This is a genomic window from Planctomycetota bacterium (assembly GCA_035574235.1).
GTDB lineage: Bacteria > Planctomycetota > MHYJ01 > MHYJ01 > JACPRB01 > DATLZA01.
Genome location: DATLZA010000113.1, coordinates 1 through 40,773, shown reverse-complemented (window position 1 = coordinate 40,773; position 40,773 = coordinate 1). Strand labels below are relative to the sequence as shown.

Below are 40,773 nucleotides of genomic sequence, written 5' to 3'. Positions count from 1 at the left end.
CTCCCACCGCAGGCGGCCGGTGGCCGCGTCCACCTGGGCCAGCCCGTCGGCGAACGGCACGTAGAGCGACGCGCCGCAGGCGGCCGGAGGCGCCGTGACCGGACGGCGAAGCGGCTCGGGAGTCGGCTCCCGGAGATCGGCCGTGTCCCCTTCGATCGCGGGAAGGCCGCGGTCGTCCGCCGCGCCGGTCCGTCCCAGGTCGCCCCCGAGGCCCCTCCAGGGGGAGGGCGGCCGGTCGTCCGGTCCGGACGCCGGCCGTTCGCCCACGGCCACGAGGCCGCGCGTGCGCGTCCCGACGAAAAGCTTGCCCTCGCCCACGGCGGGAGAGGAGACGACCGGCGTTCCCGGCGAAAGGGCGGCCGATCCGCGCACGCCGCCCTGGAGGCGGTCGAGGCAGAAAAGCTTCCCCTGCTCCGTGGCGACGTAGACCGCCTGTTCCGTGACGGCGGGGGAGCAGACCATCGCGCCGCCGACGGGAATCTTGGCGAGGAGGGTTCCCTTTTCGATCTCGAGCACGTACAGATGGCCGTCGCGCGCGGCGGCGTAGGCGCGGCCGCCGTGGACGGCCACGGCGCCCAGGATCGTGTCGCCCGCCGGAACGCGCCAGAGCTCCCGTCCGTCCTGGAGCGAGAGGCAAAGGATCGCGCCCGCGGGTTGCGGGGCGCTCATGACGAAGTTGCCGTTGCCGGTTCCAAGAAGGACGCGCTCGCCCGCCACGGTCGGGGCGCCGAAGGCCGGGTAGGGCGCGGGGACCGCCCAGAGAACCCGTCCCGTGCGCGCCGCGACGCAGTTGACCCGAGGGCCTCCGAGGCCGGTTCCGAAAAGGACGACCGGTTCGCCGTTGCGGATCGCCCCCACGGGGGAAGACTCGCAGTCGGGGAAGGACTGTTCCACGGCGAGTCGGAGAACGCCTCCTTCGCGCACGACGCGGCCGGTGACGGCGCGCTCCCAGGTCCGGCCGGAATCGGAGGCGGTGACGGGGGGGCCGGAGTGTTCGCGGAAGGATTTCGGTTCGAGCACGAGCTCGCCCGGGTCGTCCTTGCCGCGCGCGCCCAGTCCTTCGCGCCGCGCGGGCCCGTGGGCGACGACGGTTTTTCCTTCGAGGCGGCCGAGAGCTTCGACCTGGGGTCCTTCGAGGCGGTAGGAGGGCGCGCCCTCGAGCCGCCAGAGGACGCGGCCGTCGGCGAGGTTGACGGCCCAGAAGCCGTCGTCGCCGGCGCCCACGAACGCTTTGCCGTCGAAGACGCACGGGGAACTTTCGACGTGGCTGGTGGTCTGAACGAACCAGTGGAGGCGCGGCCGAGGCTCGCCCCGGCGGACGGGTTCGAGGTCCAGGCAGACGAGGCGGCAGTTCTTGTCCTCGTGGTAGCCTTCGCCGCTGACGAGAAACCGGGCGGCGGGGGGGCCGCCGGCGGGGTCGGGTTCGGCGGCCACGGCGGGGGAGGAAAAGACCGGGCGCAGGGGCGGGGCGAGGTCGCCCTTGCCGTCGTATTCCCAGACGAGCCGTCCGGTTTCGGTGTCCGCGGCGGCCAGGAGGCCCGAGCCGCCGCCGAAGGCGGAGTGGCGCGCGGCGCCGAAGTAGAGCCGGTTGCCCACGAGAGCGGGGGAGGAATCGACCGCGGCGGAGGCGCCGAGCGTGAGTTTCCAGAGGACTTCCGGCGCGGCCACGGGACCGGAGGAGCCGGGCACGGTTCCGGTCCGGAGGGGGCCCCCGCGGAAAGCTTCCCAGGCGGCGCCGCGGCGTTCGGCGGCGACGGCGCCTCCTCCGAAAATCGCGCCGGGGCCGACGATCGCGACGGCCGCCAGGCCCGCCAGGACGAGCGTCAGGATCTTATGGCTCCAGAGGTAGGCCGCCAGAAAGCGGTAGGTTCGGGGCTTGAAGAGCGCCACGACGGCGGCCGCCAGGGCCACCAGGAGTTGAGGGAGGATGACCAGAAGGGCCTGGATGGGCCCGAAGGCGGAGGGAATCACCGCCTCCGCGTAAGGCGCGGGAAGAAGGATCGCCAGGACGAGCGCGGCGGCGCCCAGGCGCCGGCGGGCGGGTGAGCTCATGGGTGCCGTTTCAGCCGTTCCGGGAATCCCCAAGCGAATCGCGCATCGCGAATTACGTATAACGAATCACGAATCACGGGGGATGTCCACTCCCGCGGATCCCTCCCGTGGGGAGGGGCGGAATTCTCCGTTGGGCGCGGAGGAAACCCCGTGGTTCGCTCTTCCTCTACAGCCGGACTATCCTTCTCTGTTACAGCACTCCGCGCGGCGTTACAAGGCAAGGTCGATCGGTTTCTCCGTCCCGCGAGGAGGATTTTGCGGAGAAATTTGCCTTCCCGGAAGGAGAAACGGCGTCAGGCCAGCCGCCGCTCCCAGGGGCCCCAGATGGCCAGGGTGAGGCCGGGGGTCTGGATGTTGGCGAAGAGCGTGGTCCCGTCCGGGGAGAAGCACGCCCCCGCCAGCTCGAACGAATTGAGCGCGTTGCGGGCGATGGGGTAGAGCTTGCCTTCCGGGGTCACGCCGACCAGCCGGTTCCCCCAGGGGCCGTCCTCGCAGAAGACCAGATCGCCCCACGGGGCGGCCGTGAGGTTGTCGCCGTTCTCCATGACGGAGGCGTCGTCGGGCTCGATGAAGAGTTCCAGGGTTCCCGGCCGGCGGCGCTCTCCGGGAGCGCCCTCGTCGGGACTCGGGACGTAGCGCCAGATCTGTCCCTTGCGGCGGCGGCCGCCGTCGGTGGCGCAGAAGTAGATTCCGTCCTTTGCGGCCCAGATGCCTTCCCCGCGGCTGAATCGGGCGGCGCCGCGGGAATGGCCCTGATGGCGCAGCGAATCGTCCGGGGACTCGACGTCCTCGAGATCGATCCACTCGACGGCCAAGGGGACGCCCACGGGGACGGCCGGTTCGCGTCCGCCCCAGTTCGTGGTGTCGGCTCCGGCGCGGTCGACGATCTTGAGGGCCTGGAGGCGTCCGCCGCGGGCGAGCTCTCCGGGCCGGTCGGGCAGGAACCGGTAGAGGAGTCCCAGGCCGCGCTCCGAAGGCCGCGCGACGGAGGTCCCGCCTCGGTCCTCGGTCATGTAGACGGCCCCCGACCGGGGGTCTACGGCGGCTGCTTCGTGATTGAAGCGGCCCATGGCCTTGAGGGGTTCCGGGCGCGCCACGGGGCCGCGGGCGGGGTCGGCGGGGACCTCGAAGACGAAGCCGTGGTCGCGTTCGGCGGGACCCCCGCCGCGCTGGACGGTTTCCTCGCAGGTGAGCCAGGTTCCCCAGGGGGTGGGTCCGCCGGCGCAGTTTCGCCAGGTGCCCGCGAGGCTGAGGAACTGCCGGTGGAGCCTGCGGGAGCGGGTGTCGTACACGAGGGTCGTCGTTCCTCCGAGGCCGGGGGTCAGGCCGTGGCCGGGGTCGTACAGGCGTTCGCGGGGGATCCGTCCGAGAAGCTCGTTGCGGGAACCGAACGGGCCGCGGCGGACGTCGGAGGGGAGAAGTTCGTGGTTGCGCACGAGGACCGTCCGTCCGTCGGGTCCGGGGAAGGCGGCCATGCCGTCGTGGCCGCCGGGGACGAGAAGCCCGTCGGCCATCGGCTCTCCCGTGGGCGAGAGGATCTGATAGCGGAAGTCCGGCGGGAGGTCGAGGATCTCGTTCGGGTCGGAAACGAGATCGCCGAGTCCGCGGATCCGGTGCGGAGATTCTCCCCCGCAGCCGGCCAGGTGCCGCAGGCCCAGGAACCCGAGGGTCAGAGCCCCCGCCCGGCGCAGGAAGTCGCGGCGCGCGAGTCTCACGCGCCTCAGGGTACCAAAGGACTTCCCTGCGGGTCCAGAGGGGATCGGCCGTCCCCGAGCCTACCGGAAAACGTAAGCCGCACCGCTTTCCAGGGAGCTATTGTCCGTGGCATCTCCGTTGACCCCTGTGGCGTTGCTGTCCTCGCGAGGGGCGCCCACGACCAGCGTCTGACCGTCGAAGGCCAGGGAAAACCCGAAATAATCGTCGTTTGTGCCGCCGATGACCGCGGCTTTGAGATAGGCCTCCTGGGTCCACGAGGCGCCTTTGTAACGGAAGACGAAAGCCGCGCCCGACGCCTCCGAGCCCGATTGCGGTGTGGGATTTATCCCGGGATTGGTTCCACGTTCGGTGGCCGCTCCGACGATCAGCGTCGGGCCTCGCAGGGCGAGCGCCGCGCCGAAAGTCATTCCGGAGTCAAACTGGTGCCCCGGCTTGACGTAGGCGTCCTGCGACCAGGAGCCGGAGGTGCGGCGAAAGACGTAGACCGCGCCCGCTCCATCAAGATTATTGTTGGTTGCGTCGCCGCCGATTCCCGTGGCGTCGCTGTCCTCGAGAGGTGCCCCGACTGCGACCACATCGCCGGAGATCGCCACGGACCAGCCGAACCGGTCGCCATTCTCTACGGCCGGCGGCTGCAAGCGAGCCTCCTGGATCCAGGAGGTCCCGGTGCGTCGAAAGACGTAAGCAGCCCCCGATCTGGGACCGGAAGGCGGGGGCGAATCGATCACCGTCCCGTCCGTCTCCATCCACGCTCCTACGACGATCGCGTCGCCGTCCAGGGCCACGCTGATTCCGAAGAGGGGATTAGTTTCCTCGGTGGATGCCTTTAGAACGGCCTCCTGGGTCCAGGTTGTGCCGGAGCGCCGGAAAACGAAGGCCGCGCCGGAGTCGTTGACGGAGGTTCCGTTATGACTGATCGCTCCCACCACGAGGACGTTTCCCTGAAGGGCTACGGCGGAGCCAAATCGGTCGCCCCCGACGATCGGGGAAGCCTTGAGATACGCCTCCAGGTTCCAGGCGGCGCCGTCATAGCGGTAAATGTAAACCGCGCCGCTGTCGGCAGCGAGCTCATCGGGAGTCGTGGCGCTGGAGCTGTCCTCCCTCCACGCGCCGACCGCCAAGGTGTCGCCGTCCATCGCCACGGCCCGGCCGAACTCGTCGTTCGCGCCGATATTGGGCGCCTTGATATACTGTTTCTGGGACCAGGAGCTTCCGACGCGGCGGAAGAGGTATACGGCGCCGCTTTCTGGAGCGCCGTCGTCGTCCTGAGACCCGGCGAGGGCGCTGTCCTCCGCCCACGCGCCGACCGCCATCCAGTCTCCGCTGACCGCGACGCTGGAGGCATTGGCCAGAGTAACGCCAGTGAAACCTTCGGTGCTCCCGCCGAATCCATCGCCCGGGTCGGTATTCGAGGCCTTGACGTAGGCTTCCTCGATCGATCGGCGGACCAGCAGGAAGTACGATCCCTGAGCACCGTTGGAGGCCAGCAGCGTCAAGGTGATCATGTTCGTCCCGGGGTTCAGGCCGACCGCATGGGAGGCGCCCGAGGGGACCGGAACTCCGTTGACCAGAATGGTCGTGCCCGCGTCCGCGGCCGTGGGCGTGAGCGCGATCGTCGTGTCGAAGATGAGCCCCACGGAGTACGTGGAGGTGTCGGGAGAGAACGACGGATCGAGGTTTCCGGTCGAAAGGCTCAGCGCCGACAGTTTGGGGCCCGGAAGGGGCTGGACGATGGTGGTGGACGAGTCTTCGCCGCACGCCGGCACGAGGAGGGCGGCGAAGGCAAGAAGAGAGAATCGGGCGGCGCGCGGGAGGGGCATGGGAGGGCTCCTGAAAATTTTACCGAGGATAGCCCCGGCGGGGGGGAAAACGCCAGCTTTTTCGGTTATCCCGCGCGCGCGGGCTCCGCGGCCGGAACGAAGCGGATGTCGGAGAAGCCCGCGGAACGGGCCAGGGCCGTCAGGATCGCTTCGGCCGCCAGGCGGGCTTCGGGGGCCAGCTCGCGGGCGTGGCCCTCCGCCTCGCGGCGGGCGGTCTCCTGGGCGACTTCCAGGATCTTCTGGCGCGTCCGGTCGTCCATGTCGCTCTGGAAGATGTTGAGCGCCCGGGGGAGCAGCCAGTCCAGGAGCTGCCCCCGCTCCGTGTGGTAGAAGCGCACGTCCGCCAGGCCGATCTCGTGGGACGGCGGCCCCAGGGCCACCTCCAGCTCTCCGGGCGCCCCCGGGGAAAGACGCACGGAGGCGGGATCGCGCAGGTCGTATTTGAAGCGGATCTCGAACCGGAAGATCATGATCGTCTTGTTCTGGCTCCACAGCCAGCTCAGAAACTTGCGCCCGAGATCTCCGAAGACGTGGTCTTCCCCCACCGCCGGGATCGACCAGTAGGCGCGCAGAACCACCAGTTCCCCCGTGCGCCGCAGGCCTTCGAGGGCTCCGCCGGGAATTGCCGCCGCGGACGCTCCCCGCGCCCGCCGCCGCTGCAGGAGAAGCGCCGCCCCGAGGATCAGGCACGCCCCGAGAAGGACTCCGACCAGGATCTCCATGTACCGGCATTATACCGCGGGCGGTTCACCGCAGGTGCCGGCGCAGCCACGCGACCGCCTCCCGGCGCGTGACCGGGGGAAAGTCGTGGTCGCCCGCGTACCAGACGAAGCGCACGCGGTCCGCGGCGCCGAGCGCCTCGTAGACGCGCCGGACGGCGGCGTGGTTTTCCTCGTCGAGCGGGCGGCGTTCGCCGGCCGCCTGGCCCACGGCGAGCGCCCGGGGCGCCGCCAGCGCCATGACTTCGTAGAAGGCCAGCGGCGCCGGCTGCGTGGGGTCGAGGACGTACGGCCGCATCGCCGGGAGAGACTGGCTCGCCCCGCCTCCCGCCGGGACCGCCCAGTGGGAGCCGTGGTGGATGAACTCCGAGACCGGGCCGTTGGCCCAGGCCGCCCGGATTCGGGGCTCGATCGCCGTCGTGAAGATCGTGCTGTGGCCGCCGTAGGAATGGCCCACCATGCCGATCCGGTCGGGATCCACGACGTCGAGCGTCTGGAGGTAGTCGATCGCCCGCATCGTGTCCCACGCATCCTTGCCGTGGATCGACCAATCCGGGAACTCGCGGTAGAAATCCGAGGTGTCGTACGGCCGGCGGCCGGGACGGATCCGCTCGCCGTCGCGCCGATAGTCGGCGGCGAAGGCCACGAAGCCCGCCTCGACCATGTCCAGGGCGAACGCGCGGTTTTTCTCCGGCGGCGTCCCCGGCGCGGGCCCCGACAGGCCGACCAGCGTGTCCTTCCCGGCGCCGCGCGTCGTGCCGTAGAAGCACACCACCGCCGGAACGCGTCCCGGGAGATTCTTCGGGACCAGAAGATAGGCCGGCATCCGGTCCCCCGGCTGGACCTGGAGGGATACCTTCCGGCGGACGTACGTCCCGCAGTCCTCCTCGGAGAGGATCCGCGGATCGAGCGGGACCCGTTCGGCGGGCATCCGGCCGAAAACGCGCTCATAGGCGCCGAGGAGGCGTTCGCGGATCCGGGGCCAGGTTTCGGCCGTGACCGGCTCCTTCCAGAGGCCCGGCCGCGGATGGAGATTCATCTCGCGCAGCGATACGGGCTCCGCGGGAAGCGCGGGGAAATAGCGGGCCTTCTGGGCTTCGAAGTCCCGGCGGATTTCCTCCGCCGAAAGCTCGCGGGCGTGGATCCACACCTCGCCGACCCGGCCGCCGAGGGGCACGGTCACGCGGACGGGCGGGCCTTCGGCCGTGTCCCGAAAGGGCGTGATCTTCGGGGCGTGCGCGGAGTCGAGGTCCGAGCCCACGAGCGTTCCGTTCCGGTAGAATTTCTGGTGGCCGCGGGCGTCCTTGACGGCCACGATCTGGCTCCAGGAGCCGAACGGCACTTCGTCCAGGGTGACGTAGGGGAAGGGCATCGATCCGTTTCCGTGGACCGCGCCCATGAGGAATCCCCGCGCGTCCGTTCCCAGGACGAAGCCCACCCATTCGGGGTGCGGCCGCAGCCACCGCTCGCCCAGGCCCGAATACTCGGGCAGCCCCCGGAAGAAGAAATACTGCTCCCCCCGGCCGCGCGGAAAAAACCACCCGCCGACCGTAAGGGCCGGGATTCCGTCGAGCCGGCGGGAGAAGTCGATCTCCGCCGTCTGGAGGGGATTGAGGAATTCGAGCGTTCCTTCGGCGCGGCGGGCCCCGTGGAGGAGGCGGAGTCCCGGGGGAGGTTCCTCCGAGAAATCGAGCTTGAGCTCCTGAGGGGATGCCAGAAGCGCCAGGACGACGATCGCGGCCACGACTATGGAGGGCCGGGGAGCCCGGATTTAGGCGCGGCGGGAGGCTCCGAGCGCGGCGGATTCCGGAATCGGACGCCGCCGAGCACTTGCCCGTCCTGGAAGTCCTCGGAATAAATCCGGGAAAGGCGATTCTCCACCGCCCAGAGCATGGAGTCCCGGAAGGAAAGCCCGTGATCCGAAACGCCCTGGAGCGCGGTTCGTACCGTATCCGACGACGGGCGCAGCACGGTCAATTCATCCTCGACTTGGTCGGAAATCTTGTCCGTGCCGGGTTTACTCCAGGCAGATCAGGCTGCCCTTCTGGGTCGAAAGATACACGCGGCCCCAGGCGGCGATCAGGCCGTCGGGAACCGCGACCGCCTCCAGGGGCACCGCGCGCTCGCCCACCAGAAGGTCTCCTTCCGACGTCGCCGCCAGGCGCACGCCCCCGGCCAGAAGGAGCGCCACGTCCCCCTTGGCTCCGGTGTAGATCTCGCGTTCGTCGAACACGGCCGGCGGCTTGGGGAGCACGTGCTTGGTCTGCCGGATCCCGTAGCCCCACAGCCCGCGAGGGATTTTCCGGCCGCCCGGCGCGGTGTAGTGAAGGTTCTCCAGCTCGAGACCTCCTTCGCCCGTCGCCGGGTCGAATCTCCAGCGGGACATGGCCACCTTGTCCCCGTCCCGCACCAGGAGGTCCACCGGCTCGAAATCGAGACCGACCTTGACCTTCGGGTCGGTCGAGAGCTTCGGGCCGTACCACTTGGTCAGCGGAACTTCCGTCAGCGCCCTCCGCCAGACGATCTCGCCCGTTTCCACCCGAAGCGCCGCCACGTGCACGCCTCCGTCGGACAGAGGGTGCCGCCCGGCGGCGGCGTAGGCGAGATCTCCGAGGACGAGCACGCTGCCGGGCACGGGCCACAGGGATTCGAGCTGCCCGTAGGCGGGGATCTTCGTGTCGGCGGGCGCCAGGCGGGTCTTCCACAGGAGCGAGCCGTCCGCGGCGTCGAGGGCGTACACCCACCCGTCGTGCGCGCCGAAAAGGCACCGGCCCCGGTCGAGCGTGGGCGGCGTGTCCACGCGCCCGCCCGCCGCAAACGACCAGCGGAGGCGCCCCGTTTCCGCTTCCAGCGCGATCACCCGATGAAGGTCCGGCGCGGCGACGACGACGATCCCTCCGGCGGCCACGGGCGGGGTCAGCGGACCCCGCACGAAGGGATTGTCCTTCCAGTCGCGGGCGCGCTCTCCGGCGGAAGGGGAAACGAGCGGGACTTCCCACTTCCGGGCGAGTCCTTCCGTGCGGATCCGGGCGGCGGTGCTTCCGCTCCGGAAGGCGTCCCGGCGGTAGGCGGGCCATTCGTCCGCGGCGGGGGGCGCGGCCGGGACCGCGGACGGCTTCCGGGGCGCGGGCCGAAGAAGCGGCGCGGATTCCGCTTTCGGCGGCGGATCGGCCGCCAGCGCCATGTATCCGCGAAGCATCGGATAGCACTCGCACTGCACCGGGAACGTGTAGAGAAGCCCGTTGGCCGGCACGAAGGGAATCCGGCAGGCGCCCTTCACCATCCGGGCCAGCGCGCGCTCGCCCGTCTCGAAATCCGTGAAGTTGCATTCCGGGGCGATGAAATATTTCTGCGTGGCCACCGGCGGCGCGCAGTGGGCGCCTCCGGCCCCCCACAGATGGCGGCGTTTCTCGCCCGTCCGGGGGTCCAGGCCCACCAGCTGCGGACCCCGCGCTTCCACGGCGTTCACCCAGAGCAGCCCCTGCGCGAAGAAGGCCCGCGTTTCCTGGTAATGCGTCATCCGGGGCGCCAGGTCCTTCTTCCAGAGCGTGCGTCCGTCCTCCGCGGAAAGGACGATCAGACCGCATCCGATGGGATCGTCCCGCAGCGTCGCCTTCTCGAGGACGAGCAGCTTCTCCCCGTAGGTCGCCGTCAGGACCTGCTGGACGTCCGAATCGTGGATCCGCCAGCGCTCGCGGCCCGTGGCCAGGTCGAACGCCGCCGCCTCCGTTCCCGAAAGGGCGTAGACCGCTCCGCCGCCCGCCACGATCCGCCGGGCCGAAAGGGGCGCGCTCCAGAGGAGCTTGCGGGCGGCGACGTCCCACGCCCGCAGCGCGCCTTCCTCCGCGACGACCAGGGTCCCGTTTTCCACCAAAAGCTCCCGGGGATTCTTCAGCACGTCGAGAACGGCGGCGTCCCGGCCCGTGGCGGCGTCCAGCGCGAGGAGCTTTCCGTCCGCCGCGGCGAAAAGCGTGTCGCCGGCGACGACCGGACGGACCTTGGTCGTCCGAGAGCCCACGAGATTCCTGGGGTTTTTCTCGGAGGGCGTGGTCGTCCCCCGTTCCTTGAACGTGTGGATTTTCAGCGGCCGGGTCCAGAGGAGAAGCCCGTTGTAGGCGTCGCGGGCGACGAGGGACTCCTCGTAGACGTAGAACGCCCGCCCCCCGGCGGCGAGGAAGACATGGTCGTAGTACCACTTCCGGCCGCCCGCGTCCTGCGCGGGACCCGCCACCCAGCGCAACCCCGTGGGAGCCGCCACCGACGCGTCCTCCGAAACCATGTTGCCGTCGGCTCCATGCCGCGCGTGGGTCCAGGATCCGTGCCGGGGCGGGAAGGGCTTGCGCACCCGGCGCTCGCCGATCCGGAGCGTCCCGCCGGGAACGAGGATGCGCAGCATTTCCTCCTCCGGCGCCGGGCCGGGCGCGTCCGCGAGGACCGCGTTGACCAGATGGTCGGGAAAGGGGAGGCGCCCGCCGCCCCAGGCCTCCGCCGTGACGGCGCCGGACCGCCCGCGCCCGGCGAGCGCGCGGCGGACGGAGTCCGCGCGGTCCTCGTCGGCGACGAGAATGTGGACGAGCCATCGGCCGGTGTCGGCGAGCGCCCAGGCGGGATCCCCTTCCTCCCGCCAGCCGATCCGGACGGCGATCCCTCCGGGAGGAAGATCTTCCGCGGGATCCTGCCGCAGGCCGGCGGCGCCGGTCAGCGCCAGAAGCGCAAGGCATGTTTTCATGCGGGTCCTCGGGGCTTTCGTCTATGAAACAGCGTCCGGCGCGGCGGGTTTTTCGAAAAGACGCCCGGGAAACTTCACTTGGCGTCCGCTCCGAGGCGCCAAATCTCCAGGCCCGACACGTGCGCCGGCCCTCCCGAGGTCCGCACTTCGATCTTGCCGTCGGAGACGTCCGCGGTCCAGGGGCCCAGCCGCTCCCAGTGGCCGGCGGGGCCGGAGGCGAACCGGGACTGGACGACCTTGCCGTTGAGGGTGACGTCGTACGTGCGGGAGGTTTCGCTCTCCCAGACATAAAGGTAAACGAGGTAGGCGCCTTTCGGAACCGACGTGAGGGCGATCGAAACGTCGTCGTCGCGGATCGAGGAGCGGATCATGTCCGCGCGGGCCGATTCCGCCGGCACACGCAGCTCCGCGTCCGGCCGTCCGAACCCGCGGCCGCGGACCTCGAGGTTTTTGGCGTCCCGGCCCTCCCACTTCTGACCGTCGATGACGCACGGCGGGCCGTTCAGGTTGATGCCCCGGTAGAAGGAAACCTCGCCCACGCGGATGTGGACGGGCGGGGCCAGCAGCACCTCGCCCGAACGGTCCGTCACGCGCGCCAGAAGCGGGTGGCTGCCCGCCGGGATGTTGGTCCAGCGATAGGCGGGGGCGGAGGGACGAAGCTCTCCGAGTTTCGTGGAGGCGTGAAAGAGCTCGATCCGGACGGGATGGAGGTTGACGGTTTCGAGTTCCACCGTGAGGTCGGCGCGGGCGGGGAACGCATCGCCCGGGAGAGGAGACGTGAAGAGGGTCAGGGGATCGTGCAGAGGGGGCGACAGGCGCCTGCCCGGAATGGGGCGCTCGAGCGTTCCGTCGGGGAGCTGCCATCCGACGGCGACGTGGTCTCCCCCGCCTCCCTGTTTGTGCAGCACCTCGATGTAGTAACGCCGGCCGCGGACCAGGGACACGGGCCGGGATTTCTGCGCCGGGTCGCGTTCCCACTGGCGCGGATCGGTGAAACCGGGGACGTGGGCGATCTTTTGTTTGCGGCCGGGGTCCTCATTGGGACTCAGCCACAGCTCGCACTGATCGTCTCCGGAGATCCAGAACGTGTATTCCCCCGTCGCCGGAGGCCACAGGTAACCCCGGAATCTCGTGCCGTACCGTTCGCGCCAGTCCCGCGGACCTTCCAGGCTCGTGGCCCACTCCGCGCCGGTCGGGCGTCCGGCGATGAAGAGCGGATGTTCCTTGAGCGCCCGCAATTCGTTGCCGTCGATGTCGGTCCAGTATTCGCGAAGGATGCGGCCCCTCGGGGATCGGGGGGCGGGAGGGATCGGGAGCGTCGGCCGCTCGCGTTCCGCTTCGCGCGCCTCGGGGAGGGGAAGAGGCGCGGTCCGCGCCGAGGAGACGAACACCCATGCCGCGCTGAAATTCTCCCGGAGCCGCACGAGGCGGACCGTCTTTCGCCCCTCCGTCCGGAAGGCGGGCAAGGGCAGGAGCACCCATTCCCAGCGGGCCGGTTCGCCCCGCGCGGGGTGGGCGGAATGCGTGCGGGGCAGAAGCGCCGAGGGGGTCACGGGGATGGACCCTTCGCTCCCGATGGAGGCCGAGGGATGGTCGGTGACCTGCACTCCGAAGGCGAAGTGTTCCAGACAGCACGCCCCCGCGTAGACCCAGGCGCGATAGGCCGTTCCCCCCAGGGCGGAGAACTCGAACTCGAGGAAGTCGGGGTCCGGCCGGTCCGCCGCCCGCGCGCCGCACGTCCAGGCGGCGCGCGCCTCCTCGTATCGCCGCGGGCGCAGGGCGCCGGAGCTTTTCAGGTCGCCGGCCGCCAGGAAATACTCCCGGGCGCCCTCGGGGCGCGCCGCCTCCAGAACCGCCTCCTGCCGGGCGGCCGCCAGCGTGTCCCCGAATTCCTTTTTCAACCGCTCCAGCCCGCGCAGGCCTTCGACCCGGGCGGCCGGAGAGAGCCACTGCTCGAAAGCTTCCCGAAAAAGCCGTCCGGCCTGCGCTTCGCGCTCGGACGTGCGCCGGGACTTGATCGCTTCGGCTTCGCGGAAGTAGCGGTCCGGAATGGTGGGGCGGTTCCAGAGCTTGCCGGCCGTCAGCGGATGCCCTTCCAGACAGCACAGCACCGCGGCGGCTTCGGACTTGGGGGCTCCGGCGAGTTCCGCGAGGGTCGTCGGGAGGATCTCGGCGAATGTGACGGGCGGCGTTTCCCGCAGTTCGAGGTGGGTCGGGGCGATCCGCAGGAGCGGCTGGTCGTGCCGACGGGTCTTCCCATCGGGTTCGAGCGCGACGATGGACACATTGAATCCGAGGGAGCGCTCGCGCAGGGCCTTAATTCCCTTCTGCAGCAGGTTCTGCGCCGCCCGGAACAGCCGGAGATCTTCGGTCAGGTCCGCGCGGACGTCCGGTTCCGTCACGCGGGGGAGCAGGGCTTCGAGTTCCCGGATCGCCGCCGCGTGGGCGCGGGCCGCCGCCAGGGTCATGGCGCGCTTCCAGACCGCTTCGTAGGCCGCGCGGTCCTTGGAAGGGGCCGGGGGCGGCGGAGGCGGAGGGGGCGCGGGCGCCGCCGCGGCCAGCGCTTCTTCGAGATCGCCCATCAGCCGGTCCGATTTCCAGCGGCGCACCCGTTCGAGAACGCGGTCCACGCGGGCGGCGTCTCCGGCCCGCCGGGCCGCGACGGCTTCCTCGCGCAGAGGGGCGTAGAGGGCTCGAAGGGCCTCCTCGACGCGGGCGATCCGTTCGGCGACGGCCCGGTCCCAGGCGGGGTCCGAGCGCCGGCGGCGGACGGCTTCCAGGAGGTCGAGGGCGGGACCGAATTCTTCCTTGTCGGTCAGCGGGCGGACCTGCCGGTCGATCTCCTCGAGTTCGGCCGCGAAGGGGGACGCCGGACGCGGAGGAGGCGGAGAAGGCGGCGGAGGGGGGGCGGGAGGCGGAGCGGTCTTTTCGATCTGGAGAACGGGAGCGGGCACGGACTCCTTTCGGGAGGAGAGCGCCAGAACCGCAAGCGCGACGACCGCGATCGCGCCGAGCGCCGCGACGAGATACACGCGCGTGCGGGAAGCGGGCTTGCGGTCCTGCGGAACGGCCGCCAGGGCCCTGAGTTTGCGGGAGCTTTCGGTGGACGCGGGCAACGTCGGCAGGGCGGGGTTCGAGACCTTCCGGGCGGGAATTTTCCGGAGGAGCGCTTCGAGCGCTTCCCGTTCCGTCCCCCGGGCGGTCTCGAGAAGCGCCTGGGCGCAGGGAAGGCAGACCGCTTTGCCTTCGTGGCGGAACCCCTTGCCCTTTTCGAAGTCGGCGCCCGTCAGGCGCCCCAGGCACCGGAAACAGTAGACGATCTCCTGGCCCATGATCCCCGGTCGCTCCCGCTCCTCGGCGAATCAGGCCTTCTTGGCCGTTCGTGGAACCTGAAGGCGGACGTAGAGGCCCGTCACGATTCCCAGCGCCGCCGCCGGAATCACCGCCACGCTCAGGACGAACGCCTGGAAGGACTCCCAGTCGAACCGCACCGCGTCGCGCTTGAATCCGCTCAGCGCGAAGTTGAGTCCGGTGACGGCGCCCGAGGCGAAGGCCACTCCGAAGAGAAGCCCCGCCGCCATCAGCGCTTTGGCGCCGAACCCCCACTTGGCCAGGCGGCCCAGCACGAGCGCCGTGCACCATCCGGCCACGAGTCCTCCGGCGGCCGCGGCGATGGCCCGGAAAAGGGATTCCTCATAGTTCACGAACCATTCGACGGCCCAGGTGCCCAGGCCCCACAGGAGCGCCGAGCCGATGAGATAGTGTCCCGTTTTCCGGGGACGTTCGTTTCCCACGCCCTTATTCTAACACCGGGCGGGGCGGCCCGGCGTGCCGTTTGTTGACAACTCCGGCCGCGCGACCGGTACAATGCCGGGCATGCCGAAGACCGCGTTTTCGGGGGCCGCGGCCCTGACGGCGGCGGCGCTTCTTTCCTGCGCGGGCGGGGAAACCGCCGGGGCGCCTCCGCGGGTCGGCGTCGTGTCCCATCTGGGCGTGGAGCCGGCGCTCCTTCTGGAGGCGCCGGCGGCCCGCACGGTCGCGGTCGCGCTTCCGGACGTGGCCGGCCGCGTCGTCGTTTACGCCCGGGACGGCGAAAACATCCTCTGGGAAAACACGGACGCCTCCGGGCGGCCGCGGCCGGGCGGGGGATACCAGCTCGACGTCGGCCCCGAGATGCGCCTCATCCCGCCGCATCCCGCGCTTTGGTCGGGCCGGTACCGGTGGGGACTCCTGCCGCCGAGAACGATCACGCTGTCGAGCGAACCGGACCCCACGCTGGGGCTGCGCCTGGAGAAGCAGATCTCGATCGATCCGCGCGACGGGGCGCTGGAGGTCGTGCAGCGGATGAAGAACGTGTCCGACCGCGAGCAGTCCTACTGCCTGTGGGACCGCACGCTCTGCAAGGGCGGAGGCTTCGCGCTCGTCCCGCTCAACCCGCGCAGCCGATTTCCCGCGCGATGGGTGATCGGGCGGCGGAAGGGCGGCGCCTGGGAGTACAACGGAGTCGATCCCGCCCACCCGGAGATGCGCGTCCTCGACGGAGTGCTTGTCGTGCGTTCGGGCGGTCCGGAGCAGAAGATCGGCGCGGATTCGGACGCGGGGTGGATCGGCTACGTCCGCGGGAGCCTCCTTTACGTCAAGTACTACCCGTACGATCCCGGCGGGCGCTACACGGACGGCGGGCTGTCGGTGGCGTTCTACTTCAACGAGCGCTTCTCGGAGTGCGAGCCGATCAGCCCGGAGGTGACGCTCCGGCCGGGCGAGGAGTACGTTTTCCCGGAGCGGTGGATCCTTCTGCGGCTGGAGCGCGAGGTCGCCACGTTCGAAGAGGCGCGTCGGGCGGCCGATCGGATTCCGCCTTCGCCCTTCCGGAGATAGAGGCCGTGGGACCGTGGATGGGGGTCTTTCTGGCGCTGGGGTCGCCCGGCGGCATCCCGGCGCAGGTGGAGAAGACGGACCTTTTCGTCGCGGGGACGGAGGGGGTTCACACGTACCGGATCCCTTCGCTTCTCGTCACGCCGCGGGGGACGCTTCTGGCGTTCTGCGAAGCCCGGCGCCGGGGCTCCGGGGATTCGGGGGATATCGATCTTGTGGTGCGCCGGAGCGAGGACGGCGGCCGCACGTGGTCGCCGATGCGGATCGTGTGGGAGGACGGGCCGCACACCTGCGGGAATCCCTGCGCCGTGGCGGATCCCTCGACGGGAACGATCTGGCTCCTGATCACGCACAACCGGGGGGAGGATACGGAGCGCAAGATCATCGCCGGGACGTCCCGCGGGGAGAGGACCGTGTGGGTGACCCGAAGCGAGGATGACGGGCTCACGTGGTCGGCGCCGGTCGAGATCACGCTCCAGGTCAAGAAGCCGGACTGGGCCTGGTTCGCCACCGGGCCGGGAGTGGGGATCCGCCGGCGGAGCGGCCGCCTGGTCGTTCCGTGCGACGCGGTCGAGCGGGGCGGCCGGCGGGCGTTGTCGCTGGTCGTTTTCAGCGACGATGCGGGCCGGACCTGGAAGACGGGGGGCGCCGTCGGAGACGTCTGGAACGAGTGTCAGGTCGTGGAGCGGTCGGACGGTTCGCTGCTTCTGAACATGCGCAATCATGGGTCCCGGGGGAGGCGCCGGGGGACCGCGGTCAGCCGCGACGGGGGAGAAACCTGGTCGGAGGCGGTTCCGGATCCGGCCCTCGTGGAACCCGTCTGCCAGGCGAGTCTCATCCGGTACTCGTTCGAGCCGAGCCTTCTTCTCTTTTCGAATCCGGCGGACGAATCGCGGAGAATCCGTTTGATGGTGCGTGGGAGTTCGGACGAAGGGGCGACCTGGACGGCGGGGCGGGTTCTGCACGAGGGGCCCGCGGCCTATTCGTGCCTGGCGGCGCTTCCGGGCGGCCGGGTCGGATGCCTCTATGAAGCGGGGGAGGCTCATCCCTACGAGCGTCTGGTTTTCGCGCGGTTTCCGCTGGAGTGGCTCGGGCCTTGAGGCCCGCCTTGTTCCGCGCGCCGCGAGAATGTAGAACCCCGCCGGCCCGTTAAAAGATCGGAGATTCGAGGAGACGGAAAAACGATGCTCTACGTCGATCCCGTCTATTTCCTGTTCGCCCTTCCGGGGATTCTCTTGGGGCTTTGGGCGCAGGCCAAGGTGCACTCCGCCTATCAGGAAGCCTCGCGGATCCGCTCCCGCCGCGGGCTCACGGGGGCCCGCGTGGCGCGGGAGATTCTCGAGGCGGAAGGCATCCGGAACGTGAAGGTGGAGCCCACGCACGGGTTCCTGAGCGACCACTATCATCCTCTCGAGAAGGCGCTGCGGCTTTCGGAGGCGAACTACGAAAGCGACTCGCTGGCGGCCGTGGGGGTGGCGGCCCATGAGGTGGGCCACGCGATTCAGCACGCCCGCGGGTACTTCCCGCTCATGATGCGCAGCGCGCTCGTGCCCGTCTGTTCCGTGGGAAGCTGGGTGGCCCAGATCGCGCTTCTTCTGGGAGGGCTTTTCCTGGCGAGCGCGCCGGGGCTGGGCAAGACGCTCCTTTTCTGGGCTCTCCTCGGATACGGGGCGATCTTTCTTTTCACGCTCGTGACGGTTCCCGTCGAATTCAACGCGTCCAGGCGCGCGCTGGCGGTCCTGAGCGAAGGAGGAATCGTCACGGCGGATGAGCTTCCCGAGGTCAAGCGGGTTCTGGACGCCGCGGCGCTCACCTACGTGGCGGGCCTCGTCTCGGCGCTCGGGATGCTTCTTTACGTATTCTCGCTCTACAGCCGCGCCCGCGAATAGGTCGCGGCGGGTCCGCCTCCCCGGGCGGCCTCAGTGCCCCGTGATTTCCCGCACTTTGCGGAAAAAGGCGCGCTTGCGGTCCGTGGTGAGCCTCCAGTTCACGGGGGGCGACTGGAAGCCGTCCTCGTAGTCGTTCTTGCCGGGATCGAAGTATCCCCAGGAGGCGTATTCGCTGATGGCCGCGATCATGTTGTTCATGGGCTTGTCGAAGTCGAAGTGGTCGTCCTCGTTGAAAAGGACGGGCATCGAGCGGTAGCCCGGGATCCGGCGCGTCCGGCGGACCAGGTCGGCGATCCGGCGGGGATCGTCCACGCCGTTGCCGTGCAGGAGGAGAAAGTCCGCCGAGCGCACGACGTTTTCCCCCGGCAGGGTGCCGCCGCCGTAGCTGGTGCTGACGAGGAGCCCGCGGCCGTGGCGGCGGCGGTTCTTGACGCGCTCCAGGAGTTCGTGGACGCGGTCCGGTTTCAGGATCGCGTGGTCGTACCGGATGTTGCACTCGTTGTTGACTTCGATCAGGACGTGGGTGTAGCCCCGGTCGAGGATCCAGTCCACGGCGGCGTCCGCGGCCCGGAGGACGGCCGCCTCGTCGCGCAGGCGCTGGTCCTGGCGGAAGTAGAAGAGGCCGAGGATCACGGCCATTCCGAGTTCGTCGGCGCGGTCGAGGACGCGCTCCAGACGCGCCAGGTACTCCGGCCGGAGATCGCCCGTTTCCGTGAAAGCGGAATTATGGTAGAGGTCGTCGCCCCCGTAGCCGCGGGGGTTGCCGCCCTGGAGGTTCAGGGTGAAGGCCAGAAGGCCGTGGCGCCGGTATTCGGGCAGCGCCTCGAGGAATTCCCGGACGTTGCGTTCGGGATCCCAGCGGCCCGTGTCGGGGTAGGCCCAGCGGTCGCGGGTTTCGGGGTTGAGGTCGTCGAAGATGCCTTGCACGAGCCGGGCGTTGAGGAGCAGGCCCTCGATCATGTAGCCCTGCCAGCTGCGGCCCTCGTAGGTGGGGCGGCCGTTGAGGAAGAACGCGTTTCCCCGGATGGAGACGTGGGTGCGGCGGGCGGGAGGTCCGGTTTCGGGCGTCCCTCCGCAGGCGGCCAGAATCGTCACGATCGCGGCCGGCGCGGCGATTCTCATGGCAGGTGCTCCCGGAAATTCGTGGACACGTTTTCGTCGTCGCCCGTATAGTCTAATGCCGTCCGTTTTCGAGGGAAGGGAGAAAACCATGGAAATCACCCGCCGCGCCGCGCTTCTGGCTCCGGGGGCGCTGGCCCTGGGACCCGCGCTGTCCGCCGCCGCGCAGGAGGGAGGAAAGGTCGTCCGCATCGGCAAGGTGAAGCAGTCGGTCGCCCGCTGGTGCTTCGGAAAGATCCCTCTGCCGGAACTCGCCAAGGCTTGCGCCGAAATGGGCATGGCGGGGATCGATCTCGTGGGCCCGAACGAATGGAAGATCGTCAAGGACCACGGCCTTGTGGTCACGACAGGCATGGTGGGGGCCGGAGGGATCGCCGACGGGATCAACGACCCCAAGCATCACGACCGGATCGTGCGCGCGTTCGAGGAGAACATTCCCAAGGCCGCCGCCGAGGGAGTGCCGAACGTCATCTGCTTCTTCGGCAACCGCGTGCCCGGCATGAGCGATCAGGAAGCCATCGACCATTCCGTCGCCTGCCTCAACCGGTGCAAGCCGATCGCCGAGCAGCACAAGGTGACGATCGTGATCGAGATTCTCAATTCGAAAGTCGATCACAAGGGCTATATCGGGGACAACACGCCCTACTGCTTCAAGATCCTGAAGGCCGTGAATTCTCCGTACGTGAAGCTTCTTTACGACATCTACCACGCGCAGATCATGGAGGGGGACGTCATCCGCACGATCCAGCAGAACCACGCCTGGATCGGGCACTACCACACGGGCGGCAACCCGGGACGCGGCGAGATCGACGAGACTCAGGAGCTCAACTATCCGGCGATCACGCGGGCGGTGCTCCGGACGGGCTTTCAGGGCTACTACGCCCACGAATTCATTCCGAAGCGCCCGGATCCGCTCAAATCGCTCCGTCAGGCGGTGGCGCTCTGCGACGTCGACGTCTGAGCGCGCGGGCGGCGAACCCGGCGAAGAGCAGCGCCTCGGCTCCGAGAAGCCCGCACGAGAAGCGGGAGCGGGAGTCCGGGCCGTCCGCCGGCGCGGAGGGGTCTTCCAGGCGTTCCGCCGGGATCGTTTCCAGGGGATTTCCGGCCGAGACCCAGCGGAGCCGGACGCGCCCGTCGCCGGTCCGGTCGTAGTACTCCAGGACGAGATCGTACGCCCGCCCGCCGACCAGATCGATCGAGGCGCTGTTCTGGGTGACGGCGTGATCGGTCCAGTTGTCGATGAGGAGCCGGCCGTTCAGCCGGAGCCGCACGCCGTCGTCGGAGTCCGTGACGAACGTCCAGGTGTCCGAGACCGGCGGGCGCAGGCGGGCCCGCCAGCGGGCCGAGAATCCGTCGCCGGGCAGGCCGGGGGCGGGGGCGGTCGTGCCCGGCCAGCTGAAGTCGATCGTCGGGTCGCGCCGCACGACCGGGGTGCCGGAGAGGTCGGGCGTGGGGAAGTATTCGGCGAGCGCGCCGGAGCCGGAACCGGCGGGGGGCGTTCCGGCGTAGCGGATCCGCCAGATCTTCGCGCCGGCGTCCTTGGGGGAGGAAGCGCCCTGGTCGCGGTAGAGGTCGCTGAAGTAGAGGCCGTCGGGGCCGGCGGCGAGCGCCACGGCGGTGGCTTTGCCGGTGCCGATGTACTCGGCGAAGAGGCGCGGAGGATCGGAAAGCGGGGTGTCTCCTGCCGGCAGGGCGCATTCGACGATCCGTTTGCCGAGCGTCTGCGGTCCGGTGGCGTAGGTCGGGCCCGATTCCGTGATGAAGGCGCGGCCCATCATCTCGGGCGGAAAGCCGCTTCCGCCGAAGGTTTGCGGTTCGATGAAGGCCAGATGCACCGGGGCGTGGGAGGGGTTCCACGCGTAGATCGCCTGGGTGAGCATGGAGGAATTCGTGCCGTCCCAGCCGAAGTTGCGGCCGGCGACGATCCGGGCCAGGCGGTCGATGGAAGGGCCGTTTTCGACCATGTAGAGCTCCCCGCCGGCGCTCCAGCGACCGCCGAAGGGGTTGCGGACGCCGTAGGCCCAGACGAAGTCCCGCGCGGTGATGCCGTCGGAGGCGTTGTAGGACGGATTGTCCGGAGGGGCGGTGAAGTCGGGGTTGAGGCGGAGGATCTTGCCTCGAAAGGAGGCGAGGTTCTGAGCGGTGCTCGGGTCGAAGCCGTCGCCGTTGTGGACGTAAAGCTTTCCGTCGGGGCCGATCGAGATCGTGGAAATCTGGTGGGACTGTCCCTGGGGTTCGCCCGGCATTCGGAATTCGGCGGCGACCGAGCCGGTGCGGCCGCCGTCGGAGCTCGTGAGGCGCACGATGCGCGGGTAGCGCGCTTTTGCGGCGGCGTCGTGGTAGAGCATCGTGGCGAAAAGATCGCCCGTGGCCGGGTCCACGCAGAGGCCGGTGAGGCCCTGTTCCCCCGCGCCGGGGAAGCTGCCGAGGGTCGAGGGGTCGTAGTTGAGAAGTCCGCTCGCGTAGGTTCCGGCGGTTCCGTCGCGGAAGACGACTTTGATCGTCCCGTAGAGTTCGGTGACGTAGAAGAGAGGGTCGGAGGGAGCGGTTCCGGGGGAGGGATGGAAGGCGATCGTGACGGGGAGCTGGAACCCGGAGGCGACCGACTCGATGCGGTAACCGTACCGCGCGGGGGCCCACGGGATGGGGGCCGGAAGGCCGGGCGTGCCGGCGGGGCTGGTGCGGAAGGTCCGTTCGGCCCACGGGGAGGCCTGGCCGGAGGCGTCGCGGAATCGGACGCGGAGGAGGTAGGACCGGTCGGGCTCGAGTTCGGTGCGGCCGGCGTAGGAGTTGACGAACGAGCCGTCGGCGAGGTGGATGTGGGTGCGGAGCAGGCCGGCGGCGTCGTGGGCCTGCCAGACCGTTTCGGAGGCGGTGGCGGGGAGGATTTCCCAGTCGCTGGAGGCGTGGGGATCGCCGTCGGGGTCGGAGTATGCGGCGGCTTCCATGTGGACGTCGGCGGGGGCGACGATCTGGCCGTCCACGGAGGGTTCGGTGATCGTGGGGGTGTCGGGAGGGGCGGGGGCGGCCGCGGCGGCGAAAAGGCAAAGGATGCCGAGCCTCGAACCCATACCCACCTCCCCGGAACGGCCCATATGGGCGGTTATGGGGAAGGAGCGTACCACGGGGGATACGGCGGGGGAAGCAAAACGCGCCGTCTCAGGCGCTGAAGCCGCCGTCGACGACGAGGGCGGTGCCGGTGGCGAAGCTGGATTCGTCGGAGGCGAGGAAGAGGATGGCGGCGGCGATTTCTTCGGGGGTTCCGAGGCGGCCCATGGGCTGGCGGGCGACGAGCTGGGCGAGGGCGGCCTGAGGGTCGGGGGCTTCCTGGAGGCGCTGGTCGATCCAGGGGGTGCGGGTCGTGCCGGGGCAGACGCAGTTGACCCGGACGCCGTCCTTGACGTGGTCGAGGGCCATGGCGCGGGTGAGGCCGACGACGGCGTGTTTGGAGGCGGTGTAGGCGGCGCGGTCGGGGATGCCGCGGAGGCCCGCGATGGAGGCGGTGTTGACGATGACGCCGCGGCGGCGGGGGACGAAGAGGCGGAGGGCTTCGCGGGAGAGGAGCCAGACGCCCTTGACGTTGACCCGGAAGATCGCGTCGAAGCGCTCGTCGGGCGTCGTCAGGACGGTGCCGGAGGCGCCGATGCCGGCGTTGTTGACGAGGATGTCGAGGTCTCCGAAGAGTTCGAGGGTGCGGCCGACGGTGCGGGCGGCGTCGTCGGGGCGGGAGACGTCGCCGGGGACGGGTTCGGCGCGGCCGCCTTCGGCGCGGATGAGGCGGCAGGTTTCGGCGGCGGCGGGTTCCGAGAGGTCGTTGACGGCGACGCGGGCGCCCTCGCGGGCGAAGGCGAGGGCGGCGGCGCGGCCGATGCCGCTTCCGGCGCCGGTGATGAGGACGACGCGATCGGGGAAGCGCGGCTTCATGGGAGCCGATCGTATCCGGGGCCGGGCGGCGTGTCGAGGACTTGGGCGGTCGGGATTTCCATTTATTTCGGAAGGCGGATCGGACTATCTTGGAGGGGTGCCGCGGCGGGGGGCGGCGGATGGAGGAAAAGCCATGCCGTTGAAGATCACGCCGGTCGAGTACTGGGTGGCGAAGATCGAGGACCGGGCGGGGGGCGCCGCCCGGGCGCTGGGGCCGCTGGCCGGGGCGCGGGTGAATCTCGAGTTCGTTCTGGCGCGGCGGACACCGGAGGAGCCCGGCCGGGGGGTGCTTTACGTCGCCCCCGTGAAGGGAGGGCGGGCGGAGGAGGCCGCGCGGGCGGCGGGGCTGTCGCGGGCGGCGGACCTGGCGGGGCTGCGCGTCGAGGGGGACAACCGGGCGGGCGCGGGCCACGCGATGGCGGACGCTCTGGGTCAGGCGGGGATCAGCTTTCGCGGTCTGGCCGCGTCGGTCCTGGGGAGGAAATACGTCTGCTACTTCGCGTTCGACCGCGAGGAGGACGCCCGGCGCGCCGCGGAGGTGCTCAAGGCCGCCGGCCGGAAGCAGGGGAAGCCGCCGGCGCGGGGGCGTGGCCGCGGTTAACGCTTGACCGGGCGCGGCGGGCGTGTTAGATATCGACGCACGACCCGGCCACGCGGCGTCGATCAGCGGGCGTAGTTCAGTGGCAGAACGTCTCGTTGCCAACGAGAAGGTCGCCGGTTCAAATCCGGTCGCCCGCTCCATTAAAGGGGTTTTTACGGAGTGGTGACAACCGGGTGACACACTCGTAGGCCGGACAAAGGGGGCCTCCCCGTGGCTGGATTGGAGGCTCATATGTTCGGTCCCATCCCTGTGGACCGCGGCGTGACGCTGCGGTGGCATCACGGCAGCTGGTGGCTGGACGTCACCGGCGGCGGACAGCGGACGCGCAAGAACCTCAAGACGGCCGACCGGCACCGGGCGCTTTCCATCGCCCGCCAGCTGGCCGACGACATCGTGCGGCGGCGCTGGAATATCGCCGGATCGGCGACGTACACGATCGAACAGGCGCTCCAGGACTATTGCCCCGCCCGGGGAGGCCAGAACGAGAGCACCCGCCGGAGCATTCGGAACATTCTCGGACGCTTCGCCGCCTGGTGCAGGGAGCGGAAGCTCACGCTTCTCGACAAGGTGACCCGGCGGGACATCGAGGCGTACCGCCAGGCGCTCCTGGCGTCGAAGAGCCCGAAGGGCCATCCGTACTCCCCGGTCACGGTCAACACGCACCTTTCGCGGGTGGGCTCTCTCTTCCGCTGGGCGCTTTTTTCCGGATACGTCCGGGAAAATCCGGTGGAGCATCTCCGCATGCTTCCCGTGACGACTCACGTCAAGCGGGTTCTCGACGGCGAGGAGCTCTCGAAGCTCGCCGCCGCATGCGCCAACGAGACGTTGCGGGACCTGGTCGTTTTCCTCTCGAACGTAGGGTGTCGGATCAGCGAGGCGCTGTCGCTGACGGCCGACGACGTGGATCTGGAGCGAGGGCTGATCACCATCCGATCGACGAAGGTCTATGAACACCGCCAGATCAAGGCGAACGACGCCGTGCTGGCCGTACTGCGCCGGCGGTTGCTCGCCTCCGGCGGGGGGCTGGTCTTCGCCAGCTCGAAGGGGACCAAATTGTCACGGGACAATGTGAGGCGGGACATGATCCTGGCGGCCCGGCGCGCGGGGCTCAAGCGGCCGGAGGAAGTGACGCCGCACGCGCTCCGGCGGTCCTGGGCGACCGCGACGGCGCCGCACGTTTCGTTGCCGGTTCTGGTGAGGCTGGGGGGCTGGCGGGACGGACGTGTCCTGGCCCGCCACTACATGGGCAGCGTGCAGATTGCGCCTCCCGTCGTCGTCCCGGCCCCGAAGACGGCGCCGTAGCGGACGGAGTTCCGGGCCGCCGCGTCCGCCCACGGGCGCGGCGGCCACGCACCCTCATCTCCGATGCCTGGACTTGATCCTTTCGTACACCAGGCTGTCGAGAATATTTGAATCCCCCACTGCCAGTTCGCGCCCTCGGACTTTTACTCCGCGTGAAGTTCTGCGCTCGATCTCCGGGGGCAAAAGATGGCTATGCCTCTTCCACCATTCCGCGGGGGGCAGATCCCGATCTCCGGGGGCAATGTCTTTGCTCGTTTTTTTGCGGAGGGGGCTGAATTTATCAAATACTTTTTCCAAGTCCGACGTCCCGAACACGAACTGACATGCGTCCCTCCTGAAGCGGATAAGACGAGTTCGGGTATCGCCTCTAGGCACGACGGTCCGCATCAACACGTGGCATCTCCGCGCCAACTCTCGGGTCGACATCCCCGTGATGAGCCACGTAAGGAGAACCCCCAGCGCGGCATGGGCGGCTTGGGGCGAATCCCATGGTACGCGAGGATCCGCCTCGCCGCGAGGTGGCACGACGAAAGGTCCCGCATTATGACCTTTCGGGAGGATTAGATACCTCCAGGAGTTGCTGCGAGGGATGAAATGCCGCCTCAGCACTTCGATTGCGTTCTCGAACTTCTCCGAAACGGCCTTCCAGCGGTCCTCTGCAAGGACGTATTCGGGCACGCGGGACCGGCGTCGAGTGGTGCGGCGCTGCACCACCGCAAGATAGCGGAGGATTTCGAGGGCGTCCAGCGCAATGTTAGAGCGCGGAGTCCTGCGGGTCCGGGAGGCCGCCGCGATCGCGAGGGTCTCACCGGCTACGCTCCGGGCGGCCATCGCCCGTGGGAACCTGGCTGCCGTCTGCATCGGCAGTGGCATACGGCGCCGGCACGTACGTGTGACCCGCGCGGCGCTCGAGCGATGGCTCGGCATAGGCAGCCACGGGGAGGTCCCCGCCGTCCCCCGGGTGGAGCCCGGGGGCGGCGGGGCCGCCCACTCGCCTGCACCCTCCTCTCCGAGCCACAAGGAGGTCATGCCATGAGCTGCGATCGTGGCCGCCGACTCCTCGACGTCGTGCGCGCCATCATCTGCCGACACGTGGTCTTGGACGCCGCCCAGGCCGACGCGGTGGCGGCGTGGGTCGTCCACACCTTCGCCGCCACGCGGCGCGTCGTCGAGGTGTCGCCCCGCCTGCTCCTGACCGCACCTCCGGCCTCCGGCAAGACGACGCTGCTGAGGGTCGTGGCGGCACTTGCGGACGAGGGCCGGCCGATGATAGCTCCTACGGCGGCCAGCATATGGAGGCGGCTGGAGGTGGGGCCGGCCACGATCCTCATCGACGAGGGCCACCACGTCCTGGAGGACCCGCACCCCGATCTCCTGGCCGTGATGGACGCGGGGTGGGAGGCGGACGGCACCGTCCCGCGGTGCGTGCGGCGCGACGACGCATGGATCACGGTGGACTATCAGGTTTTCGCGCCCGTGGCGATCGCCATGATCGGTCGTCCGCGGGAGGCCGCACTCCTGTCCAGATGCATCGAGGTCCAGCTCGTGCGCCACCGCCGGCCGCGCGGAATGGCACGCGCGACGCGGGACATACTTGCCCGGTATGCGTCCATCCGCGAGCACATCGGCCGGTGGGTCGAGTCCGTGGCGGACGCCATCCGAGCGGCGCGGCCGCGGATCCCGAGGGAGCTGTCTGACAGGTCTGCGGACCTATGGACGCCGCTTTTGGCGATTGCGGAGGTCGCAGGCGGACCGTGGCCCGCGCGCCTGCGGCGGGCTGCCGTCCGGCTCTCCTCGGAGGCGGAGCGCACCGCCGCGGCCGCGGAGGTGGACGTCGGGGTGCGGCTGCTCAGGGAGCTGCAGGCGGCGTGTCCCGTGGGCGTCGATGTATGGCCGACGCGGGACATTGTCTGGGCCGTGTCCGCCATAGATGACGCACCCTGGGCGGACTGGCGGGGCGGCATGACCCCCCACCGCTTGGCACGGATTCTGGCGGCATATGGAGTCGCGCCCGTCCACGCGCGCGTGTGCACGACCACCGTGCGCGGCTACGCGGTCCGAGACCTGCGGCGTGCGTGGGAGGCGTACGCCGCGCGGCCCAGACGTCCCCACACGTCGCCCACCACGGACTGCCCATCCGCGCCGCCGGCGGACGCGACCGCCGCCACTCCGCCGCCACCTGCCAGCTCCGCCACCCCCGAGGAGGCGAGCTCATGACCCCGTGGTATTCTTCCTCCCTCCTCCTCTCCAAACTCGGCCTCGGACTCGTCACGGTCCGCAAGTACGGCCGTGCGGCACGCTGGATCGCCTGCCGGGCATGCGGAAGGGGGTTGGTGGCGCTGTGGTGCAGTGATTGCGGGTGGAATCTGGAGCACTACTGGAACGCCTACCGCCACCTGGCTGCGATCCGCAAACTTACCCAGCTCCGGCTTCTCGAATGCCCCGAAGGGTGCAACAAGCGGCTCATCGATAGTCCCCCGGAGGAGATCCTCCTGGCCCAAGCCGAGGAAGCGGCCGCGGAAGAGGCCGCCCTTCCGAAGCGCTCCAGGAAGAAGGTGATGTCATGAGCATGGGCACTCCCACGCTCAAGGAACGTGTAGCCCACCTGCGGGACCAGGGCTTAAGCATTGCTCAGATTTCGAGACGTCTCCGCAAGGACCGGAAGACCGTAGCCCGATACCTCCGGGATGTCCCAAATGGGACAGGTGGGGAAATTCCCTATAGGAATTCGGATGGGGAAATTCCTCAAAAATTCCGCACGGAATTACTCAAAAATTCCTCAGCCAGCTTTCTCGAGGATCCTCAGGATGTCGAGATCGCCAGGGCGTTCCTCGACGGCCGCACAGGCGACGAAATCATCCGCTCGGGGAGGGATCCTGCAGCAGTAGCCCGCGTAGCCAAGACCTTGGCCTCTCTCGATCGGTACGAATCCCAGAGGCGCGCCCCTCTTCCGGAGCTTGTGCGCCGCCTTGAAGCCCTCGAGGCCGAAGTCGAACGCCAGAAATGGGAAACCGCAAGACTCGCGAATGCGCTGGCCACCCTCCGGAGCCCCTGCCCTGGGTGCGGGCAGGGGCTCCTCCCTCGTCTTGTTTGCCAGAGGTGTAATTCGGCTTACCTTGCGATTCTCTCGTAGGAGGCGCTGCTTATGACGGACTCCCCCTTCCGGCTCTCAAGCCTGGACGCGCGTTTCAAGCGCGCAAACTCCGAGATGGGTCTCGTCCCGGCGTTCATTTCAGCGTCTATAGCGCGAGCGAAGGTCCGAAAGCTCGAAAAGGATATCTCCCGCTTCCGCGTGCGCACCACCTCGGCCTTCGGGCGTCTCTCCACCGAATGCGGCCGGCAGAGCGAACTCCAGGCGGCGGTGCTGGCGGCGCGCGAAGCGGTGCGGCAGCTCCCCGAAGTCGAACGAGAGGTGCTCTTGCGCAAGGTGGAAGAAGCGGAACGGCGCCTGGAGGCCATCCGCCCGATCTGCGCCCTGCCACGGGGGACGGACGAACCTGCTGCCATGCCGCCGGGCGCTACGGAGCTTTCGGGGCAGGCGGGCACCCCCCAGGAAGGGGGGGTGCCCAGTGCCCAGGTGCCCACGGTGGGCAGTGGGCAGGTGGGCACCCCATGAGCCGTATGCAGCTACGCCGGGCGGGTCAGGCGGCGCAAAGGGAACTCGCCGCTCGTGAGCTCCGCCGGATCGCCTTGGCGTGTCCCGAGAGGGTAGCCCAGGAGATTCTCCGCAAAGTTCGGGAGGAGCACCGCCAGACCACCGAGCTTGATCGGGCGCTCATCAAAGACGTCCGGAACCGAGGGGGCGTCTGCTTTCCGGGCGGCATGACGCTCGAAGAATGGCGGAACCGTCTGCCGAGGGCGCTGCACGGCAGGAAGACCCGCTGCGTCCCCGCCGACGAACTGGCTCAGGAATTCTACGACCGCGGCATCATCCCGGACGCCTCCACGGATACCGTCCTCGACCACCTCGGCAAGGCGTACGAAAGGGCACGTTCGAAGCCGCCGGTTCCCGAGGAGCGGGAGCTGGTCAAGGAAGCCCGAAGGGTGGTCCGGGAGAAGGTCAACCAGGCGGTTCGGGAGCTGGTCCGGACGGCCCGGCGGGAGGGTGAGGCGTCCTGCCCGCCTGCGCGCCAACGGGAGCCGGGGGAGGAGGGATAAGACGGTGAAAGCTGTCGAAGCCGTCATGAACGCCGTGCTCGAGGAGCTCGTGCAGGCGGAGCGTGCGATTCACGGCCCTTCCTGCGAAGGACACGAAGCAATGCGCGAGCTTCTGGAGTTCTACAGGGACCGGGTGATCAAGCGGCTCAAGGAGGGTATACCCCCCACAAAGCGGCACAAGTGGCACAACCGGCACAAAACCATGAGTCTTTCGGATGAAAGCGCTTGAGCACCAAGCCCTTAGTGCCAGATTACAGCCTGTGCCACTTGTGCCGCTTGTGCCGGTTTCAGGAGGTATAGGGATGAAGGCCTGTCGTTACCGGCGCGTGAGCGATCCCTCGGAGAAGATCGAGAACCAGGATCGGGATACGGAGGACCTGATCGGCCGTCTGGGGCTGGCGCTCGATCCGCGCTATGACTATGCCGACGTAGGATCCGCCTGGGCGGAGCGTCCGAGGCTACCCCAGCGGGAGCGCCTCCTGCGGGATGCCGAAGCGGGACTTCTCAAGGGCTATACGCTCGTCGTCTGGGCGGCGGATCGGATTTCGAGGGATCCGGTGGATCTTCTGTCGCTCCTCCGGCGGCTGAAGGCCGCCGGAGTGCGGCTCGTTTCCTGTCGAGAACCCTGGCTCGATAGCGGAGGTCCTTTCGGGGAGGTGATGGCCTTCCTGGCCGGGTGGGCTGCCGGCATGGAAAGCGCCCGGAAGAGCGAACGGGTGAAAGCGGCGCTCGCTCGCAAGCGGGCGGCGGGGGAACGCCTGGGAAGGACGCCTCTTCCCATTGACTGGGAACTCCTGCGGGAGCTTCGCGCCCGCGGGTTCGGCGTCCGCCGGATCGCCAAAGCGCTGGGGGTTTCGGTCGGAACCGTTCACAAACGCCTCAAGGAACCGAGGGCCTTTTCTGAACCAGGGGCCGATCCCTCCCGTTCGGCGGTCCAGCGGTCGATCGTTTCCTGAACGGCCCGCTCGACTCTGAGCAGCGTATCTCCTCCTCGATCTGCTCCCGGCGGGGGAGCACCTTCAGTCGACCTCGGGTCCGATCGTATCGGGCCGGAGGCCCCTCCTTCAAAACCTAACGGATTTCAGGACATCCCCTTCTATATGTGCTCCCTCCTACTTCTTTCCTTTGCTTCCCCTGTCCTTCCGCTCTTCTTGCTTGCGCTTCCGCTCCTCTTCGTCTTCCTCCTTCTCCAATTCCTCGATCACCTTCTTGATCTCCTTCTCAGCCAAGTCGGCCAAGCGCGACTCGGCCATCACGTTGTAGAAGGTCATGTTCCGCCCCACCTCCGACTTGAGGATCTTCAAGGCTTCGTCGAGCACATTCGAGGGGAATGTGGATTCAACGATCTTCGCCGCTCCTTCCTTGAACCGTTCAAGGAAGCGTGTAAGGACAGCATTCTTGAGCCTTGCCTTCTTGGCGTCATCAAGTTCATCAAGATCCAACTTGTCCAGATTGCGCGCGATCAACCGCTTCGCCGTATCGATCCCGCCGGACAATTCCAAGTACTCGACCGCCCTGTGGTCCATCCAGTGTTCCTCCGCTGAGATACGATCCATTATACTGGGCCATCGAAAGAGGTTGAAGGGCGAGGCCCGTCCTCGACCTGTAGAACGAACCCCACGCCGTTCGGAAACAGCGCAGGCGAGTTCTGGAACAGCAAGGGATCTGTACCGCCCCCGGTTTCCCGGACAAGAAAGAAGGGTAGTCACGCCGCTTGACCCTCCGCCCGGAGGGTGACCGATAGGGGAGGCGTTGAGCGTCCTCATGCACGACTTGGCGACCCTCGCTTCGCGAGCGTCCTGCCCCCCCTTTCGCATGCCGCATATCCATCCCTTCCTTCGTTTTCTCCAATTTCCGACGAATCGGCTGCGCTATGGGTTCAGAGGCCCTTCCTTCAAATGCAGGGAGCTTCAGGACATTCCCCAAGCATCCCCAGCACTCACCGTTCTTCAAATCCGCCATTTTTAAGAAGTTCTTTGCCAGCAACCACAAGAGAAACATCATCGATCCATATTGTTCCCTTAGTGGAATCCATCACAACCCAAACTTCCATCCGGGATGCTTGCTCAGGAACCTCAACCGTTTTATCAATACGAACCCAAAATGGATGATCAGCTGGTATGATCGGTCCCCCCTGCGTGATACCGTTTCGGCCTGCATCCCAGAACCCAACTTGGAGCGCATCACGATTCGGTTCTGTCCCTTCGCTCCGGACCCAGGCCGAAAGCACAGCCTTTTTAGCGCCGACAGGAACAAGAATGGACTCGCTTTTGATCCTTGGAAAGTTTGGCCTCGGTGCTTTTACTTCGGATGAAATTCTTACCGAAACACGCCCAGAATGAGAAAACGTGCCATCGAGAGATGAACCGGTTCCTGCAAACGGATCCCAATTTCTCGCCTGACCCCTGATAACCCCTCTTCCGCCAGGGGAGGCGGACATTTTCCTGGCTCTTTCAATAAGCTTCATTCTTCCGACTTCATCGAGATCTTGAAGTGCTTTCATGTACCAGTAAATTGCTCTTCCGTATATCTCCTCACGAAATGAAGGAAACTTTTTCGTGGCATCTATCCAAGCATCACCGATCCGAACCTTTTGTTGTCCGTCTTGCACAGGAGACTGCTCCTCAAGAGCTGCTCTCTTCAGAGCGGGATCGGATCCCTTCGAAAGGAAGGAAACGGCTCTATCCCAATCCTCTCTCACGAACGCAAGATATTTGCCAAGTACGAGATTTGCGGAAGCATCTTCGGGGTTGTTCGAAAGTATCGCCTCCGCCTTCTTTGCATCCTCTTCCGTGGGAGGAACTTGCCCTGAGAGCACCTTTGGAATGATGAGCAAGACCAGGATGATTCTGAAGTTCATACAGACCTCCCGCTTAGACGTTTCACCCTCTTCTTGGGGGTTGCCCTAATTTCCGTCGGGCTCCCGAAGGGGCTAGCCAGTCCACATTCTTGACCGTCCTCCATCGCTTCACCTGCTGCGTTTGGGAACGAACCCTCTCCATCTCGCTGTGCCGACTTCCGTTAGTCTACACCAAAAATCATGCAACATTGGGGAACGTTCGCCGCATTCGAGGAGAGTCAATTATCTGAACTGGAAGGGCTCTTCTCCGGGGCAGGGTGCCCACCCCTTCGTTCAGCTTCTTCTCAATACCCCTCGTAGCCCCGCCCGCCCCCCAACCGGAGGGGGGCGCGGCGGAAGGGGGGGGCAATCATCGCGGTCTCTGCGCCGTCCTCGAAGCTCCGTAGGACGTACGCCAGGGCGTTCATTTTCCCCGCAGGCGAGTTTTCGAACGCCTCCACGCCCTTGTCTGCATCTTGCGCCGATCCACGCGCCACGGGGTGAGATGGCGTTGGAGCACGCGTTCTTCGAGAAGACGCGGGAACTCCGCCATTCGAGCAGAAACCTTCCGGAATCTCGCAAAACAATGCGCCTTTGACGAGAAGGACGCCGCTGCGTCCGCCCCCGGGTGGAGCCCGGGGGCGGACCGGGGAGCCAAACGCCCTTCTGCTTCGAGGAGAAACGGCGGGCCGCCGCCCGGCGAAGAGCCGCCCTCGCTTGCGCACGGGCGGGAATGCACAAACGAGGAGACGACTTTCTCCCCGACAACGAGAAGAGCGATGGTGACGCCGTGGTGACAAGCAGGGTTATTTTTGCTTCCTTGCGTGCGCTGCGAGGCGTAAAATTCGCGTCGATTTCGCTGCGTGGCCCCCTTCAGCGGAATTGCCAACGAGAAGGTCGCCGGTTCAAATCCGGTCGCCCGCTCCAAGCCCCGCCGGCGTCCTCCGGACTCTCCTCAGGCCGCTCCGCGCCGCATCACTTCCTCCGGTACCGGTAGACCCAGATCGTTCCGTCGTCGCGGCTGTCGCCGGCCGAATGGATGAAAACCGCGTTGAGCTCGGGGTCGTAGAAGCCGTTCTTGGCCTGCCCGTTCGCGCCGAGCTTCTCGGGAACGGGGAATCCCTCTCCTTCCCACGCGTTGGCCTCCGGGTCGTAGACGTAGACCCCCAGGCGCTCCCGCCGGTCGTCGTGCGCGGAGTGCATGACCAGCAGCACCCGGTCATGGTGCGGATCGTACGCCAGGACGGCGTTCTTCGTGGGATAGCTGTTCGAGCCCCGGCAGGGGGCGCCTTGGGGCCGAGGGTCGATCCACGCGTCGGTCTTCAGATCGTAGATCCACAGCGCGTTCGGGCCCGACGCGACCGGATAGCTTCCGCCGCCGATGTAGATCCGCTCGCGCCTGGAATCGTAGCAGGACGTGGCGTCGATGCCGAAGGGAGGCGGAGGACCGGACGGGCGCGCCTGGCGCCAGGCGTCGGCCACGCAATCATAGAACCACACGTCCCGGCTCCGGTGGGCGAAAAAGGCCCGTTCTTTCGAGGGGATGTAGATCAGCGTGTCCCCGTGGCCGCTCGGGGGCCCCGGCGTGCCGGTGCGCCGCCGGTTCCAGCGGCCGGTGGAGGCCTCGAAGAACCAGGGGCTCGCATCGGACGGCGGAGGTCGGAACCATCGCGCCCGCTGCGGGAGCGCGGACTTCTCGTAGCCGCCGGGATTGGGCATGCTCATGAAGCGGCGCCGGTGCGTATCGTACGTGTTCATCTCGTATCCGTGAACCTGCGAAGCCACGGGGATCCGCCGGCCGTCTTGCGTGGCCTCGAAGCCGTCCGCGTCGATCACGAGGTCCAGCGTTTTCGTGTCCGCCCCGGGATAGCAGCAGATCCAGCGATGGGCGTTCAGGTCGTAGAACCAGAGGTCGTCCATGTAGTGCCCGTCCGGCTTGGTGTACCCGTGGACGCCCTCGCCGAAGAGAAACGCCCCCCGAAGTTCGGAGGCCAGCGGCATCTCGCTCGTCCAGCTCCGCCCCCGCGCCCGGCCCCAGCGCGGATCGGGCGCCGGCGAGCCCAGCTCCAGCCACTGGTTGTCCCCGAGCGCCTGGATTCCCCGGAGATGCGGTCCGGGCGGCGAGGGCAGACCCGCCAGCGGGTTCCGGCTTTCCTGACCCAGAGCCAGCCCGAGGCTCCCCAGACTCCAGCTCAGGAACGTCCGCCGATCGATGACCATGGTCCCGTCTCCCTCGGGAAATCTCTTTCGCCGCGACGGAGCGACCGTCACTGGTGCCACTCTCCCACGAACGGTTCGTAATACTTTTTCCACTCCCGCTCGTACCAGACCGGCGCCGAGGGATGCCCCTCCTGGCCGATCGCGTCCACCGCCACGACGTAATAGCGGCGCGTTTTTCCGGCCGCTTCGGGGTCGCGGAAGGAGGTCCGGGCGATCGGCTCGGGGGTGAGACGCGAAACCGTGTCCTTGTCCCACCTTCCGTCCATGCGGTAGACGCGATAGCCCCGTATCGCCTTCTCGGGGTTCCCCGCCCACTTGAGGTGGCCGCTCGCTCCGTCTTCCCTGGAGAAGAGCCACTGAGGCGCGGAAGGAAGCGTGAAGACCGCCGGCGAAGGACCGCCTTCGACCCCGAGCGCGTTGACGGCCCGCACGCGGTAGGCGTAGACCGCGAAGCGACAGGGCCGCCCCGCCGGGTCCAGCTGTTCGGAATTCAACGGCGCGTCAAACACCGGATCGCCGTCGATCTTCGGAAGCGCCTCGAGATTCACGGGGTCCGTGAAGGAGGTCCCGCCCACCGGCGCCTCGGTGAGCCGCCGGAACGGCCCCACCTTGCGGATCGCGCCCACCGAGGGCGGCTCCAGCGGCGGCGTGCGGGACTTGAGACGCTTGAGCTGGTCCTCGGAATAGACCTCCACCGCGGCGCGCTCGACATGGTACCCCACCGCGGGATCGCCGGGAGGAGGCTTCCACGAAACCTCCACCTCCTCGCGGGAAAGCACGGACACCACCACGTCTTCCACGAGGGCCGGCTGGGTGCGTCCCCGGGCGCGGCCCACGCGGTAGTGATAAAGGGTTCCCGGCTGGAGCCCCGAATCCACGAACGGCGCGCCGGCCTCGCAAACGCCGACTTCTCGGAACTCCGCCTCCCACGGCCGCGGCCCTTCGCCGCGAAACACCGCATGCTTCCCCGGCGGTCCCTGAAAGACGAGCTCGGCCCCGTCTTTCCGCGTCCTCAGGCGGAGCGACATCGGCTCCGGCGGCCGTCCCGCCGCGTAGCGGTAGGTCCAGACCTGCTGCTCGCGGGGCCTGCCGGGGCAGTTCTCGAGATAGAAGAGATTGTGCTCGGGGACGAACATGAGATCGCGCGCGCGGTTGCCCGACGGGTCGGGTTCGCGGGCGGGGTTCATCTTCGTCCACCGGTCGGCGCCGGCGTCGTAGGCCCAGGTCTCCAGACGGTGCCGGGCGTCTTCGTCCTTGCCCTCCGTCACCTTCACGATCGCCAGGACCACGCGATTCACCGAGTCGTAGGCCAGGACCGCGTCGTTCCTGTCGGCGGGCGGCAGGGGGTCGGGCCGGCGCGCGCTCCATTCGTTCTTCCGGAGGTCGTAGACCCAGGTCGCGTCGTCCCGGCTGAACTGCGCCCCGAAGAGGACGTGCAGCCTTCGGGCCTCGTCGTAGCACATCTGGCCGCCCGAACGGAACTCCGGCTGGCGGGCGGGCTTCATTCGATGCCAGGTGTTGGCGTGGGGGTCGTACACGAGCGTGCCCTCCCGGCTTCCCTCCCCTCCGAAGATCACGACGACTTCGTGGTCGCTGTCCCAGGAGGCGCACCGCAGCGGCGCGATCGGCGGGGCGGGCAGGGGACGCCGGTTCTTCCAAAGGTTGGTTTCCAGCTCATAAGCCCAGACACTCGTGTTATTGAGGTAAAGTTCCCGATGCCACTGCCACCCGTGGCCCCCGCTGAAGGAGGGGAATCGGAGGTAGACCCCTCGGGCGGGGTCGTAGATGTTCTGCTGGACGCAGCAGACCCCCGGAGGGGAGGTGTTGGGCTCCTTCAGCGTCCACGCCCAGCTCCTGGGATCCAAGATCCATACTTCCGAGCCTTGCTCCCCGCCGCCTCCCTGATTGTGACCGCCGTAGCGCAGAAGAACGCCCTGCCGCGCGTACCAGACGCAGTCCCCTTCGTAGCCCAGCCTCGGCGACACGGGGGTCGCTTCGACGGGCGTGCGCTTGACCCAGGTGTTCAGCGGATGATCTTCCTGCGGAGCCGCCAGCAAGAGCAACCATCCCAGGACCGTCATGACGCCTCCTCAGCGCGCCTGAACGGCGTACTCCAGGTAAAGCATCTTCGGAGGGGTGTTGCCGCCGACGTCGATCCGCCAGCGGTGGGGCAGCGATCGGGCCGTCTCGCTCACCGTCCGCGGTTCGCCGTAGCTCAGCCCCGATCCGTCGAACTGCGTCCTCTTTTCGGCGGCGGTGGCCTCCTGGAAGGCGTAGGTCACCCGGACCGTGCGGTCCGGAGGCAGCTCCTCGGCCGCGGAGAGGGTGACGACGTTGGAGCCGGCCAGAAGGTACGGCTGAGCGGAGCGGTTGTGCTGGACGACCGCCTCGAACCGGAGCTTCGAAAGCGCCCCGGAAAACTCCGCCTTGATCCAGACGTCATATTTCTGCCGGATCCGCGCCGAAATGTCGCCCCCCGGCGTTTCCGACCACGACTGGCCGCCATCGGTGGAGATGGAGAAGGTCCCGTGACCCTCCAGCTCCGCTTCGAGCCGGCCCGTGACATAAGGATAGGGCAAGGGCAGTTTGAAAACCGCGCTCCCGGCCGTTGGCGCAACGATCTTTCCTGCCTTCGCCTGGGCGTTTTCGAGGGCGATATCGGCCATGTCGGCGGCTCGGGAGAAGTCCGGCGCGTAGATCAGGCGTCCGTTGGAGTGATTGCGCGGTCCGTAGTGTTCCAGGATCGGCCCCAGCGTCCGGTCGTTCCGGAAGTCCCTGATGCCGCAGGAGTGCTGCGAGCGCTGCGGCACGGCCGCTTGGCCGGGCTCGCCCCGCCACTCCAGGCGCATCGTCGCGCCCGCCGGAAGCCGCAGCGACGGCGCGTAGTTCCGGTCGCGTCCCGTAACGGAAGCCCATCCGTCCTCGGGTCGGGAGGGTGGATAAGGTGTGGAGGTCTTGCACCCCTGAACCACGCCTTCGGGATCGTCGCCGCAGCAGAGGTAGTGATCCGGCGGCACCCGGCCTTCCTGCGGCGCCTCCCGCACGATCCCCGGGTCCTCCTTGATGTCGTCCTGACCGGCGATCGTCTTCCGGTCGCGCGTCCAGTAGTAGCACTTCAGGAAGACGTCGAAGTAGTGCCAGCGGCCGTCGTAGAAGACCTCGATCGTCGTGTGGCCCGGGTTGCTCCATCCGCGGTAACGCACCTTCCAGCCGGCGGTTTCGAAAAGGGCCTTGAGCACCGTATGCTGTCCGCCGCAGAGACCCCAGCCGTAGACCTTGATCACCTTGAGCGGCCCCACCGACTGGGGCGGGGTCTCGACGGGATACGGGGCGTGGAAAATCGTGTGGTGGAGCCAGGTGTGGAGGGCGATGGCTTTCTCATCGTTCGTCGCGGCGTCCGCCAGGCGCACGACGTCGCGGACGATCGATTCGAGGGAACTCGTATCCACGGTGCGGTCGGTGGTCACCTTGAGCCCTTCGGGGGCCGCCCGCAGGCGTCCCTCCCGGAGGCGGGCGTCGCAGGGGATGTCGCCCCCGGGCGCCCCGTTCGCCCGGCGATTCACGGGCGCGACGCCGTGAAACCCGGCCCACAAGACGGCCAGCAGGAGCAACCTCATCCGGCACCTCCGAGCGCATGCATGGAGCTTCCAACATAGTCCTACACGGAAGGAAAGGCGGCGCGATATTTACAAGATGATTGTATAATTGGGAATCCGGGCGGACGATCGGTCGGGCGGTCCGGTTCAGGAGGCGGCATCCGTGGGAAACGCGGCGGACAGGCGACCGAAGCTTCCGCGGATCGAGCGTCCGTTGAGCCTGGTGAGCCGGACGGAGCGGATCCTGCGCGAGGCGATCGCCCAGGGGCTTTTCCCGGGCAACCGTCTGCCGCCGGCGGTGGATCTGGCCGAAGAGCTCGGAGTCAGCCGCGAGACGGTGCGGCTGGCTCAGGAGGCGCTCCAGCGCGAGGGGCTCCTGGTGAAGATTCGGCGTCGCGGGACGCTGCTGGAGCCGCCCTCGCTCCGGCTTCGGGCGCCCGAAAAGGCGCGGGCGCTGGCGTACCTCCAGACCGACTATCCCTCCGCCCGAGGGAAAGAGGAAGCCGTCACGCCTACGATCAGCGGCCTGATGCTCCAGGGGGCCCTGCGCGAGGCGGGCCGTGCGGGCTACGAGCTCCTGCTTCGTCATGCGCCGCCCGCGGAGATGGACGAGGCCCTGGAGCGGCTCCTGAGAACCGCGCAGCTCCGGGGGATCATCTTCGCGTCCTTCGGGGAGGAAAAGCTCGTGCGGCGCGCGCTGGGGCTGGGGGTGCCCGTCATGCTTTTGGACCACGAGCTGAATCTCCCGCGGGTCGGGTCGGTGCGCGAGGACTCCTTCCAGGGAGCCCGGGCGGCGGTGGCGCACCTGGCGGGGCTCGGCCACCGCCGGATCGCGTACGCGCACTGGAGACGGGAGGACCTGAACCCCTGGCGGCTGCGCGGGTATCGCCAGGGGCTCCGGGACGCGAGGCTCCCGCGCCGAAGGGTCTGGGAGATGTCGGTCGAGTTGACCCCGGCCGGAGCGGAGCAGGTGATCGAAACGCTGGAGCGGCTGCATCCCCGGCCGACGGCGCTTTTGTGCTTCAACAACACGCTGGCCAAGCTCGTGGTGGGCGGGCTTCGCCGGCGCGGAGTGCGCGTCCCCGGCGAGCTCAGCGTCATGGGGGGCGGGGGCGAGCCGGTGGCGGGCCTGGCCTGTCATGACGCGGACTGGTTCGCGATGGGGCGTTGCGCGGTGGCGACGCTCCTGCGCGCGATCCGCTCCCGCGGGGCTTCACGGCCCGAGCGCCGCCTTTTCCCGCACGCCGTTCTCCCCGGCTCCACGGCCGGCCCTCCCGGCGGAGTCCATCCTGCGGTCCATGGGGTTCTCGGAGACGGCCGCCGGGGGGCGGGCCCCCTCGCGGGGGGAGGGGGCCCGCCGTGCGGTTCGAGGAGGCTCAGCGGCGCAGATCCGCCAGCGACGCTCCGAAGTTGATGTGGTACGGCTTCCCGTTCAGAACGAGCGCCGGGACCGACTTCACCCCGGCCTTCTCCGCCTCGGCGATCCGCGCCTTGTCCCGGCCGAGGTGGACCACCTCGAGCTGGTAGCGCGACTTGTCGATCGCCTCCGCCACGAGCCGCTCGGCGTCCACGCAGACGGGACAGCCGGCGTGATAGAAGGTCGCCTTCGTCATGTCGATCGGCTCCTTTCCGGTCGATCCGCCGCCCGGTCGAAGAACCGGGCGATCACCCGCCGCCCGGAGCGCTCGACCGATTCGCGCTCCGAGGGCACGATCCGGACGCCCTCCGGCAGATGCGGGGCCCACGCTTCCGCCAGAGGGGCGTTCAGTTCGACGTGAAACTGCAATCCGTAGGCGTTCGCGCCGATCCGGAACGCCTGGTGGGGATACGCCTCCGAACGGGCCAGCCAAACAGCGCCCCGCGGAAGATCGAAGGTCTCCCCGTGCCAGTGGAAGACCGGAAGCTCCGCCTCCGGTCCGAGCACCGGATCGCGCCGTCCTTCCTCCGTGAGCCGGACGGAGCCGAAGCCGATCTCCGGCGCCGGTCCGGGATAGACCTCCGCGCCGAACGCCGAGGCCAGCAGCTGCGCGCCCAGGCACACGCCCACGGCCGGAATCCCGCGCCGCGCCGCCTCGGCCAGAAGCCGGCGCTCGAGATCCAGGTGCTTCAGGCGCGGAGCGTCCCGCACCGACATGGGGCCTCCCATGACGATGAGCCCGCCGAACGCGTCAAGCCCCGACGGGTCCGGAACGGGGTCGCTCCGGTCGGTTCGAACGACGCGCAGGGGGATGCCGCGGCGTTCGGCCTCTTCCGCCCACAGCCCGGGGCCTTCGAACGGCACGTGCTGGATCACGATCCACGGCCGGTTCATGCGCGTCCTCCTCGGGGCGGGGCGGCGGCGGGACGGTGGTCCGGACAGTCCACCCGCAGCGTGGCCGGCCCCAGGGGAAGCCCCACAAGCGCGCACAGGTGGGGCCGGCGCGGGTCCCGCCGGACGTTCGGCCGGAACCAGGCGCACGTGCGGCAGATCCGCGCCTCCTGGATCGCGCCGCGGTCGAGCAGGCTCACGATCACGTTCTGCATCGTCCGGAAAAGGATCTCCTTGTCCGCCTCGGAAAGTCCCTCGAGTCCCTCGCGGAAAAGCTCGGGCCAGAGCACGAGGCGGCCTCCCAGGCGGCGTCCGGCCGCGGAGGCCTCGACGCGCACGCGCCGCCGGTCGGCCGGGTCGGGCCGGCGCCGCACGAGCCTTCGGGCTTCAAGGGCGGCCACCGAATCGCTGACGGTGGGCTGCGTGAGGCCCAGCCGCGAGGCCAAGGCGCCGATCTCGAGCGCGCCCTCCCGCGAGAGGGCGGCCAGGATCTGGGCCTGCACGGCGGAAAGGCCGTCCCGGGCCGCGGCCCGGCGAAGATCGTGCCGCGCCGCCAGCGCGACCTTGGCCAGCGCGGCGGAAAGACGCTCGTCGAGGGAGCCCGAGGCCCGCTCGAACCGGGCGAGCGCGGAAGGACGGACGTCGTCATTCATATAGGACTCCTATATATTAGGGGGAGGACGTCCCGGAGTCAAGCTCGAGCGGTCGTGCGGGAGCCGTCGGGGCGGGCGCTACCGGGGCGCGGACCCGGCCGGCGCGGGGAAGTCCCGGCGGTAGCGCGCCAGAAGACGGTCCGGGTCGTTCTCCATGAGGTAGACCTTCCCGCGCGCGCGCTTGGTCTCTCCGGGCCGAAGCCCGCCCAGCCGGAAGTCCGAATGGATGCAGGCGACGACGCCCTGGAAAAGC

32 protein-coding genes and 1 tRNA gene are annotated in these 40,773 nt (G+C 68.5%); 14 read left to right on the top strand and 19 right to left on the bottom strand.

The genetic code is table 11. From position 1 onward, the window contains the following. From VNO22_10395 to VNO22_10360, 8 genes are all read right to left on the bottom strand, one after another. Window positions 1-2,052: PQQ-binding-like beta-propeller repeat protein (locus VNO22_10395; GenBank protein ID HXG61776.1), on the bottom strand; the 2,052-nt coding region annotated here is incomplete at its 3' end. Window positions 2,053-2,345: 293 nt separating this feature from the next. Beyond that, window positions 2,346-3,767 carry an alkaline phosphatase PhoX gene (locus tag VNO22_10390; GenBank protein HXG61775.1) on the bottom strand — a complete coding sequence of 474 codons (1,422 nt, stop codon included), beginning with the start codon at window positions 3,765-3,767 and terminating at the stop codon, window positions 2,346-2,348. Between the two features lie 60 nt (window positions 3,768-3,827). Then, on the bottom strand, window positions 3,828-5,588 hold the full coding sequence (locus VNO22_10385; GenBank protein HXG61774.1) for a cadherin-like beta sandwich domain-containing protein: 1,761 nt from the start codon (window positions 5,586-5,588) through the stop codon (window positions 3,828-3,830). 65 nt (window positions 5,589-5,653) lie between these two features. Continuing rightward, a complete protein-coding gene (locus tag VNO22_10380) occupies window positions 5,654-6,310 on the bottom strand; it encodes a DUF4230 domain-containing protein (GenBank protein ID HXG61773.1) in 657 nt (218 codons plus the stop codon). A 25-nt stretch (window positions 6,311-6,335) separates the two neighbouring features. After that, window positions 6,336-8,051: an alpha/beta hydrolase family protein gene (locus VNO22_10375; GenBank protein HXG61772.1), complete on the bottom strand. Its 1,716-nt coding sequence runs from the start codon at window positions 8,049-8,051 to the stop codon at window positions 6,336-6,338. A gap of 273 nt (window positions 8,052-8,324) precedes the next feature. After that, complete coding sequence (locus tag VNO22_10370; GenBank protein ID HXG61771.1) at window positions 8,325-11,036, bottom strand: PQQ-binding-like beta-propeller repeat protein; 2,712 nt, start codon at window positions 11,034-11,036, stop codon at window positions 8,325-8,327. 74 nt (window positions 11,037-11,110) lie between these two features. Further along, window positions 11,111-14,368, bottom strand: a complete 3,258-nt coding sequence (locus VNO22_10365; GenBank protein ID HXG61770.1) for a PA14 domain-containing protein — start codon at window positions 14,366-14,368, stop codon at window positions 11,111-11,113. Between the two features lie 30 nt (window positions 14,369-14,398). Then, window positions 14,399-14,830, bottom strand: coding sequence for a hypothetical protein (locus VNO22_10360; GenBank protein HXG61769.1), 432 nt, complete (start codon window positions 14,828-14,830; stop codon window positions 14,399-14,401). A gap of 82 nt (window positions 14,831-14,912) precedes the next feature. Here VNO22_10360 and VNO22_10355 point away from each other — a divergent pair, with 82 nt between their 5' ends. The 3 genes from VNO22_10355 to VNO22_10345 all read left to right on the top strand — a co-directional run bounded on the left by VNO22_10355 (window position 14,913) and on the right by VNO22_10345 (window position 17,800). Next, window positions 14,913-15,914, top strand: coding sequence for a hypothetical protein (locus VNO22_10355; GenBank protein HXG61768.1), 1,002 nt, complete (start codon window positions 14,913-14,915; stop codon window positions 15,912-15,914). 5 nt (window positions 15,915-15,919) lie between these two features. After that, window positions 15,920-17,011 (top strand): sialidase family protein, encoded by a 1,092-nt coding sequence (locus VNO22_10350; GenBank protein HXG61767.1) that lies wholly within the window; start codon window positions 15,920-15,922, stop codon window positions 17,009-17,011. An 84-nt stretch (window positions 17,012-17,095) separates the two neighbouring features. After that, window positions 17,096-17,800, top strand: a complete 705-nt coding sequence (locus VNO22_10345) for a zinc metallopeptidase (GenBank protein HXG61766.1) — start codon at window positions 17,096-17,098, stop codon at window positions 17,798-17,800. A 30-nt stretch (window positions 17,801-17,830) separates the two neighbouring features. Here VNO22_10345 and VNO22_10340 read toward each other — a convergent pair whose 3' ends face one another. Further along, on the bottom strand, window positions 17,831-18,922 hold the full coding sequence (locus VNO22_10340; protein HXG61765.1) for a hypothetical protein: 1,092 nt from the start codon (window positions 18,920-18,922) through the stop codon (window positions 17,831-17,833). An 88-nt stretch (window positions 18,923-19,010) separates the two neighbouring features. Between VNO22_10340 and VNO22_10335 the strand changes: the two genes are divergently transcribed. Continuing rightward, window positions 19,011-19,880 carry a TIM barrel protein gene (locus tag VNO22_10335; protein HXG61764.1) on the top strand — a complete coding sequence of 290 codons (870 nt, stop codon included), beginning with the start codon at window positions 19,011-19,013 and terminating at the stop codon, window positions 19,878-19,880. Here VNO22_10335 and VNO22_10330 read toward each other — a convergent pair. Next, complete coding sequence (locus VNO22_10330; GenBank protein ID HXG61763.1) at window positions 19,834-21,990, bottom strand: PQQ-dependent sugar dehydrogenase; 2,157 nt, start codon at window positions 21,988-21,990, stop codon at window positions 19,834-19,836. The two genes, VNO22_10335 and VNO22_10330, sit on opposite strands and share 47 nt — an antisense overlap. Before the next feature lie 88 nt (window positions 21,991-22,078). Then, window positions 22,079-22,843, bottom strand: a complete 765-nt coding sequence (locus VNO22_10325) for a glucose 1-dehydrogenase (GenBank protein ID HXG61762.1) — start codon at window positions 22,841-22,843, stop codon at window positions 22,079-22,081. Window positions 22,844-22,976: 133 nt separating this feature from the next. Here VNO22_10325 and VNO22_10320 point away from each other — a divergent pair, with 133 nt between their 5' ends. The 9 genes from VNO22_10320 (at window position 22,977) to VNO22_10280 (ending at window position 29,860) form a co-directional block, all read left to right on the top strand. Beyond that, window positions 22,977-23,444, top strand: coding sequence for an amino acid-binding protein (locus VNO22_10320; GenBank protein ID HXG61761.1), 468 nt, complete (start codon window positions 22,977-22,979; stop codon window positions 23,442-23,444). 65 nt (window positions 23,445-23,509) lie between these two features. Further along, window positions 23,510-23,584, top strand: a tRNA-Gly gene (locus tag VNO22_10315). Between the two features lie 91 nt (window positions 23,585-23,675). Continuing rightward, entirely contained in the window at window positions 23,676-24,746 is a 1,071-nt protein-coding gene (locus VNO22_10310; GenBank protein HXG61760.1) for a tyrosine-type recombinase/integrase, read from the top strand. Window positions 24,747-25,778: 1,032 nt separating this feature from the next. Next, window positions 25,779-26,963: a DUF3631 domain-containing protein gene (locus VNO22_10305; protein ID HXG61759.1), complete on the top strand. Its 1,185-nt coding sequence runs from the start codon at window positions 25,779-25,781 to the stop codon at window positions 26,961-26,963. Next, entirely contained in the window at window positions 26,960-27,313 is a 354-nt protein-coding gene (locus VNO22_10300; GenBank protein ID HXG61758.1) for a hypothetical protein, read from the top strand. The genes VNO22_10305 and VNO22_10300 overlap by 4 nt, the downstream gene beginning before the upstream one ends. Window positions 27,314-27,891: 578 nt before the next feature. Continuing rightward, window positions 27,892-28,362, top strand: coding sequence for a hypothetical protein (locus VNO22_10295; GenBank protein ID HXG61757.1), 471 nt, complete (start codon window positions 27,892-27,894; stop codon window positions 28,360-28,362). A gap of 5 nt (window positions 28,363-28,367) precedes the next feature. Next, on the top strand, window positions 28,368-28,904 hold the full coding sequence (locus tag VNO22_10290; protein ID HXG61756.1) for a hypothetical protein: 537 nt from the start codon (window positions 28,368-28,370) through the stop codon (window positions 28,902-28,904). A gap of 4 nt (window positions 28,905-28,908) precedes the next feature. Further along, the gene (locus tag VNO22_10285) at window positions 28,909-29,133 is read left to right on the top strand and encodes a hypothetical protein (protein HXG61755.1); all 225 of its coding nucleotides are present in this window, start codon (window positions 28,909-28,911) and stop codon (window positions 29,131-29,133) included. Between the two features lie 73 nt (window positions 29,134-29,206). Then, window positions 29,207-29,860 carry a recombinase family protein gene (locus VNO22_10280; GenBank protein ID HXG61754.1) on the top strand — a complete coding sequence of 218 codons (654 nt, stop codon included), beginning with the start codon at window positions 29,207-29,209 and terminating at the stop codon, window positions 29,858-29,860. Window positions 29,861-30,016: 156 nt separating this feature from the next. Here VNO22_10280 and VNO22_10275 read toward each other — a convergent pair whose 3' ends face one another. From VNO22_10275 to VNO22_10255, 5 genes are all read right to left on the bottom strand, one after another. Further along, window positions 30,017-30,430 (bottom strand): hypothetical protein, encoded by a 414-nt coding sequence (locus tag VNO22_10275; GenBank protein HXG61753.1) that lies wholly within the window; start codon window positions 30,428-30,430, stop codon window positions 30,017-30,019. 413 nt (window positions 30,431-30,843) lie between these two features. Beyond that, the gene (locus tag VNO22_10270) at window positions 30,844-31,764 is read right to left on the bottom strand and encodes a hypothetical protein (protein ID HXG61752.1); all 921 of its coding nucleotides are present in this window, start codon (window positions 31,762-31,764) and stop codon (window positions 30,844-30,846) included. A gap of 954 nt (window positions 31,765-32,718) precedes the next feature. Continuing rightward, window positions 32,719-33,963, bottom strand: coding sequence for a hypothetical protein (locus tag VNO22_10265; GenBank protein HXG61751.1), 1,245 nt, complete (start codon window positions 33,961-33,963; stop codon window positions 32,719-32,721). A gap of 47 nt (window positions 33,964-34,010) precedes the next feature. Continuing rightward, window positions 34,011-36,044 (bottom strand): hypothetical protein, encoded by a 2,034-nt coding sequence (locus VNO22_10260; protein HXG61750.1) that lies wholly within the window; start codon window positions 36,042-36,044, stop codon window positions 34,011-34,013. Between the two features lie 9 nt (window positions 36,045-36,053). After that, window positions 36,054-37,580 (bottom strand): hypothetical protein, encoded by a 1,527-nt coding sequence (locus VNO22_10255; protein ID HXG61749.1) that lies wholly within the window; start codon window positions 37,578-37,580, stop codon window positions 36,054-36,056. Between the two features lie 142 nt (window positions 37,581-37,722). On the opposite strand from VNO22_10255, the gene VNO22_10250 reads away from it, so the two are divergent. Continuing rightward, window positions 37,723-38,973: a substrate-binding domain-containing protein gene (locus tag VNO22_10250; GenBank protein ID HXG61748.1), complete on the top strand. Its 1,251-nt coding sequence runs from the start codon at window positions 37,723-37,725 to the stop codon at window positions 38,971-38,973. On the opposite strand, the gene VNO22_10245 is transcribed toward VNO22_10250, so the two are convergent. The 3 genes from VNO22_10245 to VNO22_10235 are packed head-to-tail and all read right to left on the bottom strand — an operon-like array spanning window position 38,936 to window position 40,520. Further along, window positions 38,936-39,172, bottom strand: a complete 237-nt coding sequence (locus tag VNO22_10245) for a thioredoxin family protein (GenBank protein ID HXG61747.1) — start codon at window positions 39,170-39,172, stop codon at window positions 38,936-38,938. The two genes, VNO22_10250 and VNO22_10245, sit on opposite strands and share 38 nt — an antisense overlap. Beyond that, on the bottom strand, window positions 39,169-39,870 hold the full coding sequence (locus VNO22_10240; protein HXG61746.1) for a type 1 glutamine amidotransferase: 702 nt from the start codon (window positions 39,868-39,870) through the stop codon (window positions 39,169-39,171). The genes VNO22_10245 and VNO22_10240 overlap by 4 nt, the downstream gene beginning before the upstream one ends. Further along, complete coding sequence (locus VNO22_10235) at window positions 39,867-40,520, bottom strand: MarR family winged helix-turn-helix transcriptional regulator (GenBank protein ID HXG61745.1); 654 nt, start codon at window positions 40,518-40,520, stop codon at window positions 39,867-39,869. Before VNO22_10235 ends, VNO22_10240 begins: the two co-directional genes overlap by 4 nt. Window positions 40,521-40,773: the final 253 nt, after the last annotated feature.

What these genes read in the sequence shown, in the direction of transcription:
- VNO22_10290 (HXG61756.1), top strand. Translation starts at nt 28,368, where the DNA reads ATGCAGCTACGCCGGGCGGGTCAGGCGGCGCAAAGGGAACTCGCCGCT.
- VNO22_10265 (HXG61751.1), bottom strand. Translation starts at nt 33,963, where the DNA reads ATGGTCATCGATCGGCGGACGTTCCTGAGCTGGAGTCTGGGGAGCCTC.
- VNO22_10240 (HXG61746.1), bottom strand. Translation starts at nt 39,870, where the DNA reads ATGAACCGGCCGTGGATCGTGATCCAGCACGTGCCGTTCGAAGGCCCC.
- VNO22_10355 (HXG61768.1), top strand. Translation starts at nt 14,913, where the DNA reads ATGCCGAAGACCGCGTTTTCGGGGGCCGCGGCCCTGACGGCGGCGGCG.
- VNO22_10345 (HXG61766.1), top strand. Translation starts at nt 17,096, where the DNA reads ATGCTCTACGTCGATCCCGTCTATTTCCTGTTCGCCCTTCCGGGGATT.
- VNO22_10300 (HXG61758.1), top strand. Translation starts at nt 26,960, where the DNA reads ATGACCCCGTGGTATTCTTCCTCCCTCCTCCTCTCCAAACTCGGCCTC.
- VNO22_10385 (HXG61774.1), bottom strand. Translation starts at nt 5,588, where the DNA reads ATGCCCCTCCCGCGCGCCGCCCGATTCTCTCTTCTTGCCTTCGCCGCC.
- VNO22_10370 (HXG61771.1), bottom strand. Translation starts at nt 11,036, where the DNA reads ATGAAAACATGCCTTGCGCTTCTGGCGCTGACCGGCGCCGCCGGCCTG.
- VNO22_10280 (HXG61754.1), top strand. Translation starts at nt 29,207, where the DNA reads ATGAAGGCCTGTCGTTACCGGCGCGTGAGCGATCCCTCGGAGAAGATC.
- VNO22_10310 (HXG61760.1), top strand. Translation starts at nt 23,676, where the DNA reads ATGTTCGGTCCCATCCCTGTGGACCGCGGCGTGACGCTGCGGTGGCAT.
- VNO22_10325 (HXG61762.1), bottom strand. Translation starts at nt 22,843, where the DNA reads ATGAAGCCGCGCTTCCCCGATCGCGTCGTCCTCATCACCGGCGCCGGA.
- VNO22_10260 (HXG61750.1), bottom strand. Translation starts at nt 36,044, where the DNA reads ATGACGGTCCTGGGATGGTTGCTCTTGCTGGCGGCTCCGCAGGAAGAT.
- VNO22_10380 (HXG61773.1), bottom strand. Translation starts at nt 6,310, where the DNA reads ATGGAGATCCTGGTCGGAGTCCTTCTCGGGGCGTGCCTGATCCTCGGG.
- VNO22_10295 (HXG61757.1), top strand. Translation starts at nt 27,892, where the DNA reads ATGACGGACTCCCCCTTCCGGCTCTCAAGCCTGGACGCGCGTTTCAAG.
- VNO22_10365 (HXG61770.1), bottom strand. Translation starts at nt 14,368, where the DNA reads ATGGGCCAGGAGATCGTCTACTGTTTCCGGTGCCTGGGGCGCCTGACG.
- VNO22_10235 (HXG61745.1), bottom strand. Translation starts at nt 40,520, where the DNA reads ATGAATGACGACGTCCGTCCTTCCGCGCTCGCCCGGTTCGAGCGGGCC.
- VNO22_10245 (HXG61747.1), bottom strand. Translation starts at nt 39,172, where the DNA reads ATGACGAAGGCGACCTTCTATCACGCCGGCTGTCCCGTCTGCGTGGAC.
- VNO22_10305 (HXG61759.1), top strand. Translation starts at nt 25,779, where the DNA reads ATGAGCTGCGATCGTGGCCGCCGACTCCTCGACGTCGTGCGCGCCATC.
- VNO22_10270 (HXG61752.1), bottom strand. Translation starts at nt 31,764, where the DNA reads ATGAACTTCAGAATCATCCTGGTCTTGCTCATCATTCCAAAGGTGCTC.
- VNO22_10275 (HXG61753.1), bottom strand. Translation starts at nt 30,430, where the DNA reads ATGGACCACAGGGCGGTCGAGTACTTGGAATTGTCCGGCGGGATCGAT.
- VNO22_10340 (HXG61765.1), bottom strand. Translation starts at nt 18,922, where the DNA reads ATGAGAATCGCCGCGCCGGCCGCGATCGTGACGATTCTGGCCGCCTGC.
- VNO22_10320 (HXG61761.1), top strand. Translation starts at nt 22,977, where the DNA reads ATGCCGTTGAAGATCACGCCGGTCGAGTACTGGGTGGCGAAGATCGAG.
- VNO22_10255 (HXG61749.1), bottom strand. Translation starts at nt 37,580, where the DNA reads ATGAGGTTGCTCCTGCTGGCCGTCTTGTGGGCCGGGTTTCACGGCGTC.
- VNO22_10330 (HXG61763.1), bottom strand. Translation starts at nt 21,990, where the DNA reads ATGGGTTCGAGGCTCGGCATCCTTTGCCTTTTCGCCGCCGCGGCCGCC.
- VNO22_10335 (HXG61764.1), top strand. Translation starts at nt 19,011, where the DNA reads ATGGAAATCACCCGCCGCGCCGCGCTTCTGGCTCCGGGGGCGCTGGCC.